Origin of the sequence: Allorhizobium borbori (genome assembly GCF_014196535.1) — a bacterium.
Classification (GTDB): Bacteria; Pseudomonadota; Alphaproteobacteria; order Rhizobiales; family Rhizobiaceae; genus Ectorhizobium; species Ectorhizobium borbori.
This window is the reverse complement of record NZ_JACIDU010000011.1, coordinates 55,821-112,614: the sequence shown is the minus strand read 5'-3', so window position 1 is coordinate 112,614 and position 56,794 is coordinate 55,821. Positions and strand designations below refer to the sequence as shown.

At 62.4% G+C, this 56,794-nt stretch carries 53 protein-coding genes (2 of these 53 only partly in view); 23 read left to right on the top strand and 30 right to left on the bottom strand.

The window, feature by feature from the left end; all coding sequences use genetic code 11:
• Both GGQ66_RS14340 and GGQ66_RS14335 read left to right on the top strand, forming a co-directional pair.
• Window positions 1–467: the 3' portion of a TlyA family RNA methyltransferase gene (locus GGQ66_RS14340; RefSeq protein WP_183793409.1), read on the top strand. The gene continues 286 nt to the left of window position 1, outside the view; the window shows 467 of its 753 coding nt (coding positions 287–753); its start codon lies off the left edge, out of view; it ends in the stop codon at window positions 465–467.
• A complete protein-coding gene (locus GGQ66_RS14335) occupies window positions 464–1,720 on the top strand; it encodes a class I SAM-dependent RNA methyltransferase (RefSeq protein ID WP_183793408.1) in 1,257 nt (418 codons plus the stop codon). Before GGQ66_RS14340 ends, GGQ66_RS14335 begins: the two co-directional genes overlap by 4 nt.
• A gap of 10 nt (window positions 1,721–1,730) precedes the next feature.
• Here the strand turns inward: GGQ66_RS14335 and GGQ66_RS14330 are convergent, their stop codons facing one another.
• Both GGQ66_RS14330 and GGQ66_RS14325 read right to left on the bottom strand, forming a co-directional pair.
• Entirely contained in the window at window positions 1,731–2,489 is a 759-nt protein-coding gene (locus GGQ66_RS14330) for a crotonase/enoyl-CoA hydratase family protein (RefSeq protein WP_183793407.1), read from the bottom strand.
• Between the two features lie 202 nt (window positions 2,490–2,691).
• On the bottom strand, window positions 2,692–3,195 hold the full coding sequence (locus GGQ66_RS14325) for a BA14K family protein (RefSeq protein WP_183793406.1): 504 nt from the start codon (window positions 3,193–3,195) through the stop codon (window positions 2,692–2,694).
• Between the two features lie 223 nt (window positions 3,196–3,418).
• Between GGQ66_RS14325 and GGQ66_RS14320 the strand changes: the two genes are divergently transcribed.
• Genes GGQ66_RS14320 through GGQ66_RS14310 form a run of 3 tightly spaced genes read left to right on the top strand, consistent with a single transcriptional unit; the run spans window position 3,419 to window position 6,221 of the window.
• Complete coding sequence (locus GGQ66_RS14320; protein ID WP_183793405.1) at window positions 3,419–4,423, top strand: L-threonylcarbamoyladenylate synthase; 1,005 nt, start codon at window positions 3,419–3,421, stop codon at window positions 4,421–4,423.
• Window positions 4,420–5,859, top strand: coding sequence for an FAD-binding oxidoreductase (locus GGQ66_RS14315; protein WP_183793404.1), 1,440 nt, complete (start codon window positions 4,420–4,422; stop codon window positions 5,857–5,859). Before GGQ66_RS14320 ends, GGQ66_RS14315 begins: the two co-directional genes overlap by 4 nt.
• Entirely contained in the window at window positions 5,859–6,221 is a 363-nt protein-coding gene (locus tag GGQ66_RS14310) for a winged helix-turn-helix domain-containing protein (RefSeq protein WP_183793403.1), read from the top strand. Before GGQ66_RS14315 ends, GGQ66_RS14310 begins: the two co-directional genes overlap by 1 nt.
• Here GGQ66_RS14310 and modC read toward each other — a convergent pair.
• The 4 genes from modC to GGQ66_RS14290 form a co-directional block, all read right to left on the bottom strand.
• A complete protein-coding gene (gene modC / locus GGQ66_RS14305) occupies window positions 6,218–7,297 on the bottom strand; it encodes a molybdenum ABC transporter ATP-binding protein (RefSeq protein ID WP_183793402.1) in 1,080 nt (359 codons plus the stop codon). The genes GGQ66_RS14310 and modC overlap by 4 nt on opposite strands.
• The gene (gene modB, locus GGQ66_RS14300) at window positions 7,294–7,983 is read right to left on the bottom strand and encodes a molybdate ABC transporter permease subunit (RefSeq protein WP_183793401.1); all 690 of its coding nucleotides are present in this window, start codon (window positions 7,981–7,983) and stop codon (window positions 7,294–7,296) included. The genes modC and modB overlap by 4 nt, the downstream gene beginning before the upstream one ends.
• A 6-nt stretch (window positions 7,984–7,989) precedes the next feature.
• Window positions 7,990–8,763 (bottom strand): molybdate ABC transporter substrate-binding protein, encoded by a 774-nt coding sequence (gene modA, locus GGQ66_RS14295; protein ID WP_183793479.1) that lies wholly within the window; start codon window positions 8,761–8,763, stop codon window positions 7,990–7,992.
• Between the two features lie 152 nt (window positions 8,764–8,915).
• Window positions 8,916–11,447: a DUF1217 domain-containing protein gene (locus GGQ66_RS14290; protein WP_183793400.1), complete on the bottom strand. Its 2,532-nt coding sequence runs from the start codon at window positions 11,445–11,447 to the stop codon at window positions 8,916–8,918.
• A gap of 338 nt (window positions 11,448–11,785) precedes the next feature.
• Between GGQ66_RS14290 and GGQ66_RS14285 the strand changes: the two genes are divergently transcribed.
• A complete protein-coding gene (locus GGQ66_RS14285; RefSeq protein ID WP_183793399.1) occupies window positions 11,786–12,352 on the top strand; it encodes a DUF6101 family protein in 567 nt (188 codons plus the stop codon).
• A gap of 94 nt (window positions 12,353–12,446) precedes the next feature.
• Here the strand turns inward: GGQ66_RS14285 and ubiA are convergent, their stop codons facing one another.
• The 4 genes from ubiA to GGQ66_RS14265 all read right to left on the bottom strand — a co-directional run bounded on the left by ubiA (window position 12,447) and on the right by GGQ66_RS14265 (window position 18,334).
• Entirely contained in the window at window positions 12,447–13,406 is a 960-nt protein-coding gene (gene ubiA / locus GGQ66_RS14280) for a 4-hydroxybenzoate octaprenyltransferase (protein WP_183793398.1), read from the bottom strand.
• A gap of 116 nt (window positions 13,407–13,522) precedes the next feature.
• Complete coding sequence (locus tag GGQ66_RS14275; RefSeq protein ID WP_183793397.1) at window positions 13,523–14,326, bottom strand: MipA/OmpV family protein; 804 nt, start codon at window positions 14,324–14,326, stop codon at window positions 13,523–13,525.
• Window positions 14,327–14,642: 316 nt separating this feature from the next.
• A complete protein-coding gene (locus GGQ66_RS14270; protein WP_183793396.1) occupies window positions 14,643–15,899 on the bottom strand; it encodes a cyclopropane fatty acid synthase in 1,257 nt (418 codons plus the stop codon).
• A gap of 125 nt (window positions 15,900–16,024) precedes the next feature.
• Complete coding sequence (locus GGQ66_RS14265) at window positions 16,025–18,334, bottom strand: Tex family protein (protein WP_183793395.1); 2,310 nt, start codon at window positions 18,332–18,334, stop codon at window positions 16,025–16,027.
• A 344-nt stretch (window positions 18,335–18,678) separates the two neighbouring features.
• Between GGQ66_RS14265 and purD the strand changes: the two genes are divergently transcribed.
• The 3 genes from purD (at window position 18,679) to GGQ66_RS14250 (ending at window position 22,532) form a co-directional block, all read left to right on the top strand.
• The gene (gene purD / locus GGQ66_RS14260) at window positions 18,679–19,950 is read left to right on the top strand and encodes a phosphoribosylamine--glycine ligase (RefSeq protein WP_183793394.1); all 1,272 of its coding nucleotides are present in this window, start codon (window positions 18,679–18,681) and stop codon (window positions 19,948–19,950) included.
• Window positions 19,951–20,066: 116 nt separating this feature from the next.
• Window positions 20,067–20,534: a plant virulence effector HPE1-like domain-containing protein gene (locus GGQ66_RS14255; RefSeq protein ID WP_183793393.1), complete on the top strand. Its 468-nt coding sequence runs from the start codon at window positions 20,067–20,069 to the stop codon at window positions 20,532–20,534.
• A gap of 189 nt (window positions 20,535–20,723) precedes the next feature.
• A complete protein-coding gene (locus GGQ66_RS14250) occupies window positions 20,724–22,532 on the top strand; it encodes a methyl-accepting chemotaxis protein (RefSeq protein ID WP_183793478.1) in 1,809 nt (602 codons plus the stop codon).
• 77 nt (window positions 22,533–22,609) lie between these two features.
• On the opposite strand, the gene glyS is transcribed toward GGQ66_RS14250, so the two are convergent.
• From glyS to GGQ66_RS14205, 9 genes are all read right to left on the bottom strand, one after another.
• Window positions 22,610–24,784, bottom strand: a complete 2,175-nt coding sequence (gene glyS / locus GGQ66_RS14245; protein ID WP_183793392.1) for a glycine--tRNA ligase subunit beta — start codon at window positions 24,782–24,784, stop codon at window positions 22,610–22,612.
• A 103-nt stretch (window positions 24,785–24,887) separates the two neighbouring features.
• A complete protein-coding gene (locus GGQ66_RS14240) occupies window positions 24,888–26,822 on the bottom strand; it encodes a DUF2207 domain-containing protein (RefSeq protein ID WP_183793391.1) in 1,935 nt (644 codons plus the stop codon).
• The gene (locus GGQ66_RS14235) at window positions 26,819–28,081 is read right to left on the bottom strand and encodes a 3-phosphoshikimate 1-carboxyvinyltransferase (RefSeq protein ID WP_183793390.1); all 1,263 of its coding nucleotides are present in this window, start codon (window positions 28,079–28,081) and stop codon (window positions 26,819–26,821) included. The genes GGQ66_RS14240 and GGQ66_RS14235 overlap by 4 nt, the downstream gene beginning before the upstream one ends.
• A 6-nt stretch (window positions 28,082–28,087) precedes the next feature.
• Window positions 28,088–28,642, bottom strand: coding sequence for a LemA family protein (locus tag GGQ66_RS14230; RefSeq protein ID WP_183793389.1), 555 nt, complete (start codon window positions 28,640–28,642; stop codon window positions 28,088–28,090).
• 99 nt (window positions 28,643–28,741) lie between these two features.
• Window positions 28,742–29,698: a glycine--tRNA ligase subunit alpha gene (locus tag GGQ66_RS14225; RefSeq protein ID WP_183793388.1), complete on the bottom strand. Its 957-nt coding sequence runs from the start codon at window positions 29,696–29,698 to the stop codon at window positions 28,742–28,744.
• A gap of 82 nt (window positions 29,699–29,780) precedes the next feature.
• Window positions 29,781–29,981: a hypothetical protein gene (locus GGQ66_RS14220; RefSeq protein WP_183793387.1), complete on the bottom strand. Its 201-nt coding sequence runs from the start codon at window positions 29,979–29,981 to the stop codon at window positions 29,781–29,783.
• A gap of 13 nt (window positions 29,982–29,994) precedes the next feature.
• The gene (locus GGQ66_RS14215) at window positions 29,995–30,855 is read right to left on the bottom strand and encodes a S49 family peptidase (RefSeq protein WP_183793386.1); all 861 of its coding nucleotides are present in this window, start codon (window positions 30,853–30,855) and stop codon (window positions 29,995–29,997) included.
• An 81-nt stretch (window positions 30,856–30,936) separates the two neighbouring features.
• Window positions 30,937–31,713, bottom strand: a complete 777-nt coding sequence (locus GGQ66_RS14210; protein ID WP_370686353.1) for a tRNA1(Val) (adenine(37)-N6)-methyltransferase — start codon at window positions 31,711–31,713, stop codon at window positions 30,937–30,939.
• Complete coding sequence (locus tag GGQ66_RS14205; RefSeq protein WP_183793385.1) at window positions 31,710–31,931, bottom strand: putative signal transducing protein; 222 nt, start codon at window positions 31,929–31,931, stop codon at window positions 31,710–31,712. Before GGQ66_RS14205 ends, GGQ66_RS14210 begins: the two co-directional genes overlap by 4 nt.
• Before the next feature lie 207 nt (window positions 31,932–32,138).
• Between GGQ66_RS14205 and GGQ66_RS14200 the strand changes: the two genes are divergently transcribed.
• The 4 genes from GGQ66_RS14200 (at window position 32,139) to moaB (ending at window position 36,717) form a co-directional block, all read left to right on the top strand.
• Window positions 32,139–33,155 (top strand): polyprenyl synthetase family protein, encoded by a 1,017-nt coding sequence (locus GGQ66_RS14200; protein WP_183793384.1) that lies wholly within the window; start codon window positions 32,139–32,141, stop codon window positions 33,153–33,155.
• Window positions 33,156–33,287: 132 nt separating this feature from the next.
• A complete protein-coding gene (locus GGQ66_RS14195; RefSeq protein WP_237358932.1) occupies window positions 33,288–35,300 on the top strand; it encodes a tetratricopeptide repeat protein in 2,013 nt (670 codons plus the stop codon).
• Complete coding sequence (locus GGQ66_RS14190) at window positions 35,297–36,178, top strand: 4-(cytidine 5'-diphospho)-2-C-methyl-D-erythritol kinase (protein WP_183793382.1); 882 nt, start codon at window positions 35,297–35,299, stop codon at window positions 36,176–36,178. The genes GGQ66_RS14195 and GGQ66_RS14190 overlap by 4 nt, the downstream gene beginning before the upstream one ends.
• Window positions 36,175–36,717, top strand: a complete 543-nt coding sequence (gene moaB, locus GGQ66_RS14185) for a molybdenum cofactor biosynthesis protein B (RefSeq protein WP_183793381.1) — start codon at window positions 36,175–36,177, stop codon at window positions 36,715–36,717. Before GGQ66_RS14190 ends, moaB begins: the two co-directional genes overlap by 4 nt.
• Before the next feature lies 1 nt (window position 36,718).
• Here moaB and GGQ66_RS14180 read toward each other — a convergent pair whose 3' ends face one another.
• Window positions 36,719–37,237: a glycosyltransferase family protein gene (locus GGQ66_RS14180; RefSeq protein ID WP_183793380.1), complete on the bottom strand. Its 519-nt coding sequence runs from the start codon at window positions 37,235–37,237 to the stop codon at window positions 36,719–36,721.
• A 130-nt stretch (window positions 37,238–37,367) separates the two neighbouring features.
• On the opposite strand from GGQ66_RS14180, the gene GGQ66_RS14175 reads away from it, so the two are divergent.
• The 3 genes from GGQ66_RS14175 to rnhB all read left to right on the top strand — a co-directional run bounded on the left by GGQ66_RS14175 (window position 37,368) and on the right by rnhB (window position 39,536).
• Window positions 37,368–38,525, top strand: coding sequence for a PA0069 family radical SAM protein (locus tag GGQ66_RS14175; protein WP_183793379.1), 1,158 nt, complete (start codon window positions 37,368–37,370; stop codon window positions 38,523–38,525).
• A gap of 102 nt (window positions 38,526–38,627) precedes the next feature.
• A complete protein-coding gene (locus GGQ66_RS14170; RefSeq protein ID WP_183793378.1) occupies window positions 38,628–38,846 on the top strand; it encodes a hypothetical protein in 219 nt (72 codons plus the stop codon).
• A gap of 6 nt (window positions 38,847–38,852) precedes the next feature.
• The gene (gene rnhB, locus GGQ66_RS14165; RefSeq protein WP_183793377.1) at window positions 38,853–39,536 is read left to right on the top strand and encodes a ribonuclease HII; all 684 of its coding nucleotides are present in this window, start codon (window positions 38,853–38,855) and stop codon (window positions 39,534–39,536) included.
• Here rnhB and GGQ66_RS14160 read toward each other — a convergent pair.
• From GGQ66_RS14160 to GGQ66_RS14130, 7 genes are all read right to left on the bottom strand, one after another.
• Complete coding sequence (locus tag GGQ66_RS14160) at window positions 39,521–39,976, bottom strand: lasso peptide biosynthesis protein (protein ID WP_183793376.1); 456 nt, start codon at window positions 39,974–39,976, stop codon at window positions 39,521–39,523. The two genes, rnhB and GGQ66_RS14160, sit on opposite strands and share 16 nt — an antisense overlap.
• Window positions 39,977–40,048: 72 nt before the next feature.
• The gene (locus tag GGQ66_RS14155) at window positions 40,049–40,534 is read right to left on the bottom strand and encodes a F0F1 ATP synthase subunit B (protein ID WP_183793375.1); all 486 of its coding nucleotides are present in this window, start codon (window positions 40,532–40,534) and stop codon (window positions 40,049–40,051) included.
• A 3-nt stretch (window positions 40,535–40,537) separates the two neighbouring features.
• Window positions 40,538–41,116 carry a F0F1 ATP synthase subunit B gene (locus GGQ66_RS14150; RefSeq protein ID WP_183793374.1) on the bottom strand — a complete coding sequence of 193 codons (579 nt, stop codon included), beginning with the start codon at window positions 41,114–41,116 and terminating at the stop codon, window positions 40,538–40,540.
• An 84-nt stretch (window positions 41,117–41,200) separates the two neighbouring features.
• Window positions 41,201–41,428 carry a F0F1 ATP synthase subunit C gene (locus GGQ66_RS14145; protein ID WP_183793373.1) on the bottom strand — a complete coding sequence of 76 codons (228 nt, stop codon included), beginning with the start codon at window positions 41,426–41,428 and terminating at the stop codon, window positions 41,201–41,203.
• An 81-nt stretch (window positions 41,429–41,509) separates the two neighbouring features.
• Complete coding sequence (locus GGQ66_RS14140) at window positions 41,510–42,262, bottom strand: F0F1 ATP synthase subunit A (protein ID WP_183793372.1); 753 nt, start codon at window positions 42,260–42,262, stop codon at window positions 41,510–41,512.
• A gap of 60 nt (window positions 42,263–42,322) precedes the next feature.
• Window positions 42,323–42,688, bottom strand: coding sequence for an AtpZ/AtpI family protein (locus GGQ66_RS14135; protein WP_183793371.1), 366 nt, complete (start codon window positions 42,686–42,688; stop codon window positions 42,323–42,325).
• Window positions 42,689–42,942: 254 nt separating this feature from the next.
• Complete coding sequence (locus GGQ66_RS14130; protein ID WP_237358927.1) at window positions 42,943–44,115, bottom strand: cell wall hydrolase; 1,173 nt, start codon at window positions 44,113–44,115, stop codon at window positions 42,943–42,945.
• Between the two features lie 355 nt (window positions 44,116–44,470).
• Between GGQ66_RS14130 and GGQ66_RS14125 the strand changes: the two genes are divergently transcribed.
• From GGQ66_RS14125 to apbC, 3 genes are all read left to right on the top strand, one after another.
• The gene (locus GGQ66_RS14125; protein WP_183793370.1) at window positions 44,471–45,832 is read left to right on the top strand and encodes a putative bifunctional diguanylate cyclase/phosphodiesterase; all 1,362 of its coding nucleotides are present in this window, start codon (window positions 44,471–44,473) and stop codon (window positions 45,830–45,832) included.
• Between the two features lie 342 nt (window positions 45,833–46,174).
• On the top strand, window positions 46,175–46,894 hold the full coding sequence (locus GGQ66_RS14120; protein WP_183793369.1) for a helix-turn-helix transcriptional regulator: 720 nt from the start codon (window positions 46,175–46,177) through the stop codon (window positions 46,892–46,894).
• Between the two features lie 411 nt (window positions 46,895–47,305).
• Entirely contained in the window at window positions 47,306–48,433 is a 1,128-nt protein-coding gene (gene apbC, locus GGQ66_RS14115) for an iron-sulfur cluster carrier protein ApbC (RefSeq protein ID WP_183793368.1), read from the top strand.
• 12 nt (window positions 48,434–48,445) lie between these two features.
• On the opposite strand, the gene GGQ66_RS14110 is transcribed toward apbC, so the two are convergent.
• Window positions 48,446–48,943 (bottom strand): Hsp20/alpha crystallin family protein, encoded by a 498-nt coding sequence (locus tag GGQ66_RS14110; RefSeq protein WP_183793367.1) that lies wholly within the window; start codon window positions 48,941–48,943, stop codon window positions 48,446–48,448.
• A gap of 213 nt (window positions 48,944–49,156) precedes the next feature.
• Here GGQ66_RS14110 and GGQ66_RS14105 point away from each other — a divergent pair, with 213 nt between their 5' ends.
• A complete protein-coding gene (locus GGQ66_RS14105; protein ID WP_183793475.1) occupies window positions 49,157–50,134 on the top strand; it encodes a magnesium transporter CorA family protein in 978 nt (325 codons plus the stop codon).
• A gap of 14 nt (window positions 50,135–50,148) precedes the next feature.
• Window positions 50,149–52,053 (top strand): potassium transporter Kup, encoded by a 1,905-nt coding sequence (locus GGQ66_RS14100; RefSeq protein WP_183793366.1) that lies wholly within the window; start codon window positions 50,149–50,151, stop codon window positions 52,051–52,053.
• Window positions 52,054–52,076: 23 nt separating this feature from the next.
• On the opposite strand, the gene GGQ66_RS14095 is transcribed toward GGQ66_RS14100, so the two are convergent.
• Window positions 52,077–53,738, bottom strand: a complete 1,662-nt coding sequence (locus GGQ66_RS14095) for a response regulator (RefSeq protein ID WP_183793365.1) — start codon at window positions 53,736–53,738, stop codon at window positions 52,077–52,079.
• Between the two features lie 345 nt (window positions 53,739–54,083).
• On the opposite strand from GGQ66_RS14095, the gene mutL reads away from it, so the two are divergent.
• Together mutL and GGQ66_RS14085 are read left to right on the top strand one after the other, a co-directional pair.
• Window positions 54,084–55,883: a DNA mismatch repair endonuclease MutL gene (gene mutL / locus GGQ66_RS14090; protein WP_183793364.1), complete on the top strand. Its 1,800-nt coding sequence runs from the start codon at window positions 54,084–54,086 to the stop codon at window positions 55,881–55,883.
• A gap of 129 nt (window positions 55,884–56,012) precedes the next feature.
• On the top strand, window positions 56,013–56,249 hold the full coding sequence (locus GGQ66_RS14085; protein ID WP_183793363.1) for a DUF2093 domain-containing protein: 237 nt from the start codon (window positions 56,013–56,015) through the stop codon (window positions 56,247–56,249).
• Between the two features lie 102 nt (window positions 56,250–56,351).
• Here GGQ66_RS14085 and lpxK read toward each other — a convergent pair whose 3' ends face one another.
• Window positions 56,352–56,794, bottom strand: the 3' end of a protein-coding gene (gene lpxK, locus GGQ66_RS14080; RefSeq protein ID WP_183793362.1) for a tetraacyldisaccharide 4'-kinase. It continues 580 nt past the right edge of the window; only the last 443 of its 1,023 coding nucleotides appear in the window; its start codon lies beyond the right edge, outside the window — the gene reads right to left on this strand; the stop codon is at window positions 56,352–56,354.

Genomic DNA, 56,794 nt, shown 5'->3' with positions numbered 1-56,794 from the left:
GCGGCTTCACGCAGGTTCTGCTGGAACGGGGGGCGGCACACGTCACCTCCGTCGATGTCGGCCACGGGCAGATGCATCCGAACATCTCCGGCCATCCGAAGGTCGTGAACATCGAGGGGCTCAATGCGCGCCACATGACGGCGGAAGACATTGGCGACGTGCCGGTGGAATTCGTCGTCTCGGACGTGTCGTTCATCTCCTTGAAGCTCGCGCTGGCGCCGGCACTGGATCTTGCCGAAACCGGCGCGACCTGCGTGCTTCTGGTCAAGCCGCAATTCGAGGCGGGGCGCGACGCCATCAGCAAGGCCGGCCTCCTGAAAGAGCCGGAAACGGCGCCGGATGTGGCCGCCGATCTCGAGAACTGGCTGGTCGCCGACATGGGCTGGACGAGCCTCGGTCTCATTCCCTCGCCCATCGAAGGGGGCGACGGCAACCGCGAATTTCTTCTTGCCGGGAAAAAACCATGAGCACGGAAACAGTTACCATTGCCAATCTCGGTGCCGAAGGCGACGGCGTTGCCCACACGCCGGCCGGTGCGGTCTATGTGCCCTTTGCGCTGCCGGGCGAAACCGTGGCGATCGCGCGGGTGAAGAACCAGGGCACGATCATGTCGATCACCACGCCTTCGCCCGACCGGCGCGCACCGGCCTGCCGTCATTTCGGCCCGGATGCGGAAGGCGGCGCCTGCGGCGGCTGTTCGTTGCAGCACTATGCCGATGCCCCCTATCAGGCCTACAAGCGCGGCCTCGTGGTGGACGCATTGAAGGCCAAGGGGCTCGATGTTCCGGTCGCACCGCTCATTCCCGCGCAACCCGGCGAACGCCGGCGCACCGTCTTCACCATGCGGCGCACGGAAAAGGAAATGCTGATCGGCTTCAATCAGGCCGGCAGTCACCACATCGTCTCCATCCGGGAATGTCCCGTCGCCGTGCCCGGCATCGTGGCGCGGCTTGACGACATCCGCGCCATCGGCAGCGCGCTTGCGACCAGCGCCGACCCGTTCCGGGTCACGGTTCTCGAAACCGCGACCGGCCTCGATCTCGGCTTCGAGGGTATTCGCAAGCTGGGTGATAAGGAACGGCAGGCGATGACGCGCACCGTACTGCGCCTCAAGGGCATTGCCCGCGTTTCCCACGAGGGAGAAATCCTGATCGAGCCGGTGAAGCCGCTCATTTCCTTCGGCGGCGTCCCCGTCTCCCCCGCACCCGCGGGCTTCACGCAGGCGACCGTTGCAGCAGAAGAGGCGATGGCCGAACTCGTTCTCGGGCATCTGGCGAAGGCGAAGAAGATCGCCGACCTCTTTGCCGGTGCCGGTACCTTTGCGCTGAGGCTTGCCCGCAAGGCGAAGGTTCACGCCGTGGAAGGCGAAGCCAAGGCGCTCGCCGCCCTCGACCTCGCCGCGCGCAACACGCAGGGCCTGAAACCGGTGACGGTGGAAAAGCGCGATCTCTTCCGCCGTCCGCTGATGGTGAGCGAGTTGAAGGGGTTTGATGGTCTCGTCTTCGACCCGCCGCGCGCCGGGGCTGAAGCGCAGGTGAAGGAACTGGCCCGCACCGCCGTTCCACGCATCGCCGCCGTGTCCTGCAATCCGCTGACGCTGGCGCGTGACCTTCGTGTTCTGGTCGATGGCGGCTATCGTATCGACAGCGTTACGCCCATCGACCAGTTTTTGTGGTCATCGCATGTGGAAGCGGTGGCGCTGCTTTCCAGGGAGAAGTGAGGGGCGACCCTCACTTGTTCAGGAAGGCTTCGAAGGCCTTGCGGGCTTCGGCGCTTTTCAGGCGGGCGGCGAAATAGACGAGTTCCTCGTTCATCCGTTCCATCAGCGGCGCGCGATCACCGCGCAACAGGGCGCGGGAGACGGCGAGCGCTTCCGGAGGCAGCGTGGCGAGACGCGCGGCGATCCGCAGCGTTTCGGGCGCCACCTCTGCCGGATCGACAAGGCGATAGACGAGGCCTGCATCCTTCGCTTCCTGACCGGTGAACCCTTCGCCAGCCACGAGCAGCGCAAAAGCGCGCTGATAGCCCATCACGCGCGGCGCAATGAGGCTGGAGCCCGCTTCCGGCACGAGACCGAGATCCACGAACGGCGCCTTGAACAGGCTGCGGGCGGAGGCGACGGTCAGGTCGCAATGCATGTTGATGGTCGTGCCAATACCGATGGCCAGACCATCGACGCCCGAAACGATGGGCTTGGCGCTATCGGCCAGTTCCTGAAGGAAATCGAAGGCGACAGGACGCGAGAACGAGCCGCTCATCGCATAGGTCAGGAAGTCTTTCATATCGTTGCCGGCGGTGAAACAGCCATCCGTTCCTAAAACGGCAATGGCCCGAATGGCGGGGTCCGCGTTGGCGGTTTTCAGCGCTTCGGCCATGCGACCATACATGGCCTCGGTGATGGCGTTCTTCTTCTCCGGCCTGTTGAACCGGATGATCTGCACTCCCGGAAAGGATTCCACCTGCTCCAGGAGAATATGATGTTCAGACATGATCTTCCTCCTCTGGCGGTTCTCACGATGCCAGCCTCCCCCGACTATCGCAGAAACTTCCTGCCAATCCCTAAAACCTGTCCTGAAGTTTTGAAGGACCGTTCCTTCTGATTAGTTTCTTTTTACGTAAACGTCAAATTAAAGCCAAACAAAAACGCCCGGCGGTGAGGCCGGGCGTTGCGGTTCGATCAGGCTCCAGCGCTCAATAATACGGCGACAGGCACTGCTGACGCGGGCCGTAATTGGGCTGGAACGTGTTGTCGTAGGAGCGGTACGAACGGTAGCGCGAGGCACACCAGTCGTAATGCTTCGGGTTAATGCCACCGGCTGCCGGGCGCGAAGGCGCGGACGGCTGGGCGATAGCGCCGCCGATGATGGCGCCGGCGGCGAAGGCGGCCAGCGGGAACCAGTAACCATTGTGGTAACGGTAGCCCGGACGCGCTTCACGATAACCCCGATGACCGTTGTACCAGCCATCCCGGCGCGGCGGCGGACGATCGTAGGAATAGCGCGGCGGCGGCGGCGGGCGACGATAGCCGGGGGGCGGACCGTAGCCCGGACCGGGCGGGCCCCACTGGACCAGTTCGATATTGCCCTGCGCGACCGGCGCCTTGACCAGCGGCATGGCTTCGACCGGCAGCAGCGTGCCGAGAATCATGGCCGCGGAAAGGCCGGCCGAGAGAAGCGTCTTCATAACCCTGCTCATCCTGTATCCCTCCAGTAACGGCCGGCAGCCGCCGACCTTATGGGCCCCGTTCTAGCGCGCTCACAATGAACCCGACATTAACGGAATCCTCATCCGCACATTGCCCCACAAGCCTGCCGCACTCAACGAAAAAGTGTCATGTTTACCGTCCGGCAAGGGCAAAGTGATTGATCCCCCGCACCGTTACGCGCTAAGGACTTGGCCCGGAGAAGGCGGGACGGACATGGCGAGAACGCTGACAATCGACGGACAGGAAGACACGGTGCTGGCCGAGGCCTCGGCAGTGCTGGCGCGCGGCCTGCCGGTCGCCATTCCCACGGAGACGGTCTACGGCCTGGCCGCGGACGCCACCAATGCAGAAGCCGTGCGCCGCATCTATGCCGTCAAGGGCCGCCCGAGCATCAATCCGCTGATCTGCCATATGTCCGATCTCGCCATGGCCGAAGGATACGCAACCTTCGATCCGCTGTCGCGCCGGCTGGCCGAAGCTTTCTGGCCGGGACCGCTGACGCTGGTGCTGCCACTGAAGCCGGACAGCCCGATTGCCCGCGAAACCACGGCGGGCCTGACCACCGTCGGTATCCGCGTGCCGCAGGGTTTTGCCGGCGCTTTGATTGCCGCCTATGGCAAGCCGCTGGCCGCACCGAGCGCCAACCCTTCCGGTCGCATCAGCCCGACGGCTGCCTCCCATGTCGAGGCGGGCCTTGGCGAGCGGCTCGAACTCATTCTGGATGGTGGGCCGGCAACCGTCGGCGTCGAATCCACAATCGTCAAGGTCGAGGCCGACGGCACCTTGCGGCTGCTGCGCCCCGGCGGGCTTTCGGCGGATGAGATCGAGCGCGTGGCGGGTGTGACGTTGACGCGCGGCAAGGCGGGCGCGGCGGCCATCGAGGCGCCCGGCATGCTGCCTTCCCATTACGCGCCGCGCGCGGCCGTACGCATGAACGCAACCGAGGTGCGCCCCGGCGAGGCCTTCCTGAAATTCGGCGCGGATTCCGTACCGGGCGAGGACAAGGCCGCCGCGATCTTCGCGCTCAGCGCATCCGGCAATGCGGCCGAGGCCGCGAGCCATCTGTTCGAACTGATGAAGCGCGCCGACGAGGCGGGCGTTACCTCCATCGCCGTTTCCCCCATTCCCTCGACCGGGCTCGGCGAGGCGATCAACGACAGATTGGTCCGCGCGGCCGCCCCCCGGCCCGGCCCTGTAACTGACGAAGGCACATCATGACCGGCAACGCGCCCTCCTCCGAACTTCTCGACCGTTTCGCAGCCATCGTCGGCGACACCTATGCGATCCGCGATCCGAAGGCCATGGGGGCCTATGTGACCGAGCCGCGAAGCTTCTACGAAGGAGCCTCCCCCATCGTGTTGCGCCCCGGTTCCACGCAGGAAGTGTCGGAGATCCTGAAGCTCGCGTCGGAGACGGGCACGGCGGTGGTGCCGCAAAGCGGCAATACCGGTCTCGTCGGCGGCCAGATCCCCCGCCGTGGCAAGCCGGATGTGATCCTGTCGCTCGACCGCATGAACAAGGTTCGTGACATCGATCCGGTTGCCAATGTGCTGGTCGTGGATGCCGGCGTCATTCTGGCCGATGTGCAGAAGGCGGCCGAAAGCGTCAACCGCCTGTTCCCGCTTTCGCTCGGCTCCGAGGGTTCCTGCCGCATCGGTGGCAATCTGGCGACCAACGCCGGCGGCACCGCCGTTCTCGCCTATGGCAACACCCGTAATCTTTGCCTTGGCCTTGAGGTCGTGCTGCCCACCGGCGAAATCTGGGACGGGCTGCGCCGCCTGAAGAAGGACAATACCGGTTACGACCTGCGCGACCTGTTCATCGGCTCGGAAGGCACGCTGGGTGTCATCACAGGCGCGGTGCTGCGGCTGTTCCCGCGTCCGGTCGGCCATCAGGTCGCCTTTGCCGGCGTCAATTCACCGGAGGATGCGCTGGCGCTGTTCGATCTCGCCACCGGGCTCTGCCACACCGCACTGACCGGTTTCGAGCTCATGTCGCGCATGTCGGTGGATTTCGCCGTTCGCCACATCGAGGGCGTGCGCGATCCGCTGCCGGATGGCGAATATCCCTGGTATGTGCTGATCGACATTTCCACCGCCGACTCCGAGGAAAGCGCGGAAGCATTGATGACCACCGTGCTGGAACAGGGTTTCGAGCAGGGTTTCGTGGTCGACGCCGTCATCGCCTCTTCCGTCGCCCAGCAGACGGCCCTGTGGCACATGCGCGAAACCGTTTCGGAAGCACAGAAGCCTGAAGGCGGCTCGATCAAGCATGACGTTTCCGTGCCGGTGTCGCGCATTCCAGCCTTTCTGGCCGAAGCCGATGCGGTAGTGAAGAAGACCATTCCCGGCGCGCGCATCTGCGCCTTCGGCCACATGGGCGACGGCAACATTCACTACAACGTCTCCCAGCCCGTCGGAGCCGACAAGAAGGCCTTCCTCGACCGCTGGCACGAGTTGAACCACGCCGTTCACGCCGTGGTGCTGTCCTATAATGGCTCGATCTCCGCCGAACACGGCATTGGCCAGATCAAGCGCGACGAACTGGCGGAGGTGCGCGGCGAAGGCATCGAACTGAAGCTGATGCACCGCATCAAGGCGGCCTTCGACCCCGCCGGCATCATGAACCCCGACAAGGTGCTCAAGGTGCGGTAATGGGCGAAGCTTCCGTAAAGACGACGCTCAGGATCGACTTTCCAAACGGCATCCGTCTGGGGCCGGGCAAGGCCGATCTTCTGGGGCTCGTCGCGGAACACGGCTCCATCAGCGCAGCGGGGGCGGCCATGGGCATGTCCTATCGCCGCGCCTGGCTTTTGATCGATGAGATCAACCACATGTTCCGCGAACCCTCGGTGGTGACGCGCCACGGCGGTAAGGCCGGCGGCGGGGCGGAACTGACGCCCTTCGGACAGGACCTGCTGTCCCGCTACCGCAGCATGGAGGCGGCGGCGCGCGCCGCCATCGATGCCGACCTCACCTATCTCTGCGACGCACTGTCCGCGACCAAGCCGGATTAAATCTTTTGCCGGTACAGGTTTTCCGGCTCCGTGCGAACCGCCTTGAACAGCGCGTTCAACCGCTCGCCCGGTGCAATCCCGAGCCGCTCGGAGGAACGACGCGTGACTTCGGCACACAAGCGGTCACCGCCGCAATCGAGTTCCACCAGAATGGAGTTCTTGTCCTCGCGCAGGTTGACGACGATACCGGACAGGCGATTGAGGGTGGAAATCGCCTCCGGCAAGCCGCGCGCCAGTACGACATCGGCGGCCGGTACGAAGACGCGCACCGACTGGCCGATGGCAACGGGAGCCGCGCGCAGGTAAAGCTTGCCGCCGGGCGCATGGGCCAGCATCAGCCCCTCCCCTTCGAAGATTTCGGCCACCACCGCCGTGAGGAAAGAACCTGACCGCTGGCCGGAGACACCGCTGGCGAAGGCCGCCTCCGGCCCGCCCGTGGCAACGATGCGACCCGCCTCAAGCGCGACGACGTGGGTGGCCAGCCGCGCCACCTCCTCGATGGAATGGCTGATATAGAGGATCGGAATGCCCTCAGCGTCGCGGATACGCTCGATGTCGGGCAGGATATCCGCCTTCAAACCGGCATCGAGCGCCGAAAGCGGCTCGTCCATCAACAGGAGTTCGGGGGCCGAAAGCAGCGCGCGACCAAGCGCCACCCGCTGCTTTTCGCCGCCGGAAAGGCCCGAGGGGCGACGGTCGAGAAGCGGCGCGATGCGCAGGAGATCGGCGACACGCGCCATGCGCGCCGGTCGCTCGGCCTTCGCCACGTTACCCATGCCATAGGCGAGGTTCGCGCGCACGCTGACATGCGGAAAAAGCCGGGCCTCCTGAAATACATAGCCGATGCGACGACGATGCGGCGGCACGAAGATACCGGCATCCGTATCGTTCCACACCCGGTCATCGAACAAAATGCGCCCCTTTTGCAGGGGAATGAGGCCGGCGATGAGATTGATCAGCGTTGTCTTGCCGGAACCGGAAGGGCCGGAAAGCGCGGTCAGGCCATCGGCTGCGGAAAAGGCCGCGCCGAGGGTGAACTCGCCGTGCCTGTGGGTGACGTCGACCAGCAGGCTCATGCACCCATCCTCCGGGCGATGCGCCGCGCCAGCACTTCGGAGGCGATGAGCGCCATCAGCGAGATCACGATGGAAATGGCAGTAAGCCGCGCGGCCCCCGCCTCCCCGCCCGGCACCTGCGTATAGGTATAGATGGCGGCGGCAAGCGTCTGGGTTTCGCCGGGAATGTTGGAAACGAAAGTGATCGTTGCCCCGAATTCACCGAGCGCCTTGGCGAAGCCGAGAATGGTACCGGCGACGATGCCCGGCAGGATGAGCGGCAATGTGATCGTGAAGAACACCTTCACAGGACCGGCGCCGAGCGTTGCGGCAGCGGCTTCCAGCCTGCGGTCGACGGCGTCGATCGAAAGCCGTATGGAGCGCACCATGAGGGGAAAGCCCATGACGGCGGCGGCGAGCGCCGCTCCCGTCCAGCGGAACGAAAAGACAAGGCCGAACCACTCATTGAGGACGGCACCGATTACCCCCCGCCGCCCGAAGGCGATGAGGAGCAGGTAGCCTGTCACGACCGGCGGCAGGATGAGCGGCAGGTGAACGAGGCCATTGACGAGACCGACGCCCGGCAGGCGGCTGCGGGAGAGAAGCAAGGCCACCGCGATGGCGACCGGCAGCGCGAAGGCAACCGCCACGACGGCCACCTTCAGGCTGAGCATCACCGCTACCCATTCGGCATCGGACAGGCCCATCCGGCGTTACTTCGCCAGCACCGTGAAGCCGGCGGCCTCGAAGGCAGCCTTCGACTTTTCGGTCTTGAGCAGGTCGAGGAAGACCGCAGCGACCGGCGACTTCGCCTCCTTCAGAACGGCAGCCGGATAGATGATCGGCTTGTGCGTGTCTTCCGGGAACCGGTCGAGGATCTTCACCTTGGGGTCGACCTTGGCATCCGTTTCATAAACGATGCCGAAGGGCGCTTCGCCGCGCGAAACGAGCAGCAGGGCGGCGCGAACGTTTTCCGCCTGTGCCACCTTGGCGGAAACGCTCTCCCAGACACCAAGCTTTTGAAGCGCGGCCTTGCCATACTTGCCGGCGGGGACGCTGTCGACATTGCCCATGGCAAGCTTTTCGTTGCCGAGCGCACCGGCAAGATCGAAGCCGGGCGCGACCTTCAACTCTGCTTTGGAATCGGCGGGCGCCACCAGCACGATGCGATTGGCGAGCAGCGAAAGACGCGTGCCCTCCTTCACGAGACCCTGCTTCTCCACATTGTCCATCCAGTCGAGATCCGCGGAAATGAAGAGGTCGGCCGGCGCACCTTCGGCGATCTGCTTGGCCAACGCCGACGACGCGGCAAAGGAGAACACGGCCTCGTTGCCCGTTTCCTTCTTCCACTCTTCGGAAATCGACGTCAGCACGTCCTTGAGGCTGGCGGCGGCAAAAACCGTGACCTTTTCGGCGGCGGAGGCCGAAATCGGTCCGGAAATGAGGGCGAGCAGCAGCAAGAGAAAGCCGCCGAGGCGAGCGCGCATCACAAATCGTTTCATGGAATCTCCCTTCCGATATGTTTCACCGAATATATCGAAGGGTCGAACGGGTCAACCGGTTGGACACCCGCCAAAAGGAAGAAGGCGGCACCCCGGAGGATGCCGCCTTTCGAAAATCGGAAAGCCGACTGAAACCGTCAAGACGTCAGAAGCGTCAGCGCTGCCGAAGAGGCGTTGCTGTTGGAGGAATCGAAAAGAGCCGTGTAGCGCTGGATCAGCGTGCGAACATAGGCGGGATCGTCAAGCTTTTTGACATCCACCAGTTTCTCGATCATCTCCTTCTGCTTGTCCACTTCCATATTCGAGAAGTAGGTGGAAAGGCTGAAGGTCTTGGTGAAGAACTGCGTGAGGGCGCTGTCGTTGAGGAAGCTGTAGGCCGAGGTGATCTCGGGCGCCTTGCGCTGGAAGTAAAGGGCGAGGCGCACCCCTTCCGAACTGTCGCCTTCCTTTTGTTCCAGCATCTGACGCACATAGAGATTGACGGTTTCGAGCACATCGCCGCGCTGCTGCACGGCACCGAGAACCGACTTGTCATCGGTCAGCTTGCCTTTGCTATCGAAGTTGAACGAGGCGACCAGTTCGGCAAAATCCTTGTTCTCCTGCTGGTTCACGAAGCTCTTGGGGTCCGAGAAATCGGAAAGGAACATCTTTTTCAGGTCGGCGGTGGTGACCGATTTCGGATCGATGTCGCGCGAGGTCAGCATCACATCGACAAGACGGGAATCCTTCAGCAGCTCATCGACCGTGGTGATGCGGGCAAGCTGTTCCTTGTAATAGGTGATCTCCGTCTCAGCCTTCTTGGTGGCGGTTTCCGCCTCCTTGCCCGTCAGGAAGCGGACCTTCTGCGACTTGTAGGCCGATGTGAGGTCATTGACGACCCCTTCGGACTGGGCCTGCAACGGCACTTCGATATTGCCCTTGGCATCGAAATTGAAGGCCTTGGCGAACTTGACCAGATTATCGTCCTTGAGCGTATAGATATAGCTGCTCTTGTCCGACAGATCACTCGTCAGGATGCGCCGTACCTTGGTTTCGGAATATTTGGACGAATCGATGCCGTAGGCTTCCATGGCCATCTGCCACAGTTCCGGCTTGTCGCCATAGGTCGCATATTCCTTGCCGGTGACGGCGTTACTCTGCCAATAGGACTTGTTGGTTTCCATAAGGTCGCTGAGCGATTTCACAGCGTCGATGCGCTTCTCGTAGTTCTCCATCGCCAGGTCGATGTCGTCCTGATAGGCGGTGAGGTAATTCGTCTTGTACTTTGCGGCGATGTCCTGCAGCGGATTCATCGTCACCTCAACGCCCTTCACGTTGGTGAAAGTAATATCCGCGTTGCTCTGGGCGGTCATTCCGGATTTGACGGTGCCGTCGCTGTTGAAATTGAAAAAGCGCGGGAAGTCCTGAAGCCCCTTCACCGCCGCCGAACTGTTGGCATTTTCGGGGTCGCTCAACAACATGGCGCGAACGGTCGAGGCGGAGGTCACGGAACTGAGGCCGTAAGCCGTCTTGATGTACTCCACGACGCGCGCATCGTTGGTCAGGTCGTCCACGGTCGTCGCATTGGCAATGACTTCTTCATAATGGGCCTTGTTGGCGGCAAACAGCGTATAGGACGGGCCTTCGGAGACATTGATCAGATAGGTGGTCTTCATCGACTCCTTCTGCTCGGCCGTCTGGGCGGTGGCGTTCACCAGCGTTCCATCCGTGTTGAACGAAAACTGTGAAGCCATCGCCAGCGTCTTGTCGATGATACCGATCAGACGTTCGTTTTCGGTCATCGTCGTCTTGTAGTTCGAACGGATGACGGCAAGCTGACTGTCATCAGTGGTGCCGACCGCATCCTGCAGTGCCGTTTCATAGGTGCTGATCGAGTTCGCGTTCGCGGCCTTCGTATCCTCCAGCGTCTGGCGCTCCTCGGCCGTCAACGTCGTCGACGTATCGTTGAGTTTCGCATCGATGGAGGCGTTGGCAGAAATCAAGGCGCTGCGGTTGTCGATGGCATCGACCACCACCTTCAGGTCGCTGTTGGTGGACACCAGCGTGGCGCGCTTCTGAACATATTCGACATTGCCGTAGCTCGTCGGGTCGCTCATGTCGCTGGTCAGCAACTGCTTGAGCTTATCCTTGGAATAATAGTCCGTGTATACCCCGTACGCCTTCAGGGCATAGGACATCAGCCGCGAATTGTTCACCAGACCGTCAACGGTGGTGATCTTGTCGATCGCGGTGTTGTAGTACTTGGTTTCCGTGTTGATCGCGGCCTCGTTTGCCGTGAGGGATGCCTCGTAGGCGTCCTTCACATCACTTTCCTGCGCACTGGACTGCGCCGCCTTCGTGCCGCCTGCAAAATTGAAAGCCGCTGCAAATGTCTGGTAGCGCGTGTCCGTCAGCTTGTTGGCGAAGCTCGAGGAATCCGTCAGATCGCTTTCGAGGATCTTGCGCATGAAGGCCTTAGCATAGGTCATGTCTTCCAGACCATAGGCCTTCATCGCATAGGAATAGAGCCGGTAGTCCTTCATGAACTCGTCGACCGAGGTCACGTTACCGATGTTGGCCTGATAATATTCCGTCTCGCGCTTGACCTGGGAGTCCGATGCAACGCGGTTGAGCGATGTGTTCAGGTCCTTGGTAACGATCAGATAGCTCGTATAGGTCGACAGGGTCACGGAATAAGTCCTTCGATGCAAAGGCCCAGTTCATGGCCCGGAGCGGAACGCAGGCATCGCGCCGCAGGATCGGTGTTTTGATCATAACCCCGCTTCCTTAACCGAAGCTTTACACATCTTGTGCAAGCGCCCCGCCGCGCTGACGGGCCGAGTGCAAGACTTTCTCAACCCTGTCCATTGGCGAAAGTGCTAACCATTGGAAACAGCAATGTTTTCTTTACCGCGATTTTTAAGTGGTCTCCAACGGGGCGGCGGTATCGTGCATCCATCAGAGGACGAAAACGTCCCGACTGCTCAGGAGCGGAAGACTCCGAAGGTAAGACAAGGGAAATGATACGATGGCTAACACGGTTCTGAAGCCCGTCTGGGCGGAGGCTGCATTCCGGATCGATCCGGCTCGCTTTCCGCAGCAGGTGGAATACGCACTGAACAGCGAGAACGGCAATGTCAGCGTGACGCTGGATGAACGCGGCGCCGTGCTGCGCCGCATCCTGCCCCAAAGCGGCCTGCCCATCTCGTTTGCCCTGCCGGCCCGCGCCTTCAAGGGCATTGCCGCCCGCGCCATCGACCATGGCGACGGCACGATGACCGTCACGCTCGAACTTCACCACGAGGACCCCGACCTCTCCATTCCGCTGCTCGTCGCCCATGACCTGTGCGACATCGCCGCCGACTGGCGCTCCTGGTCCGTCGCCTTCCGTGTGCCGATGCTGATGGTTGAAGCCGATGGCGTTGCCCGCCCGCTGGAGGACCATATCGGCCCTATCCGTCGCGAGCCCACCGCCGAGCGCCGCCGCCACGCCTATTTCGCCGATCGCCGTCCCCGTTTCCTCGTTCGCCGCAAGACCGGCTCGCTGGGCGTGACGATGAAGATCGAAGGCAAGGAAATCATCGCGCGGTCTTAAAAAAGGCCGACCTCCGGCCCAAAGATCCACCGCTCCGCGCGAGATCAGGCCCGGCTTCCCGTGAAGCCGGGCCTGTCTTTGTTTTCATGGATGCTCAGCCGGGAAGAAAAAGCAGAGAGAGCAGCAACCCGGCGAAGATCAGCGCTCCGACGCGGTTGTTCGACTTGAACAACGCCAGACATTGGTCGGGATTGTCGATATCCAGCACCAGAATTTGCCAGACCAGCATGACGCCGCCGGCCAGAAGTCCGACATAAGCCACCGGCCCGATGCCGGCGAGCGCAAAGGAGGCGGCAATCGCAAGGAAGGTCGCCCCGTAAAGCCGCCAGAGCCAGGTCTTCGTGCGTTCCCCGAACAGCCGCGCCGTCGAACGCACGCCGACAAGCGCGTCGTCCTCCTTGTCCTGATGGGCGTAGATCGTGTCATAGCCGATGGTCCAGACCACGGCCCCAACGTAAAGGATCACAGCCGCCCAGGAGAGATTGCCGAACATGCCGGCCCATCCCATGAGGGCGCCCCAGGAAAAGGCCAGTCCCAGAAAGAGCTGCGGCCAGTCGGTAAACCGCTTGGCAAAGGGATAGATGACCACCACAAGCAACGAGGCGATCGCCAGGCCGATGGCGAATGTATTGAACTGGAACAGGACGAGAAGCCCGACGAGAAGCTGAAGGGCGAGGAAAATCTTCGTCTGCAACCGGCTGACCCGCCCGGACGGCAGCGGTCGCGAACGGGTGCGCGCCACCTGCGCATCGATATCGTGGTCGACCAGATCGTTCCAGGTGCAGCCCGCGCCGCGCATGGCAACGGAGCCGATGAAGAACAGGAACAGGTGGAAGATGAAGATCGGCAGATAGAACTGCTGCTCGGCCTTGGCGACATTGGCGGCCATCGCCGCCGACCAGAAGCACGGCCACATCAGAAGCTGCCAGCCGATGGGCCTGTCCCAGCGTGCAAGCTGGGCAAAAGGCCAGAGCCAGCGTGGCAAAAAGCGATAGACCCAATTATCGGAAGGCGCGTCGATAACGCGTCCATCCCCGGCCGTGGTCTCGTTCATGGTGGGCTCCCGTCCTTGATCGACAAAGGGGAGCGTCGCTTCTCAAGCGGCTCCCCTCTTCCGTCAAGTATCGGCGCACCGCCGCCAAGGTCAAGCTTCGGCGGAAATGGCGGCTCTTATTCCAGCGTAAAATTGAATTTGTAGCTGGCGGACAAGCCGATCACGAGCTGGTTTTCAGAGCCGCGCTCCTTCACAAGGCTCGAATCGGCGGCAGGGCCCATCAGGCGGCGATATTCGACGAAGGAAGAGGCCGTGATGTTTTCCGTCGGCTTCCAGTCGACCGCACCGCCGACGCCGATGGAGTGCAGGCCACCCGAGGGCGAATAGGCGCTGGGGCCGCCGGCCGCGGCGCTGGCGGCGGACACGCCGTAATAATGATCGAAGTAATCGGCACTGGCGAAGCGCATGCGCGGACCGGCCGAAACGCGAATGTTCGGGGTCACGTCCACGAAGCCGTCGGCGGCGATATCGCCAACCACGCCGTGGTGGCTGCGAATGCCCTGGCGCACTTCACCCCGCACGCGGAGATATTCAGTCGGATAGACTTCGGCGAAACCACCGAGTTCGCCGCCGAGCTTCACCTCCCTCATACCCTTCAGTTCCTTCTCGTCATCCGGATCGCGCGGCATCACGAGTTTGCCGGTGACACCGGCGCGGAAGGCGCCTTCGTCAAACAGCGACAGCGACGGATTATCGTTGCGCGAAACGTAGCGCGGGCCAGCACCCTGCTTGCCGAGCGAAATAATCGGTGCAAACTGGAGGGAGTTCTTTTTGGAACCTTCGAATTTCGGCCCCACGAAACCGGTGCCTCCGAGCGTCAACGCCCAGTCGCCGGACCAGAGATGATCGCCCGCCAAAGCGGTTTGGGCAGAAAGAAAGGAGAGGCTGGCAGCCAGAACGGCAAATGCAGGCTTGAACACGACAAAACTCCGGAAAACGCAGTACCCGCAACCCCACCGGGGAGGTTGCTCACGAGCCCATAATGAACCGTTAGGCTTAACACCCTCTTAAATTGTCGCATAAACGGGGAGCAGCACCGCGACGCGCAGCGCACCTTCAAAAAACACAACTTTTACGAATGAATACACGGGTCGGGTTGCAGAAAATCCGGTTTACGCTGACAATCAGCCAGGAAACGGGGCCGGGCATGATGCCCGGTCTCCAGCGGATGGAGAGGCGTCTCACCTCTTCCTTGGCAGCATTCTGCCACAGGTGCTCGCATTTTCAGGAAAACGCTCAGAACTCAACCGGCTCCAGCGGCGGTCTGTTCGCCTCAAAGGCCCGGTATTTCTCTTCAGCGGCGGTAATATAATCGCGGTTGTCGGGAACGGTGAACTGGCTTTTGGCGATCTGGATCTGAAAAATGAACAGGTCTTCGTGGGTGAAGGCCATTTCCGAACCGGCCAGATAGAATTCCCACATGCGGAAGAAGCGTTCATCATAGATGGCCAGCACTTCTTCCTTGCGCGCCACGAAACGCTGCCGCCAGTGGCGCAGCGTATAGGCGTAATGCAATGGCAGAACCTCCACGTCTCGCACCAGAAGGTCGGCCTTTTCGATGGCGGGAAGAACCTCGCCGAGCGAGGGGATGTAACCGCCGGGGAAGATGTACTTTTCGATGAAGGGATTGGTGGCATAGCTCGGCTTCGGCCGGCCGATGGCATGCAGCAGCATGACACCATCGTCGGCGAGAACATCGGCGACCTTGCAGAAGAAGGTTCCGTAACTGCCGATGCCGACATGCTCGAACATGCCCACCGAGACGATACGGTCATATTTCTGCGGCGGCAGGTAGCGATAATCCTGAAGCATGAAACGCACGCCGCCCGCCAGACCACGCTTTTCGGCCCGCACCTGCGAGACGCGCAACTGCTCCTGCGACAGGGTGATGCCGGTGACGTCGACGCCCGCCGCCTCCGCCAGATACATGGCCATGCCGCCCCAGCCGGAACCGATTTCCAGCACCTTCATGGCCGGCTCAAGCAGGAGTTTCGCGGCGATGTGGCGCTTCTTCGCCGCTTGCGCATCCACCAGCGAAATGCCGGGCGGATTGAAATAGGCGCAGGAATATTGCCAGTCCTCGTCCAGAAACAGGGCAAAAAGCTTCGCACTCAGATCGTAATGATGGGCGACATTGCGGCGGTTGTGATTGACGGGAAGGCGCATGCTGATCTGCGCCGCCGCCATGCGGGCAAGCCCCAGACCGATCATCTTCCAGGTCAGCGCCTCGCTGCGGGTATTGGCCTTCACCAGCGCCAGAAAGTCGTAGATGTCGCCCTCTTCGAGCAGCATCCGGCCTTCCATATACATTTCGCCGAGCTTGAGGGCGGGGTCGTTGGCAATCGCTTCCTGCGCATCCGCGTCAGTGAACCGGATGGCAACGGGGGGACCCGAGCCATCACCCAGCATTTCCACCTGCCCGGTGTGATCCGTCAGCCGTAACGCGCCTTTTGCAATGATCTTACGCAACAGCGAATGCAAGGAAGATGTCATAGACGACCCCCGGTGGTGCATTAACTTTCATGCCTGTCCCATGAAATTTAACGCCTTACGCCACCGAGGCAAGTCCCAGAAGTGACGAAATCACTTTTCAGTGACCCCGCTGCCATCAGTTTTTCTCAACGCTTTTTGAATGCTTCTGCAAGAGCCGCTCCGAGCGAGCCCTGCTGCGAGGGCTTTTCCGGCTTTGCCGACATCTTCTGCGGCGCGCGCCCGACCGGTGCATTACGGTCGCCGCGCGGTGCGGGGGCGGACGCCGAGCCATCGTCCTTGCGCATCGAAAGACCGATGCGCTTGCGCTTGGCATCCACTTCCACCACACGCACCTTCACCACATCTCCGGCCTTCACCACCTCATGCGGATCCTTCACGAAGCGGTCGGCAAGCTGGGAAACGTGAACGAGACCATCCTGATGAACGCCGATATCCACGAAGGCGCCAAAGGCGGCGACGTTGGTCACCGTACCTTCGAGGATCATGCCGGGCTTGAGGTCGCTGATCTCATCGACACCCTCGGCAAAGGTCGCTGTCTTGAAGCTCGGGCGCGGGTCACGGCCCGGCTTTTCCAGTTCGGCGAGAATGTCCTTCACCGTCGGCAGGCCGAATTTCTCGTCGATGAACTTGCGCGGATCGAGGTTCTTCAGCGTGGCGCTATCGCCCATCAGCGTGCGCAGGTCGCGACCGCAGGCCGAAACGATGCGGCGCGCCACGTCATAGGCTTCCGGGTGGACGGCAGAAGCATCGAGCGGCTCCTTGCCGTTCAGAATGCGCAGGAAGCCGGCGCATTGCTCGAAAGTACGGGCCCCGAGACGCGGCACCTTCATCAGATCCTTGCGGCTGGCGAACGGACCTTCCTGATTGCGGTGGGCGACGATGGCCTCCGCCAGCGAGCCGCCGAGGCCGGATACGCGGGCCAGAAGCGGCGCAGAGGCCGTGTTGAGATCGACGCCGACGGCGTTCACGGCATCTTCCACCACCGCATCCAGCGAACGACCGAGCTTTCCCTGATCGACATCGTGCTGGTACTGGCCGACGCCGATCGATTTCGGCTCGATCTTCACGAGTTCAGCCAGCGGGTCCTGCAGGCGGCGGGCGATGGAGACCGCCCCGCGCAACGATACATCGAGGCCGGGGAACTCGGCTGCCGCCAGTTCGGAAGCCGAATAGACCGAGGCGCCGGCTTCCGAGACGATGACCTTGGTCGGCTTCGGTGCAGGCAGATTGCTGAGGAGATCGGCCACGAGGCGCTCCGTTTCGCGGCTGGCCGTGCCGTTGCCGATGGCAATGAGATCCACCTTGTGCTTGCGGATGAGGCTTGCCAGTTCGGCCTGCGCACCGCGTACATCGTTTTTCGGCGGGAAGGGATAGACGGTCGCGGTTTCCAGGAGCTTGCCGGTGCCATCGACCACCGCCACCTTGACGCCGGTGCGGATGCCCGGATCGAGCCCCATCGTGGCGCGCGAGCCGGCGGGTGCGGCCAGCAGCAGATCCTTCAGGTTGCGGGCGAAGACGTGGATCGCCTCCTCTTCCGCCCGTTCGCGCATTTCGCGCATCAGATCGAGCGACAGCGACACGGAGAGCTTCACCCGCCAGGTCCAGCCGGCGACCTCCATCAGCCAGCGGTCGGCCGCACCGCGGTCGCGAATATCATAGGCGACGGCAATCTTTGCCTGTGCGGGCTTCACCGGGGAAGGATCGTCCTGATCCACCTCGATGGTCAGCGACAGGAATTCCTCGTTCCAGCCGCGCAGCATGGCAAGCACGCGGTGACCGGGGGCCGTGGCCCAGCGTTCGGAATGGTCGAAATAGTCGGAGAATTTCGCGCCCGCTTCCTGCTTGCCGTCGGCCACCTTCGCACGCAGCACGGCGGCCCCCTTCATATAGTCGCGCAACGTCTTCAGAAGCGTGGCGTTTTCCGCCATGCCTTCGGCCACGATGTCGCGCGCACCTTCAAGGGCGGCCTTCTCATCCGGCACGTTTTCATTGAGATAGGCTTTTGCCAGCGCCTGCGGATCGGCGGCGCGGTTGGCAAGAATGGCCTCTGCCAGCGGGCCAAGACCTTTTTCCCGGGCGATTTCGGCGCGGGTGCGGCGTTTCGGCTTGTAGGGAAGATAGAGATCCTCCAGTTCCGCCTTGGTGGCGGCGGCGAAGATCTTGCCCGAAAGCTCGTCCGTCATCTTGCCCTGCGAAGTGATGGACTCGACGATGGAGGCGCGGCGCGCGTTCAGTTCACGCAGGTAAACGAGGCGTTCGGAGAGGTCACGAAGCTGCGTGTCATCCAGGCCGCCGGTCACTTCCTTGCGGTAACGGGCGATGAAGGGCACCGTGGCGCCGCCATCCAGAAGCTCGATCGCAGCCTCGGCCTGTGCGGGCTTCGCGCCGATCAGCGCCGCAATCGTTACGCTCAGGGATCGAATGTCGTTGGCCATCATTATTCTCGGATTCGTGTCGGGAGGGGCAATCTAGCGAGGAATTGCGGCATGGCAACGATGGTGAGGCCGGTTCCACAGGGAAAGCCGGAGCTATCTGCCGCCTCATCCGGCTGCCGCCAGCTTCTCCCCGGCGGGAAAAAGGGGAACTCAAAGAGGCTGCCGTATATCCTTCTCCCCGGGAGGAGAAGGTCACGGCAGGTGGATGAGGGCGGTGATGCCAATCTCCGCTTGACCTTTTGCCACCCTGCCCTTAACCGCCTTGGCATCTTATGATCGCAATTCCAAGCGGGAAACTGCTTTACATTTTTCCTGGAATTGCCCGGGCAAGCGGGGATTTGACCATGAAAGTTCTTCTGATCGGATCGGGCGGACGCGAACATGCGCTGGCCTGGAAACTGGCAAAATCGCCGCTCCTCGAAACGCTTTACGCGGCGCCCGGCAATCCCGGCATTTTCGAACATGCCGAGCCCGCCGGCATCGATCCGGACGATCACGCCGCCGTCGTGGCTTTCTGCAAGGACAAGGGCATCGGCTTCGTGGTCGTCGGCCCGGAAGCGCCGCTCGTGGCCGGTCTGGCGGATACGCTGCGCGCCGCCAGCATCTCCACTTTCGGCCCGTCCGCTGCCGCTGCCCAGCTTGAAGGTTCCAAGGGTTTCACCAAGGACCTCTGCGCCCGCTACGATATTCCGACCGGTGCCTACAAGCGCTTCAAGGATGCCGAAAGCGCCAAGGCCTACACCCGCGAACAGGGTGCCCCCATCGTCGTGAAGGCCGATGGCCTTGCCGCCGGCAAGGGCGTGACCGTCGCCATGACGCTGGATGAGGCGCTGGCCGCCATCGATGACTGCTTCTCCGGCGCGTTCGGCGCTGCCGGCGCCGAAGTGGTCGTGGAAGCCTTCCTCGACGGCGAGGAAGCGAGCTTCTTCGTTCTTTCCGACGGCAAGCATGCGCTGGCGCTCGCCACCGCGCAGGACCACAAGCGCGTGGGCGACGGCGATACCGGCCCGAACACCGGCGGCATGGGCGCCTATTCCCCGGCACCGGTGATGACGCCCGCCATGGTGGAACGCACCATGAAGGAGATCATCGAGCCGACGATTGCCGGCATGGCGAAAGACGGCAACCCCTTCTCCGGCGTATTCTTCGCCGGGCTGATGATCACGGCCAAGGGGCCGGAACTCATCGAATACAATGTCCGCTTCGGTGATCCTGAATGCCAGGTGCTGATGACGCGGCTGAAATCCGATCTGCTGCCGCTGCTCTATGCAACGGCGACCGGAACGCTCGATCAGGTGAGTGCCGAATGGCATGAGGGCCCGGCGCTGACGGTGGTGATGGCATCGAAGGGCTATCCCGGTTCCTACGAGAAGGCGACGCCGATTGCTTCGCTGCCCGAAACCGGCGAAGGCGAGAAGATTTTCCACGCCGGCACCGCGCTGAAGGATGGAAAGCTGGTCGCGACCGGCGGCCGCGTGCTGAACGTGACGGCAACGGGCGAGACCGTCGCCGAGGCGCAGGCCCGGGCCTATGCCCTTGTCGACCGGATCGAGTGGGAAAACGGTTTCTGCCGCCGCGATATCGGCTGGCGTGCCGTGGAACGCGAGCAGGCGTAACATTTCGGAGCAAACCGCCGGAAAACCAGCGGTTTCGCTCAATTTTTACCAATTCTCCTGACGGGATCGAAAGAAAGCCGCGCTAGTCTCCCACCATCATAAGGGAGAACCATGTGATGCGTCTCGTCATCCTCGCCATTCTTGCAGCCAGTACCGCCCTTCCCGCCTTCGCCTCGTCCATCGAGTTCGTTGCGGGCACGCGCCTTGGCAATGACAGCATGGTCAGCATGTCCTGCGCCACCTGCCCGCCGGTGAAGCCGCCGGAAGAACGCAGCGGCTACAAGGTGCCGACGCTGGGAGAAGACGTGCAGAAGGAAGAGATCCTCACCATCAATGGCGAGCGGATGCTGGTGCGCACCGACCGGTGGATGGGTGGCTCCCCGACCGTCTATCATCAGAAACTGACCCCCGAGACAGAAGCCGCCATGACGGCCAAGCCCGTGATCAACGGGGTCGAGCCTCCCGTCGCGGCTGGAGTGACCGGTCAGGATGGCGTCGACCCGACGGCCACCACCGCTGCCGTTTCCGCCGAACCGGCCAAAGCGGCCAGCGACTTCGGCGGCTTCGAGTTGCGCCTCAAGTAACGGCCGCGCGCCGAATGGTTGCCATACCCCCCTTCGTTTAAAGGGGTTTCAACGTTTCTTAACTACCTATACGGTTATGCTGCGTCGCAATGGAACGGCATGACGTCCTTCCCTGGTCCAAAACAGGTGCAACGCCCTAGGCATGATGCCGGCTTGGTGAAACCGGCACCTCCCATGAAGCGACGCACCATGCGAAACCTGAAGATTTCCAGACAGTTGATCCTGCTGGTGGCTGGCCTTATCGCCGCCTTCGCCGTTGCCACGGCATTCGAAATCCGCGCCTCCGTCAACGCCATCTATGCCGAGCGCTACACAATGCTGCGCTCGCAGGTGGAAACCGCGGTTTCCCTGCTCGACAGCTATTACCAGCGCCAGAAATCGGGTGAACTGAGCGAGGAAGAGGCCAAGAGCCGGGCCTACTCCGCCATCGTCAAGCTGAAGTTCACGCCGGACGGCTATTTTTACGGCTATGACTACAATTACATCCAGATCTTCCACCCGAACCCCAAGAGCATCGGCAAGAGCTTCAAGGACGTGAAGGACAAGAACGGCTTCGCCTTCCTGGTCGATGTGGTGGAAAAGGGTCGTGCGGGAGGTGGCTTCACCGATTTCGAATGGACCAAGCCCGGCCAGCCTGATGACCAGATGTTCCCGAAGACCGGCTATTCGCAAACATTCGAGCCGTGGAAGCTCGTCGTCGGCACCGGCGTCTACACCGACGATCTCAGGGCACAGATCGTCGCCACCGTGCTGAACGCCGCAAGCGTCGTCATCGCCATGCTGGTAATCGGCATGGCCGCCGCCTGGTTCGTCATTCGCGGCATCACCCGCCCGCTGGCCGCCGTCCATGGTGCGCTGCAGGCTGTCGCCGAAGAGAACACGCAGATCACCATTCCCCACACCGACATGCGCAACGAAGTCGGCCTGATGGCCAAGGCCACGCAGGCGCTGCAGGACAAGGTGCGCGAACGCCACCAGATGGCGGAACGCGAAGCGCAGCACCGCGCCGAACTCGACGGCGAGCGCCAGGCCAATGCCCGACTGCAGGGCGAGACCGCCGACAAGCAGGCGCATGCCGTCAGCACCATCGGCACGGCCCTGAACAGGCTGGCGCAGGGCGACCTCACCGTGCGGTGCGCCGATCTCGGAACCGACTACGCCACGCTGCGCGCCAATTTCAACGAGGCGGTTGGCCAGCTTGAAACCGCATTGTCCCGCGTTTCCGCCAAGAGCACGGAAATCGGCAGCGCCAAGGAGCAGATCCGTTCGGCGTCCGGCGAACTGGCCCGTCGCACCGAGCAGCAGGCAGCAAGCCTTGAGGAAACCGCCGCCGCCATCGATGAGCTGAACGTGGCCGTGCGCCAGACCGCCGACGGTGCGCGCCGCGCGGCGCAGGAAGTGCATTCGGTGAATGACGAGGCCGTGCGCAGCGATGCGGTGGTGGCCGAAGCCATCGAGGCCATGGGCGGCATCGCCCAATCCTCGGAGGAAATTACCAAGATCATCGGTGTGATCGATGAAATCGCCTTCCAGACCAACCTTCTGGCGCTGAACGCCGGTGTGGAGGCCGCCCGCGCCGGTGAAAGCGGCAAGGGCTTTGCCGTGGTGGCGCAGGAAGTGCGTGAACTCGCCCAACGCTCCGCCGCCGCCGCCAAGGAGATCAAGGCGCAGATTTCCCGCTCCTCCGGTCAGGTCGAGAATGGTGTGCGTCTCGTCGGTGAGGCGGGCGAGGCGTTGAAGCGCATTTCCACGCAGATCCAGACCGCCAACGAAATCGTCTCCAAGATCGCCCACGGCGCGGCCGAGCAGAACACCACGCTCCACTCCATCGCCAGCGCCATGGGCTCGCTCGATGTGACGACCCAGAAGAACGCGGCCATTGCCGAGGAAACCACGGCCTCCGCCGAAATGCTCGCCCGCGATGCGGAAGAGCTGATCGATCTGGTGCGCAATTTCCGCGTCAGCGGCGCGCGTGAACAGCAGCGCTACGCAGCGTAAGCACTGAACGGCCTAAACGCAAAAGCCGCCGGAGCGATCCGGCGGCTTTTTGCATTCGATGAGGCCGAACCGGAGCTTTATCCGGCGATCTTCGAGAAATCCGCCACAGTGCCGGTTGCGGCGCGGATGGCTTTCAAAAGGGCCAGACGGTTGGCGCGGATGGCCGCGTCCTCGTCGTTCACCAGCACATCCTCGAAGAAGCGGTCGACCGGCGCGCGCAACACCGCAAGGGCGGCCATGGCACTGCGGAAATCCTCGGCCTTCACGGCTTGCGCCGCAGCGGCAGAAGCCGTGCGGATGGCGGCATAGAGTGCCTTTTCGGCCTCGAGCGTCAGCAGGTCTTCCGACACGCCATCGGCGATGACCGTGCCCTTCTTCTCTTCGGCGGCGAGCAACTGCGTGGCGCGCTTGGTGCCAGCCAGAAGGTTCAGCCCCTCCTCCCCCGTAATGAAGGCCGTCAGCGCCTCGACACGGCGGGCAACCATCAGCAAATCATCCGCCTCCGGCGTCAGCACGGCATCGATGAGGTCGTGACGTGCACCGAGATCGCGAAGATAGACCTTGAGGCGATCATGGAAGAAGGAGAGGAGATCGGCATCCCTGGTGATGGCCAGCAGCGGCAACCGAATGTCCCGCTCCAGTATAATACGGACGACACCGAGGGCAGCGCGACGAAGCGCATAGGGGTCCTTGGAGCCGGTCGGCTTTTCGTCAATGGCCCAGAAGCCCGTCAGCGTATCGAGCTTGTCGGCCAGTGCGACCGTCAGCGCGACGCGGCCGGACGGCACGCGGTCGGAGGGGCCCTGGGGCTTGTAATGGTCTTCGATGGCGGTGGCGACGGCGTCCGGTTCGCCCTGAAGCGTCGCATACTTGCGGCCCATGACACCCTGAAGCTCCGGGAATTCGCCGACTGCTTCGGTGCGAAGGTCAGCCTTGGCGAGAACCACGGCGCGATCCACCAGCTTGAGGAATTCGGCTTCGGAGAGCCTGGCGATGTCGGGTTCGGCCACCTTCTGGGTTTCCGTCATCCCGGCAAAGACTGCCTTGCCGAGTTCTGCCGCCAGCTTGCGGATGCGCGAAACGCGCTCGCCCTGCGTGCCCAGCTTGGCGTGAAAGGTGACGTTGAGGTGATCGAGCTTGGCCATGCGCTGGTCGAGCGGCTTCGACAGATCGAGGCCGAACTTTTCGGCAGAGGCCTTCAGCGTTTCGAGGTCCGGCAGGTCGCCCTGATCGCGGGTCCAGAAGTGCTTGGCGTCCGAAAGACGGGCGCGCACCACCTTGCCGTTGCCGTGAACGATTTCCGCGCCACCATCGATGGCCTGAATGTTCGACACCAGAATGAACTTGTTCGACAGGGTTTCTGCCCCCGGCGCGCGGGTGACGAAGCATTTCTGGTTGGTCTTGATCGTCAGGCGGATAATTTCCGAGGGAATGGCCAGATAATCTTCCTCGAAGGTGCCCATCAGCACCTGCGGCCATTCGACAAGGCCGGAGACTTCTTCCAGGAGGCCTTCGTCTTCCACCAGTTCCAGACCGGAGGCGAAGGCGAGATCGCGGGCATCATGCAGGATGATGTCCTTGCGGCGCTCGGCATCGAGCACGACACGGGCGCGTTCCAGCGCTGCGGCGTAGTCGTCAAAACGGCGCACGGTGATGGCGCCCGGCGCGTGGAAGCGGTGACCATAGGTGACATTGCCGGCGACGATGCCATCGACCTCGAAGGGCACGATGGTGGTTTCGTCGTGTTCGGAACCCAGCGTGCAGATGATGGATTGCAGCGGGCGCACCCAGCGCAGGGAACCGGGCTTTGCGGAAGCCGCACCCGAGCGCATGGGCTTCGGCCAGGGGAAATTGCGGATGATGCCCGGCATGGCTTCCGCGATGATGTCGGCGGCTTCACGGCCCGGCTTCTGGAGAATGGCGACGTAGAAATCGCCCTTCTTCGGGTCGCTCTGCACCTGCGCCTGCGCGACGTCGGAAAGGCCGGCCTTGCGCAGGAAGCCATCGATGGCCTGCTGCGGGGCCTTGGTGGAAGGACCCTTGACTTCCTCGCGCACTTCCGCCGAACGGGCGGTGAGGCCGCGAATGTCGAGCGTCAGGCGGCGTGGCGTCCAGTATTCACGCGCGCCCTCATAGGTCAGGCCCGCTTCCACCAGCGCATCGGTGACGAGTTTCTTCAGGTCGCCCGCGGCCTTGCGCTGCAGGCGGGCGGGAATTTCCTCGGAGCGGAGTTCGAGCAGAAGATCGGGCATGTCGATGGACCAGCTAACAGTTTGGAAAGTGTTGGGGAGGCTCTAGCAAGCCGGAGCGGAAATGTCACGCCGCAAAGGCCGTGTTTTGTGGCAGAGGCGCGGCTTACCAGCCGCCGCCACCGCCGCCGCCGCCGCCGCCGCCGGAGAAGCCGCCACCCCCACCGCCCGAAAAGCCGGAGCCCGACGACGACACCGGCTGGGGAATGGTGGAGGCGATGGTGGACGCCATGGAGGAGGAGAAGCCGCCGATGCGATCCGAGAAGGAGCCGGCATTGCCGTTATACCAACCGGGCTGGTAGTTCGCGGCGGCTGCACCCGCGGCAGCCGTGGCAAGCCACGTCTCGAAGGTGCGCGTCCACGGCTTTTCGACGCCGAGCGCCACCGCATAGGGCAGAAGCTTTTCGAAATGGCTGGGCGACATTTCCGGTGCGCCAGCCATGTTCATGCGGTCCTTTTCGGCGAGCGTCAGATAGGTTCTGAGCCCCTCGATACCATCCATCAGCTTGCGGCCAAGCGGCGTGGGCGCGCCCATGAGGAAGAAGAACAGCGTGTTGACCAGCGCGATGCCGCCGCCCGCCACCAGCGTGACCATGGCGCCGTGATCGGTGGTTTCTGTGAGGATGGTCGCGAAGATCGTGCCGAAAATGCTGACGGCCACCAGCCCGGTGAAACCGAGCGAAATGATCGCGCCGATGCGGCTGATGAGCGAAGCCCCCGCCCGGAAGCCCTTGCCGATCTTCACTGCGATGACGCCGATGACAATGGCCGCGATGACCGGCACGATCAGAAGCGCGACGGCATCTTCATTCAGGCCGCCAAAGACCAGAAGGCCGAACAGGGCTGCCAGCGAAAGCAACACACCACCGACGATGTAAAGCGCATTCGACTGGTAATATTTGCCGCGATGTTCTTTCTCGATGGCATTGCGGAAGGCCTTGCCAACCCGTTCCACCTGCTCGCCATGGGCCTTGTCGATCACGAGTTCTCCGCCCTCGCCAATGGCAGATACGAGTGCGGCCTGCCCTTCCGGCAGCCTGGCGGGCAGCGCCTTGTCCGTGCGGCGAATGACGATGGAGCGCTTGAGGTCTTCCAGCGTCACGTAGCCCTTTACAGCGAGATCGAGCGCGGAGGCAGACAGCGCCGTCCAGCCCTGACCAGAAAAGCCCTTGTTATCGATATAGTTGACCAGCGCGGGCGAAATCCCTTCCGGCGCATCCCAGCGCGGCACCATGACGCCGGCGGCGGGATCGCGACCGACCGCCACCCAGGCCCGGAAATAATAGAGGAAGACGACGAGAAGCCCGCCGAAGCCGATCAGCGTGTCTCGATTGTCGCGAAACCACCACCAGCGTTCCTGCGTGGCGGAGGGTGCGGCGATGGCGCCCTTCGGCAGCTTCAGGTCGATGGTCAGCCCCTCGCCTGCCCCGAAAGCGCGCGTTGTGGCAAAGCGCACCCGGTTGCCCTCGATGAAGGCGCGGGCATCGCGCCCCTTGTCGCCGAGCCTGCCGGTATAGACCGCGGTATCCTCGGCCCGCACGCCCTCCGGCAGGGTGACGGTGGCGGTGATTTCGGCCATGCGGAACTGCCAGCCATTGCCGGTGACGTTCCACATCAACTCGTCGTAATCCTTGAAATAACGGATCTGCCGGCCGGTCTTGTAGGTGATGCGGTAAAGATGCGAACCCGTTGGAAGATAGACATCCTTCGAGCCGGTATAGATGCGCAGGCCGCCGGTGACGTTTTCGGTAAACCACGGTTCCGACGCACCGTCGCGCTCGACCGACACGACATCGAAATCGACCTGCCGGGTGCGGCCATCCGGGCCAAGCTGCGTCAGCGGAAAATCGCGAAAGATACCGCGCTGGATGCGATTGCCCTCGGCCCGCACACGGATCGACTCCGTCACCGTCAGTTCACCGTCGTCAGCCACCGCGATTTCGGCGTGGTAGGACTGGATGAATTCCTCCGCCCGCGCGACGCTCACCGCCATGCCAAGCGCAAGAACGAGAAGAACGAACAGACGGAGGAAGGGTTTCATGCGGCCTCACGGATGAAGGAGACACCGAGACTCTTGAGAGCATCCCAATAGGCGGGATAGGTCTTGCCGACGCAATCGGGATCGAGAATGGCGATACCGGCCACCTTGAGGCCCGCCAGCGCAAAGCTCATGGCGATGCGGTGATCGGCAAAGGTGTCGATCCTCGCCGGATGACAGGTGCCAGCCAGCGCCGGATCGGCATGGACGATCAGGTCGTCGCCCTCCTCATCCGCCAATCCAGGCCGGATACCATTCAGGCCAAGGGAAAGGGCGCGGATGCGGTCGCATTCCTTGACGCGCAGATTGGCGATGCCGACAAAGCGCACCGGCGTTTCGTTGAAGGCGGCCAGCACGGCGATGGTCGGGATCGCGTCCTGCATCTGCGAACCGTCGATGACGGCGGGCATGTGCGGGAAGGCGGCGATGACCTTGTAGGCTTCCGCATCCGGCTGGGTGAAATCGGCAGCGGGCGTGCCGATGTCGATGGAACCGCCGGTTAGAACCTCCATGCCCCAAAGATAGGTGGCGGCAGAGGCGTCGGGCTCGATGTGGAAATCGGTGGCGGTATAGCCCGTCGGCTCGACGCGCCAGACGGCAGGCGTTGGCTGCTCGACCTTTGCGCCGAAGGCGCGCATGGCGGCGAGCGTCAGGTCTATGTAACCGCGCGCGCCGATTTCGGCACCGGCCAGTTCGATCTCGAAGGGCGCATCGGCAAGCGCCGCCGCCATCAGGATGGCCGAGACATACTGGCTGGAAAGCCCGGCATCGATGACAACGCGGTGGCTCTTGAAGGCGCCGACGGCATCGATGGTAACGGGCGGGCAGCCGGTCGGCGCTTCGATGGCGACGCCAAGCGAGGCCAGCGCATCGACCAGCGGGCGGATCGGACGCTTGCGCATATGCGCGTCGCCATCCACCACGAAACGACCCCTGGCCAGCGCCACGGCGGCCGTGAGAAAGCGGGTGGCCGTCCCGGCATTGCCGAGGAAGAGCGGTTCCTTCGGAGCTTTCAGCTCACCGGAGGAGCGCACGAGGAAGGTGGTGGCGTCAGGCTCCTCGACCTCGACACCCATCGCGCGGAGTGCCTCTGCCATATAGAGCGTGTCATCGCTTTTCAGCGCGCCCGTCAACCGGCTTTCGCCTTTGGCGAGGCCGGCGAGCAGAAGCGCGCGGTTGGTGATGGACTTGGAACCCGGCGGGCTCACCTTGCCGGAAAGCGGGTGCGCGGGCGGGGTAATCGTCAGCTTGTCGAGGGTCATGGATACTCAGAACTTCACCGAGGGAACGGCGCGATCGGCCGGGTTCTCGATTTCGAAATAGGGCTTCTTGGCAAAGCCGAACTGGCCGGCAATGAGATTGGACGGGAAGCTTTCGACCTTGACGTTCAGATCGCGGGCGGCTCCGTTGTAATAGCGGCGGGCCATCTGCACTTCGCCTTCGACGCCTTCCAGCGAGCGCTGGAGTTCGAGGAAGTTGGTGTTGGCCTTGAGGTCGGGATAGGCTTCCGACAGCGCGATCAGCTTGCCAAGCGCCTGGCTGAGCAGCCCTTCGGCCGCCGCACGCCCCTCGACATCGCCGGCCGGCACCGAAATCGCCTTGTTGCGGGCGTTGACGACGGCCTCGAAAGTTTCGCGCTCGTGCGCGGCATAACCCTTGACGGTCTCGACGAGGTTGGGAATGAGGTCGGCGCGGCGCTTCAACTGCACATCGATGCCGGACCAGGCTTCCTCCGCCATCTGGCGAGCCTTGACGAGGCCGTTATAGGTGAAGATGCCATAGAGCGCGATCGCGACGATCGCGAGAAGAATATAGGTCGACAAGGGGGAATCCTCCGGCTCGATTTTTCGAGCGGAGATTAGTCGGGCGGCGAGGAAATGTCACCTCCCCGCCCAGGGATCGAAATAAAGGGATCGATTTGATCAGGCCGCGTCGCGCTTGTAGTTCACGCCGCCGGCTTCCGTCATGAGGAAGGCCTCGCCGCAGGCCTTGGCCAGCGTGCGCACACGCAGGATGTAGCTCTGGCGTTCGGTAACGGAGATCACGCCGCGCGCATCGAGCAGGTTGAAGACGTGGCTGGCCTTGATGCACTGGTCATAGGCCGGCAGCACGCACTTGTGCAGCCCACCCGCTTCGCCCGGTTGACCGGCAGCCAACAGCGCCTGGCATTCCTTTTCCGCATCGATGAAATGGCGGTGCAGAAGCTCGGTATCGGCAAATTCGAAGTTGAAGCGGGAATATTCCTGCTCGGCCTGGAGGAAGACGTCGCCATAGGTGATCTTCTCGTCGCCCTCGCGGCCGTTGAAGTTCAGCTCGTAAACATTGTCGACGCCCTGCACATACATGGCGAGACGCTCCAGACCATAGGTCAGTTCACCGGCGACCGGAGCGCATTCGATGCCGCAGACCTGCTGGAAATAGGTGAACTGCGACACTTCCATGCCATCGCACCAGCATTCCCAGCCCAGCCCCCAGGCGCCGAGCGTCGGGCTTTCCCAGTCGTCTTCCACGAAACGGATATCGTGCAGCAGCGGGTCAAGCCCGATGGCCGCCAGCGAGCCGAGGTAAAGTTCCTGCAGGTTCGAGGGGTTCGGCTTCAGGATGACCTGATACTGGTAATAGTGCTGGAGGCGGTTGGGGTTCTCGCCATAGCGGCCGTCGGAGGGACGGCGCGAGGGCTGCACATAGGCGGCCTTCCACGGCTTCGGGCCGAGCGCACGCAGCGTCGTGGCCGGATGGAACGTACCGGCGCCCACTTCCATGTCGTAGGGCTGAAGAATGGCGCAGCCCTTGTCGGCCCAGTAGTTCTGGAGCGTCAGGATAAGCGCCTGAAAGGAGCGCTTCGGGTTCATGTGGGCGGGAAGTTCGGTCACGGTCATGGCTCTGTCCGGGTCATCATTTCGTGCCGGGACGAGTGCCACGACGAAACGGAAGGGTCAAGCGGCAATAGGCCCAACCGGCCTATTCCGCCTCCTCATCCGGGCGGCGGACGCGATATTCGCCGGTCTTTTCGTCCTTCACCAGCGTGCCATGCGCCCTGTTGCGCTCCTCGCGCCGCTTGCGCTTGTGCTGGCGCTGCAGTTTACGCGCATCCGCGGTGAAGCGGCGGTAAAACCACCAGATGGCGAAGCCGGCGGCGACGAAAAAGAGAATGCGGGTCATGAAACGTCCGAGATTACAGTCCGAAGCGTGACCACAATGCCCTTTCTTCCACGGTTTGCGCAAGACCATCGGCGGCGGCTGCGGCGATGCGTTCCGGACCGCTTGCATCCACGCCCGGCAGGCGGCGTCCGAAGAGGCTCTTCGCCGCCGTCACCAGTTGCAGCTTCACATCCTTGCCGTAACGCGCCTGAAGCGTGGCGCGCGGATCGCCCAGCCCGTCAATGAGGCCGAGATCGAGCGCACGGACGCCGGTCCAGAACAGGCCGGAGAAAAGAGCGGGATCATCCTTGAGGCGGCTGCCGCGCCGTTCCTTCACCATGCCGATGAAGACATCGTGAATCTCGTGCTGCAGCGTTTTCAGATAATCGATGTCGCTTTCCTTTTCCGGCTGGAAGGGATCGAGGATCACCTTGTTCTCGCCGGACGTATAGACGCGACGCTCGACGCCGATCTTCTTCAAAAGCTCCGGAAAGCCGAAGCCGCCGGAAACGACGCCGATGGAGCCGACAATCGAGGTCGGATCGGCGATGATTTCATCGCCCGCCAGCGCGATCATGTAACCGCCGGAGGCCGCGACATCCTCCACGAAGACGAAGACCTTCTTGTTCTTCTCCTCGGCAAGCTGGCGGATACGGGCGAAGATGAAGCGCGACTGCACAGGAGAGCCGCCCGGCGAGTTGACGAGGATCGCCACCGCGGACGCCGCCTTCATCGAAAAAGCCTTCTCCAGCATCTGCGCCACCGAGGCAAGGTTCAGCGCCGGTCGCAACGCGCTGCCTCCGGCCATGATAGCCCCGGACAGGCGCACGACCGGAATGACCGTTTCTTCGTGGCGGAAGCGTTTCGGCAGCAAGCGTTTGATGAAATTCTTCATTTCGGCAGATCCATGATGGGCGTCACCCTTCATGTATGGTGCCGGTGGCTGTGCGCAAGTGCCAGAAATAAGGGGTTCGGTTCAGCGCCCGGTGCGCCCCAGCGCCGCCCGGCCATTGTTGAGGTCATCCACGAAGGCCGAAAAGGCATGACCATCGCCATCATGCATGACGAGGCCGTGGCGAAGGCGAAGGCGCGCGCGCGAGCCCTTGATGGCGCTGGCGAGGATACGCACGGCATCCTCGCCGGGACGCGGGTGAAGGGCGGTGATTTCCAGCCCGCCGAAACGGCGGCCGCAGGCGCCGATGATTTCGGCGACGGATTGCGGGCGGGCAATCAGCGACAACTGACCGCCGGGTTTCAGGATTGCACCTGCCGTGCGGATCCAGTCCTCGAAAAGACCCTCGGTCATCGCATGCGCCTCGGCCTTCAGCGCATCGGGTGTACGGCGGTCATCCGCATCGTTGAAGGGCGGGTTCATGATGACGTGGTCGAAGGCATCGTCGGGCAGGCCGGCGGCAATGCGGGCGCGGCCCTTCAACGTCACATCGGCTTCGAGCACCGATACGCGGTCGCGAATCGCCCCGTTTTCGGCAAGCGCCAGGCTCTTGCGGGCATAAGCGGCCATTTCCGCCGCGCGTTCGTAAAGCACGACCTCAGCCCTTTCGAGGCGGGCGGCGACCGCCATGCCGGCGGCACCGGCACCCGCGCCGAGATCCGCGACGCGAACCGGACCCGGCGCATCAACGAGGGCTGCGAGCAGCATGGCATCCATGCCCGCGCGATGGCCCCTGCCCTTGGGCTGGACGAGATGGAAGCGGCCGCGATGGAAAGCATCGACGGTTTCGATCACATTCACGTTATCAACTCCGATTCCAGTCCTGCCTCGATCAGGATATAGCGGGCTTCCACGGCGCGCGCCTCTTCCACCAGAAACCGGCGCGGCAGCAGACCGAGCGAGCCTTCCAGCACACTCATGGACTGGTCGGCGATAAGGCTGGCAATGCCTGCATCCTTCATCAGGCTCTCCGCGAAGGACAGAATCACGGCATCGTTGGTACGGATCAGTTCACGCATATCACCGAATCCCTCAAATTTGCTGGACCGAAACGATTCACCCTTGCCGTGCCCCAACCGCCTTTTTATTCTTAGAGCGACAAGTTGCCTAACGCCTTGAACCGAATTTCGGTTTAATGATGAAGTTATGCAGAGTTTTTCAAATCTGCCGCATCGCTCCCCCTGCAAGGCTCGGGCGGTGAATGGCAGAAAGCAGGAGTTTCATCCTTGGGCGTCGTCGTATCGCTTGAAGAAGGCAAAAATAAACAGGCTTCGGTGAAGCCGCTGGTGGATCTGACACGGGCCGACATGGAGCGGGTAAACCAGCTCATCCTGTCCAAGGCGGGGTCGGACGTACAGATGATTCCCGAAGTGGCGAACCATCTCATCTCGTCCGGCGGCAAGCGGCTGCGCCCCATGCTGACACTCGCCTCCGCCGCCATGTTCGGCTATCAGGGCGAAGGGCACATCAAGCTCGCTACCAGCGTCGAGTTCCTGCACACGGCAACGCTGTTGCATGACGACGTGGTGGATGAGAGCGACCTGCGGCGCGGCAAGTCCACGGCGCGCATGATCTGGGGCAACCAGGCCAGCGTTCTGGTCGGTGACTTCCTGCTCGGTCAGGCCTTCCGCATGATGGTCGAGGTCGGCTCGCTCGATGCGCTCGACGTGCTGTCGTCCGCGTCTGCCGTGATTGCCGAAGGCGAGGTTCTCCAGCTTTCCGTCGCCAAGAAGATGGAAACGACGGAAGACGATTACCTCTCCGTCATTCGCGCCAAGACGGCCGCGCTTTTTGCCGCCGCAGCCGAAGTCGGCCCGATCATTGCCAATACGCCGCGTTCGACGCGCAATGCGCTGAAATCCTACGGCATGAATCTCGGCCTCGCCTTCCAGCTTGTCGACGACGCGCTCGATTACGGTGGCAAGGCTGCCGATCTCGGCAAGAATGTCGGTGACGACTTCCGCGAGGGCAAGATTACCCTGCCCATCATTCTCTCGTGGCGCCGCGGCACCGATGAGGAGCGCGCCTTCTGGCGCAAGGCCATCGAAAATGGCGAGACCAGCGACGAGAACCTCGAAAAGGCGCTCGGCCTCATCACCAAATATGGCGGCCTGACCGACACCATCGCCCGCGCCGAGCATTACGGGGCAATTGCCCGTGATGCGCTGGCGCCGCTGCCGGACGGTGCACACAAGGAAGCACTGATGGAAGTCATCGACTTCTGCATCAGCCGCGTAAACTGAGGTCGTGAAGCAAGGGAATTTCTTGCGACGCTGCTACAAAAAAGCCATCCTGCGCGTGAATGACTCGGCCCGCGAAGACCCGTCCTCCTTCGCCCCGGCCAGAGCCGGTGAATTCTGATGAAAGGCTTTTCCATGCGGCACGGTTCCGCCCTTCGCCTGCTTTCCGGCACGGCGTTCGTTCTGCTACTCGGCCTCGGCGCGCTTCCGGCGCTGGCCGAGGACACCCAGCCGAAGACGGCGGAAACCGAAAGCTTCGACCCGGAAAGCGTCACCAGCTTCTCCGGCGCGCTTCTGGCCGCCGGTAACGCCGACACCGACAAGGATTACAAGACCGCCGCCCAGCTTTATAAAAAGGCGCTGGCGATTGAGCCCGGTCACATCGAAATCCGCGAACGGCTGATGTTCACGCTGCTGATGAGCGGCGCCTTCGAAGAGGGCGCCAAGCTTGCCGAAGAGCTGAAGGACGACAAGGCCTTCGAGCGCGTGACGACCGTGGTGCGCGCCACCGATGCCATTCGCCGCAAGGATTACGCAAGCGCCGACGCCATCCTGAAATATAACGGCCCGAACGATCTGGACCGGCTGATGAACAGCCTTCTTTCCGCCTGGGCGCAGGTGGGTGCCGGCAAGGGCGCGGAAGCCGTTTCCCAGATCGAGAAGCTGAAAGGGCCGGACTGGTACGCGCTGTTTCGCAACTACCATGGCGGCGCGCTGGCGATTGTCGCCGGCGACCCCGTCAAGGCCCGCAAGTTCCTCTCCGCCGCCGTGACGGACCGTGAGGGTGCGGGTACCGCGCCGGATACCTTCATGCGCGCCGTGATGGCGCTGGCGCGGCTGGAGGCCGCCAGCGGCAACAAGCAGAAGGCGCTCGACAGCATTTCCGCCGGCGAGACCGTGACACCGAATTATGCGCCGCTGAAGGCGTTGCGCGCGTCCATCGAGAAGGACGAACCACAGATCCAGCAGGTGACGGACCCGACGGAAGGGGCGAGCGCGGTGCTGTTTTCCATCGGCGGGGCGCTGAACCGTCCGGGTGCCGAGGATGTCGTCAGCCTCTACATGCAGATTGCCAGCGCTCTCGATCCGAAAAGCGCCGACACGCTTATTCTTCTGGGCGGCATTGCCGACGAGCTGGAACGGCCGAAGGAAGCCATCGAATTCTACCGCAAGGTGCCGGAAAACTCGCCGATGCGCCGCATCTCGGAGTTGCAGCTCGGCCTGGCGCTGGCCCAGACCGGCGAGGTGGACGAGGCGCGCAAGCATCTGAAATCGCTGATCGATGCCGATCCTACCGACCTGCGCAGCTACCTCTCCTATGGCAGCGTTCTTTCCGACGCCAAGGACTATGCGGAAATGGCGGCGAACTATGATCGTGCCGCCGAGGTGATCGGCAACAGTGCCAAGCCGCAGAACTGGTCGATCTTCTTCCAGCGCGGCATTGCATACGAGCGCCTGAAGCAATGGGACAAGGCAGAGCCGAATTTCCTCAAGGCGCTGGAGCTCAATCCGGACCAGCCGCAGGTTCTGAACTATCTCGGCTATTCTTGGGTGGACATGAACAAGAACCTCGACAAGGGGCTCGAGATGATCCGCAAGGCCGTGGAGCTGCGGCCGGATGACGGTTACATCGTCGATTCGCTTGGCTGGGCCTATTATCGCCTTGGCCGCTTCGATGCCGCCGTGGAAGAACTGGAGCGCGCGACCTCGCTGCGCGCCGGCGATTCGACCATCAATGACCATCTGGGCGATGCCTACTGGCGTGTGGGCCGCAAGCTGGAAGCCGGGTTCCAGTGGAAAAACGCGCTGGAACTCAAGCCGGAAGCGGCCGAAATTCCGAAGATCGAGGAAAAGATCAAGAATGGCCTGCCGGACCTGACGCCTGAAGAAGTCGCACAGGCCGAAAAGGCCAAGACCGCGTTCGAAGCCGAAAAGGCCAAGGCTGCCGCCGAGGAAAGTGCTGTCGAGCAGGATACCTATACGGTTCAGCCCGGCGATACGCTGTGGAAGATCGCCGTGAAGGTGTTTGGCGACGGCAACCGCTTCGTTGATCTCATCAAGGCCAATCCGGCCCTGCAGAAATATCCGAACCGGCTAGAGCCCGGCCAGGTTCTGGTCGTGCCTTCGGCCGAACCCGAACAGCCGTGAGCCTGGTTGTCGAGACCGCGCCGGCCAAGATCAATCTCGCGCTGCATGTGACCGGGCAGCGCGAGGATGGCTATCATCTTCTCGACAGTCTCGTGACCTTTACCGAGCGCGGCGATCTTCTGACCGCCCGCCTTGCCGATACGGATGATTTCACCCTATCCGGGCCGTTCTCTAAGGGGCTTGAGACCGATGGCGGCAATCTCGTCATCCGCGCGCGCGATCTTCTGAGAGACGCCGTTCAGGCCGCAGGCGGCGACACCCCGCCCGTGGTGCTGCATCTGGAAAAGAACCTTCCGGTCGCCTCGGGCATTGGCGGCGGTTCGGCGGACGCGGCGGCGGCGCTGCGCGCGCTCATGCGGGTGTGGAATGCTACCCTTCCCGATGCGACGCTGGCGACACTCGCCCTCAGACTGGGCGCGGATGTGCCCATGTGCCTTGCCGGCCGGCCTGCAATCGCCCGTGGCGTGGGCGAGGATCTCACACCCGTCACCACCCTGCCCTCGCTCAATCTGCTGCTCGTCAACCCGCTGAAACCGGTTTCGACGCCGGAGACTTTTCGCCGGCTGGCCCGCCGCGACAACCCGCCAATGGAGCCGCTGCCTTCCTCCTTCGCGCTGACGGACTGGATCGACTTTCTCGCCGGCCAGCGTAACGACCTGGAGCCAGCGGCCCGGCAGATCGTGCCGGAGATCGGCTTCATCACCACGCTCATGAACCTGACCGGTGCGCGGCTTGCCTGCATGTCCGGCTCGGGCGCCACCTGCTTCGGTCTTTACGAGACCCGGGAGGCCGCACGCGCCGCCGAACGCAACCTTCGCAGCGCCCAGCCCGGCTGGTTCGTGCAGGCCATGACCACCGTTTCAGGAGACGAACCATGACGCATTCGGCTGAAAAGAGTTTCATTCCGCTCGACATCGCCGTTCTGACCGTCTCCGACACGCGAACGCTGGAGGACGACAAATCCGGCCAGACACTCGCGGACCGTTTACAGGCCGCCGGCCACCGGCTTGCCGCGCGGGCCATCGCCCCCGATGACAAGGATCGTATCCGCGAAACCGTGCTCGGCTGGGTCGAGGCCAAGGTGGCGGATGTGGTGATTACCACCGGCGGCACGGGTTTTACCGGTCGCGACGTGACACCGGAGGCGCTTGAGCCCCTGTTCGACAAGCGCATGGACGGGTTCTCGCAGGTCTTCCACCGCATTTCCTTCGACAAGATCGGCACATCGACCATCCAGTCACGCGCCACCGCCGGCCTGATCGGCACGGTCTTCGTGTTCTGCCTGCCGGGTTCGCCGGGGGCTTGCAAGGACGGGTGGGACGGCATTCTCAAGGATCAGCTCGACTATCGTCACCGGCCCTGCAATTTCGTCGAGATCATGCCGCGTCTCGATGAGCACCTGCGCCGCAAGGGCTGAATCAGCGGAGCGTTCGGGCCGCCCAGGCAGGGATCATTTCGCTCGCCAGCCGGCGGGATTTCACGCCGCGTGCAAGCTCGCTCAGCTTCATATCCGCCCGCGCGAGGCCAAGCGCCTGATTGCGCGACAGGATGACACCGGTTTCCAGCGGCTGCGCCCGCTCGATCAACCGCTTCAGCAGCGGACGACGATAATGGCGCGACGGTGAGAACCGCACGGGGTCGCGGTTCATCGACATATATTCGGCAATCTCGTCCACCCAGCCGAATTGCGGGCGCGCGCCCGGCTCCATCAGGAGGAGCCATTCGCCGCGCACGGAACCCAGCACCTGGTTGAGATCCCAATCGCTATGGAACCGACAACCCGCCGCCTCCGCGACCCGTTCCGTGCCATCCTTCGAGCCGCGATCGAGCACCACGACATCGCTGACGAGCCCCTCCACCGCGCCGCTGACGAGCACAGCGAGCGATTGGGCAAGTTCCGGTTCCTGATCGAGGCATTCCATCAGCACAGTAAGCATTTGTCACATCTACCGCATTGCAACCGGAAATGCCATCGACGGATTTCGCATTTTTGTTCTTGCATTGTTCACGTTCCAACGATAGGAATAAAGTTATTGAGGCGGTAGATGCGTCATCAAGGAGTTCCCCATGATCCAGGCGTCCCTTTCGGGGCAGGCTGCTTTTGCGCCTGCCAACACGACAGATATGGCTGAAGCGCTGATCAGCACATCCGGCCTGCGCGTCGATGACGGACGCCGGCGTGGGCGTGGCGCGGCCATGAACCCGGCGGGGCGCTTCGAGACGCAGGAAAAGGAGGTGTTCGACGACGGCTGGGAGACGATGGAAACGCTCGAGCCCTTCCGTACTGAAGTGCAGGTGGAAAAGCCGCGCGCCATCATCACCCGCAATGAATCGCCCGACATTCCCTTTGACCGCTCGATCAATCCCTACCGGGGCTGCGAACATGGCTGCATCTACTGTTTCGCACGCCCGACGCACAGCTATATGGGACTTTCTGCGGGGCTCGATTTCGAATCGAAGCTCTTCGCCAAGCCGGACGCGGCAAGGCTGCTGGAGCGGGAACTGTCGAAGCCGGGCTACAAGCCGCGCACGATCGCCATCGGCACCAATACCGACCCCTACCAGCCCATCGAGAAGGAATGGCGCATCATGCGGCAGATCCTTGAGGTGCTGGCGGCTGCCAGGCATCCGGTGACCATCGTTACCAAGTCGGCCATGGTGATGCGTGACATCGACGTCCTCGCCGGCATGGCCGAGCAAGGGCTCGCCAAGGTCGGCATTTCGGTGACCACGCTCGACCGCAAGCTGGCGCGATTGATGGAACCGCGCGCCTCCACGCCCACCCGGCGACTGGAAGCCATCAAGGCGCTGAGCGAGGCGGGTATTCCCGTCGGCGTTCTGGCCTCGCCGATCATTCCCGCGCTCAATGACCACGAAATCGAGCGCATTCTGGAGGCGGCCAAAGCCTGCGGCGCGCGCGAGGCCAGCTATGTGCTGCTGCGCCTGCCGCTGGAGGTAAGCCCGCTCTTTCGCGAGTGGCTGCTGCGCCATTATCCGCATCGCTACCAGCACGTCATGTCGCTGGTGCGCTCGATGCGAGGCGGCAAGGACTACGATGCCGAGTTCGGCAAACGCATGAAGGGGGCCGGTCCCTATGCCTGGCAGATCAGCCGGCGTTTTGAGCTTGCCGCCAAGCGGCTGGAACTGACCCGGCGCGGCATGCCGATGCGCGACGACCTCTTCGTGCCACCCAATGGCAGCGGTGTGCAGCTTTCGCTTCTGTGAAGCCCAAAGCGCGTCGCGATCTCTCCGATTCGCCGCCAGCGCCCCAGGCCTTCGGTTCTGCGCATGCCGTTATCGCAAAGCCACCAGGCGGTTTTGCGCCGCATGCTTTGGTTTTCGCCCCTCGTCACCGGTAAGGGGCATCATCATCCGGTTCGCGCCGCCATCGCGAATTGGTTCCCGATCCGGCTTTTGCCTCGGCTGGATCGGTTCGGGTCGAGCAATCCCACCGCCTCGCCCGACACCTCCGGCCGCTTTACGGTCCGCCGCATGTTCCAGAAGCGGCCGGAGGACTTGCGGGAGATCGGGGACGCGTGCGACTGATACCGCATGAAACGTCGCGCACCCTCCGATTCTCCTGCCCTTTTTTCCGCGCTTCCCGTTATGGAGAAGCTTACGGCGCCTGATTTCAGTTTCGAGCTGGAGGCGAAAGCGCTCGGCTACTGGCCGGTGGCAGGCACGGATGAGGCCGGCCGAGGCCCGCTCGCCGGGCCCGTGGTTGCCGCCGCGGTCATCCTCGATCCCGACAATATTCCCGAGGGCCTGAACGATTCGAAGAAGCTGACCGAAGCGCAGCGCGAACGCCTGTTCGAGCATATCATCGAAACGGCGCTGGCCGTCGCCATCGCCTCGTCTGGCCCGGAACGAATTGATGCCACCGACATTCGTAAGGCAAGCCTGGATGCGATGCGCCGGGCGGTGCTTTCGCTCTCGGTGCCCGCCCGCTTCGTCCTGTCCGACGGGCGCGACGTGCCGCCCGGCACCGGTCTGCCCGCCAAGGCTATCGTCAAGGGCGACAGCCGCAGTGTGTCGATTGCCGCGGCTTCCATTCTCGCCAAGGTGACACGCGACCGGATGATGAAGCGGGCCGATACGGTTTACCCAGCATATGGCTTCGCCAAGCACGCGGGCTATCCCACGGAGAGCCACAGACAGGCGATCAAGGATCAGGGGGCCTGCGCGCTCCACCGGATGAGCTTCAAACCGCTTCGTGCCATTCAAGGCAAGGAATGAGCCTCGCTGTGCCGGCGCCACAGAACCATTGCTTCCGACGCGGCGAGATCCCGCTTGACCTGCCAGACCTCTGACGCCGGATCGACATTGCTCTCGCGGTAGCGGCTGTCGCCCACGGGAGAAACGATGACCGGTGGCGCGCCGAACTGATCTGCCGTGATATCCAGGATAAGATCCGAGCAGACCACCCAGGCATGGCTGCGCCAACCCTCACCATCGAAGAAACCGCACTCCTGCAACGCTGAACCGATACACCAGCGGGCAGCATAGCCATCGGCCTGCAATATCTTCTGCAACAGCAGACTGGTCCGTCCACACGTTCCCGTGGAAAGCGGAACCGGAAATGGACGGTCATATTCGACATGCCACGCACGCCATATGTCCGGCATGAAATGCCGGACGCGCGAGACACGTTTGAGCAGTTCGACATCATCCGTCATTTGCTTCCCTGGAAACAAAAAGGCCGGATGCTTTCGCAACCGGCCTCTTCAATATTCACGATACCGAGGGGATCAGTTCAGGCGGGCCTTCACTTCACCAACCGCGCTCTGGAACAGATTGTTCTGCACATTGCTATCGGCCTTGGCGGCAACGACCTTTTCGGCGGCTGCGATGGCCAGATCGACAGCGGCGGCACGAACGACCTGGATCGCTTCGGCTTCCGCCTGCTTGATCTTCTGTTCGGTCAGCGCGTTGCGGCGAGCGACGAATTCTTCCGTCTTCTGGCGCGCTTCGGCAGTCAGGGCGGCGGCTTCGCGTTCAGCAGCAGCAACGATGCCTGCGGCTTCGGCTTCGGCTTCCTTGCGCTTGCGCTGATATTCGGCCAGCAGATGCTGTGCCTCTTCCCGAAGGCGCTTGGCTTCCGCCAGTTCGTCGGAAATCTTCGCAGCGCGGGCATCAAGCGACTTGCCGATCATGCCCGGAACCTTGAGGTAGGCAATCAGCACGAAGAAGAGCAGCAAACCGACAAAGGCGAAAAATGTTGCGTCGAAGTGCATGGATCAAGCCTCCTTGGCAGCGGAAACCGCAGCCTTCAGCTCGCCTTCCGAAACCGTGGCGCCGATCAACTGTTCGACGATGGCGGATGCGGTTTCTTCGGCGATGGTGCCGACTTCGGTGAATGCCTTGGCCTTGATTTCGCCAATGCGGGCTTCCGCAGCGGCGACCTTGGCGGTCAGATCGGCTTCCACGGCTGCGCGTTCTGCGTCGGCCTTGGCCTTGGCTTCGTCGCGGGCGGTGGAGGCGATGCTACCGGCCTTGGACTTGGCGGCGGCCAGTTCCTTTTCATAGGCCTCGACAGCGGCGTCGGCTTCTGCCTTCAGGCGACTGGCCTCGTCGAGATCCTGAGCGATACGGTCGTGACGCTGTTCGAGGATGCTGCCGATGCGCGGTGCGATGACCTTCTGCATGAGCATGTAGAACAGGCCGAACGTGATGACCAGCCACAGGATCTGGGACGGATAGGTCTGGCTGTCGAAGGGCGGGAAAACGCCGGACGCACCTTCGTGGGCGGTACCGGTTTCCGTATGCGTCGCTCCTTCGGCCGGCGCAGTTTCTGCATATGCCGGGCTGATGAACATGCTCACCTCCAGGTGTACTCTCGGATGCAAAGGATCACGGCCAGCGCCTAGAGGCCGGCCGTGATCCGAATTCCCGCCGAAAAATTAGACGGCGAACAGGAGGAGAAGGGCAACGAGCAGCGAGAAGATGCCCAGAGCTTCCGTAACGGCAAAGCCGAACACCAGACGGCCAAACTGGCTGTCAGCGGCGGACGGGTTGCGCAGAGCGCCGGTCAGGTAGCTGCCGAAGATGTTGCCCAGAGCGAGGGACGTACCAGCCATGCCAAGGCAAGCCAGACCTGCGCCGATGAACTTTGCTGCTTCCGCTTCCATGTAAGAACTCCTTTAGAATGGTTGTTGCGGCTGGAATGTGCGGCGCACCGACCCACGAGGCCAGGAGCGCCAAACGTGGTTTTAGTGGCTTCCCCCGTGCACGGCGTCGTTGAGGTACATGCAAGTGAGCACCGCAAAGACATAAGCCTGCAGGAAAGCAACGAGGAACTCGAGAGCGGTCATGGCGACCGTCATGAGAAGGGGGAGAACCGCACCGCCGACACCGACGGCACCGAGCGCGCCCATGGAGGCAACGAAGCCTGCAAACACCTTGAGGGTGATGTGGCCGGCCAGCATGTTGGCGAAAAGACGGACGGAAAGGCTGATCGGACGCGAGAGGAAGGAAACGACCTCAATCGCGGAAACCAGCGGCAGGAGAAGTGCGGGCACGCCCGGCGGCATGAAGACATGCAGGAAGTGCGTGCCGTGCTTGTAGAAACCGTAGACGACGACAGTGCCGATAACCAGCAGGGCAAGCGCGAAGGTCACGATGATCTGGCTGGTGACGGTGAAGAAGTAGGGCATCATGCCAAGAAGGTTGGCCGTCAGCACGAACATGAAGAGCGAGAAAACGAAGGGGAAGAACTTCATGCCCTGGGTGCCGGCGCCTTCGCGCAGCATCGAGGCGATGAACTCATAGGCCATTTCCGCCACGGACTGCGTACGGCCCGGAATGAGGCCACGGCTCGACGTGGAGAAGTAGAGGAAGCCGGAAGCGACGGCAACGGTCGCGACCATGAACAGCGAAGCATTGGTGAAAGAGAAGTCGATGCCACCGATTTCGATCGGAACAATCGGGGAAACCACGAACTGATGGGTCGGATCGTTTGACACCTTTGAAGGCCTCTCTCGCTGCGCCCGCACTCTGGCGGAACCATTTCCCAGGAGTAGCGCTTACACGCCGCCCCGGTTGTTTTCGTCTTTCTTTCCCTCGGGAGGCGCGGAAAGCCTTGTCGGCACCGCGCCTGTCGCCCTCAGGACATTCAAAACCCCGGCGCAGAAACCAAGGAGCAGGAAAAAGATCAAGCCCCACGGCGTCGAGCCGAAATACCAGTCCATGGTCCAGCCCAGCCCGACACCGACGATGATGGCGGAAATGAACTCGCTCGAAAGCTTCATCGCGTTCGCAAAACCCTTGCGGCTTTCCTCGGCGCTGGCTTCGGCCTTCGCTTCCTTCACATCGTCAGCACGGATACGCCCCAGGCTTGCACCGAGGCGTCTGCGCCGCTCTTCAAGACCGTCTTCCGAGTTATCCGGCATTACCGCTCCGCCTGTTTAGCCTGCCAAGCATGCCCAAACGGCAAGGATTGATACTTTCTTACCCGTTCTGAAGTCGGGCGCAACATAGTTTTGAGCGCCCACATAGTCAAGGCATTGACTGCCCTTGATTCAACACAAATTAATCCGGGAAAAACATAGACTTAAGTCTGACATGCCGCGAAAAGGCCGTTCTTTGTTCAAGAATCGGCAACTGTGGGTGCGTTAACCGCCTGACCTGTCAGGCGGGCGCGGCGTCATATCCAGCCACCACCATAAGTACGGTAGAAGACGTGAAGGCCGATGCGACCGACCTTCTTCATGGTGCGCGCCCAATCCGGCTTGACGTAAAGCGCATGATAATGTGTGGAGGAACCGACTTCCGGCAGCCAGATCTTGCCCGCAGTCACGGCCATGGCGACATCTGTCGCCGTCTTCCAGTGTTCGGGCTCGTTGACCCTGTCAGGGATATTGTCACAGGCAAAGGAAAACTGGCAGGCGTTGGTCCAGTCCTCGTTCTGGTAGACCACACCGCAAATCGTCTTGGGATAGGCAGGATTGCGAACCCGGTTCAGGATGACCTGCGCCACGGCCGCCTGCCCCTTGACCGACTCACCCCGCGCTTCGAAGTAAATACCCTCGGCGAGGCATTTCTGCTCTGCTGCGGTAAACACGGTCGGCGGAAGAATGCTGGCGGCCCAGGCATGATCCTCCGGCCCGATCTTCGGCGCGAAGCGACCGCTGTTTTCATCGCGCAGAATAGCGTCGAACGGCGACTGGCCGGCGAAATCAGGCGCGGGCGGCGCATAGGCGGTGGCGAGACTGTCCGGCCGGGTATTGGTAACCAGCCCGGCAATGGCTGGGGGCAGCGCCACCGGGGCGACCGGCGGCTTGGCGCGATAGAACGTCGCCACCTCGATATTGCGGGCGGCATCCGGCTTCACGAGCGCGGTACGCTCCCGCTGCTCCACCGGCGCAGCCAGAATGAGGCTGGCGCGATGTTCGTTCACCGCTCCGGCAGTAAAGCTGCGCGGCGGCTGCACCTGCTCCACCGCAACCACCCGACCCTTCTTGCCGGTCCGGTTCACGCGATCCTCATCGGGGATCTCTCCCCGCCCCTTCTCGCCGCTGGTCAGCGCCACGCGGCCGCCATCGGCCAGGGTAATGCCGGCATCCGCAACAATGGCACCCGCCCGGGCCAGATCGGCAAAGGCGAGTTCGGATTTATGGAGAGAGCCCGCAGGGCTTGCGGTCAGCACCATGCGCCAGGCGGCGCCACCGCCATCCGTCCCCGTGAGGAGCGTCGCCATATCGGCCCGGGCCGCTATCGAAGGCAGGACCAGCCACGCTGCCAGACCGAAAGCGACAGGCGAGATCCATCGATCGAGACGCGTGGCAAATCCACGAAACTTGGAAGGCTGGACCGGCAACACAGGAACTCCAGGCGAACGCTACGGAATATGCTGCAAAAAATATCGCGTTAACCTTGATGCGAAGTTAACGGCTCTCCGACCGCCCCGCCGCGCTGGCGCAAAGAGGCAACAAATGCGGGCTTTGTCGTGACGGGTCAACTTTCAGGGCAATTTTCATGCCAAATCGTCGAAAATTTTCTTAAACATAGGTATATTGCCCCAAATTTCCCACATTTCATGGGCTTTTGGCCGCCTATCATATTGAACATATTAACCCCGGAAAAATCCTCTGGCCGCCGCGTGCGGCCTATTTCGTTCTTCCTTAAGGGATTGAGCGCATCGTGACCGGGCCTAGACAGCACGAGGTTCCTGTATGAAGTCGGCATTGCCGCCGTTGGCCGATTCTCTCAGCCAGCATGAACTGCAGACAATGGCCTATACCGATCCGCTGACCGGGCTGGGCAACCGATATCGCCTGCGCGACAAGGTGCGCCAGCTTGCGGCCGAACGCGCTGCCGACCCGGCTCCGTTCACCATAGCCATCGCCAATCTCGACGGCTTCAAACCCATCAACGACCTGTTCGGCACGGACGCGGGTGACGAGATCCTGTGCCAGGTGGCACATCGGCTGAAGGCCTGTGTGCCCGATGGCGCGACCGTGACCCGACATGAGGGCGACGAGTTCGCCTTCGTGCTGCCGCTGATCTTCGAGCGCTCCGGCGCGGAAAAGATTGGCCAGATGATGCGCGAAGTGCTTTCGGCGCCCTATGACCTCGGCGATCGCAACGTGCGCCTCTCTGCCTCCTTCGGCTTTGCGGTCTACCCGTTCGCAGGCGAGGACTTCGACGACCTGCTGAAGAGCGCGGAAACCGCACTTTACCGTTCGAAGCGACGCGGTCGTGGCCAGATCACCGTCTATTCCAGCGAGATTGCGCTGGAGATGAAGCGCGCGACGCAGCTTGAACAAACGCTGCGCAATGCCATCATCGCTGATGCGGTGGATGTCCACTTCCAGCCGATCGTGCGCATTTCCGATGGCGCACCGGCCGGTTTCGAGGCGCTGGCGCGCTGGATAGACAAGGATCTGGGCTTCGTTTCGCCTGCCGTCTTCGTACCGCTGGCCGAAGAACGCGGCTTTATCGATACGCTCTCGGAAACCCTGCTGCGCAAGGCAGCGGAAGCCGCACTTTCCTGGCCGCGCGACCTCTTCCTGTCGTTCAACCTGTCCTCGGCGCAACTCATGGACCCCGGCACCACGCCGAACATTCTCTCGATCCTGCGCCGGGTCGGCCTCGATCCCAACCGGCTTGAGCTGGAGATCACCGAAACCGCCGTCATGACCAACGCCGATACCGCCCACCGGATCATCGAGGATCTGCGGGCGGCGGGCATCCGCATCTCGCTGGACGATTTCGGCACGGGTCAATCGAGCCTCGGGCGTCTGCGGGATTTCACGTTCGACAAGGTGAAGATCGACCGGGCTTTCGTCTCGCGTATTTCCACCGATCGGGCCAGCGAACACATCATCCGCGCCATCATCACCATGTGCGACGGTCTTGACCTTTCCGTCGTGGCCGAGGGGATCGAAACGGACGTGGAAGCCAGCATGCTGAAGGCGCTCGGCTGCCGCTACGGCCAGGGCTATCTGTTCGGCAAGCCAGTCGACGCAGCGGCAACCCTGGCCTATCTCGAACGCCATAACATGGAAATCCGGCACATCGACCGACTTGGTTGAGCGGTTGGGACGGCTCGCGCATCGGTGAAATGCGCGACCCATTACCGCACTTACGCATACAATCCGGCGTAGCGATTGTAGCGGACTGCACCCGTACATGCCTGTTTGCGGGTTTTATGTCGGAGTTTACGGTAAACTACATTCCGCATCTTGGCATTTGACGTCGAGTACAGCACCCTATTCCCGTGTTCTAGGGGGTGGTCATTTCGACCGGCGGTTTCATGCCGTCGCGTGGCCATTGTCGGGAATCAGGGCCTGACGCCGGCCGAGAACGCATTTCGATGCTACCCACCGCGTTTGCCGTCCGTAGATGCAAAACCACAGACATGAAGTGCGACACAAATGGAATTCGCTGACGATAGCACCGTCGCAGCACGACTCGAAAAAGTCGAAAACGAAATCAGTGGATTGGCCAGCCAGTTCGACGTTTTCCGCTTTCTCAAGCATCTGACCGAAAGCCGGGGATTGCGCGCCTTCATGGTGGTGTCCCTGCCGAACGAATTCGCCCAGGAACTGGCGGCTCACACACTGATTACCAACTGGCCGACCGAACTCCTGAGCCAGTACGATCAAGGCCGGCTCATTACCAAAAGCCCACTCTTTCACCGCCTGCGGGCCACAAGCCGCCCTTTTCATTTCGACACCCGCGGCCCCTCCTCCAACGAGGCCTATGGTGAACTCTTCGAGGCATTCGGCATGCGGCACGGCCTATGGTGCCCCACCCACAATGTGTCGGGGGAAATGGGCGCCGTCGGCTTTTTCGGCGACGCACCGCCGCAGACGCTCGACCGCATCGAACTCTCCTGGATCAGCACCGTGGTTTATGACCAACTCTACAACATCGGGCGCAAGATTTCTCCGGCCCGTGAGCTTTTGACCGAGCGGGAAGCTGCCTGCCTGACCTGGACCTCCGCCGGCAAGACCAGCGCCGAAATCGCGGAGATTCTCGGCCTGTCGGAACACACGGTCAACCACTACCTGAACCGCGTGACGCGCAAGCTCGATGCAGTCAACCGCACGCAGGCCGTCGCCAAGGCGCTCCGGCAGCATATTATCAAGTAGGGATAAGAATAAATTTTGGTCATTCGCGCATTTCGAGGGACCGCACCGCACAAAAACTGTGCAGGCAAGAATATCGCAACGCAACAAAAAATGACGCAAAGCGACAAACTACTGTTTTCATTGAATATTCGTAAAAAACTCGCATCTGGCACAAGTCCTGCATGTCTTTAAACAAGTCCAGAGGGGACGCCAACACGTATCCAAAAGAGATACGGATTTGCACCGCCGCTTTCGAGGGAACATGATGCTCCTGCCGGAAGCGGCGGTTTGCATTTGCGGGCTTACCGCCCGAAACAGGCGACACTGCCGTGCACTCCGGGAAATTTATCGTTGACGTACCGCCTCGCGCGGTTACAGCTTGCGGCACGTAAGGCCGCGACAACGGCATCCATTCCAGCAAGGCAGAACGAAATGGCAGACACGACCAGCGACCAGGTGCTCAAGGCGCTTTCCCGAATTGCGATCCCCGGCTCCAAGGCCGATATCGTCAGCGGCGGTCTGGTGTCGGACATTTTCATTTCCGACGGCAAGGTCTATTTCTCCATCACCGTGCCGGCCGAACGGGCCCGCGAACTGGAACCGTTGCGGGCGCAGGCCGAAAGCGCGGTAAAGACATTGCCCGGCGTGCGCGGCGCCGTCGTGTCGCTGACCGCCGACCGCAGGCCCACACCCGGCAATGCGCCTGCGCCCCGCCCTGCCGCGCCACATGCGCATGCACACGCCCCCGCGCCTGCCAAGCCCGGTATTCCCGGCATCAAGTCGATTCTCGCCGTCGCCTCCGGCAAGGGCGGTGTCGGCAAATCGACCACCGCTGTCAATCTGGCGCTGGCGCTGAAGGCGCAGGGGCTGAAAGTCGGCATTCTCGATGCGGATATCTACGGCCCCTCCCTGCCTCGTCTGATGGGCATTTCCGGCCGTCCGAAGCAGATCGACGGCCGCATCATCGTTCCCATGGAAAATTACGGCCTCAAGGTCATGTCGATGGGCTTTCTCGTGGATGAGGAGGCCGCGATGATCTGGCGCGGACCGATGGTGCAGTCGGCGCTTCTGCAGATGCTGCGCGAAGTGGCCTGGGGCGATCTCGATGTGCTGGTGGTGGACATGCCGCCCGGCACAGGCGACGTGCAGTTGACGATGGCGCAGCAGGTGCCGCTGGCCGGCGCCGTCATCGTTTCAACCCCGCAGGACCTTGCCCTGATCGACGCGCGCAAGGGCATCACGATGTTCAACAAGGTGCAGGTGCCGGTTCTCGGCGTCATCGAGAACATGAGTTATTTCATCGCACCCGACACCGGCCGACGCTACGATATTTTCGGACATGGCGGCGCACGGGCGGAAGCGGAGCGTATCGGCGCGCCCTTCCTCGGTGAAGTGCCGCTGACCATGACAATCCGCGAAGCCTCCGATGCCGGCAAACCGGTGGTCGCTGTCGATCCCGATGGTGAGCAGGCCAAGGCCTACCTCGCCATCGCCGAAAGGGTTCAGGCCGCCATGGCCGGACAGAAGATTGCCCCGCCGCCGGCCATCATCTTCGAATAAGCCGCTTTTGGCTCAGGTCGCATCGGGGTTTTCCGGCGTGTCGTCCTGACGGATTTCAATCCGCCGGGAAGACATCGCCGAGTCGGGCTTCTTGGGCAGCGTTACCGTCAGCACCCCCTTGTCGAAATGGGCGGAGATCGTCGGTTCATCGACATTTCCGGGGATGCGGATCGTGCGTTCGAACGATCCGTAACGCCGTTCAGTGACGTGGCGAAGGTCCGTCTCTCCGGTCGTCGGCGCCTTCTTCTCGCCCCTCAGAACCAGCACCCCCTTGCCAACCGTGAGTTCGACATCCGTTTCATCGATGCCGGGCAACTCGACGGTGAGGAGAATGACACTCTCCTTTTCAACGATGTCGATCACGGGCATAAGACCCTCCGTTCCGGCACCGCCCCACGGGGAGCGGCTTGAGAAAAAGCCGTCAAGGATTTCACTCAGTTCCTGGCGCCAATCGGCAAACAGCCGTTCATCGACCGGGCCGGGCCTGCTTTCGCTTGTCCTGTCGCTCATGATGTCCTCCTTGCATCAGGAACCATCCAGCGTCTTTCCGCGGCACCTGATGGTCCGCTGTAACGTTTCCTTCAAAATGGTGCGGCCGTACTGGTGGGGAAGTGACGTAGCGTCGCAGCCCTTCCCGCCGGCTGACCCAAAGGGGGGCTTCACGCCGCCTTGAAAACGTCATAAGAGTGCGATCGCTTGGGCAGACGCGGGGCTTTGAAACGCTTGATCAGTGCTTATGGCGTAAGTGGCGCCGCGACACGGCTTAGTCCGGATGATGGCTTGCAGTCCCTTCCTGACGACATCGTCTGGATCGACCTGTTCCAGCCGCTGCGGGAAGAAGAATCGTTCCTTGAAGGCCTGCTGCGCATCGAGCTGCCGACCCGCGAGGACATGAAGGACATAGAACCTTCGAGCCGGCTCTACACCGAAAACGGCGCAACCTTCATGACCGGTTCGGTCATCTGGAAATCCGATACGGATGCGCCTGAACTCGCGGATATCGCCTTCATTCTCACTGGAAACCGGCTAGTGACGATCCGTTACGGCAACCCGCGCTCTTTCGCGCTGTTTGCCGCCGGCCTGCAACGCCTGCCGGAAAACTGCCGTTCCGGCCCGGTTCTTCTGGCGCGCCTGCTGGAGACCATCGCCGACCGGACCGCCGAGATCCTTGAACAGACCGTGGCGAAGATGGACACGCTGTCCACCCAGGTCTTCGGTGGCGGCAGCCGCGGCAAGCGCCGCCCGCCGCGCTATCTGGAAGACCGGCTTCTCGATGTGGCCGCCCATCACCGCATGGTGTCGAAGACGCGCGACAGCCTGGGCTCGCTCGGCCGCCTGCTCTCCTTCGTGCAGTCCGTTCCGGCTGTGGCTCAGGACGAACAGGCCCACGAACTCTGCGCCACCGTGCTTAGGGATGTCCATTCGTTGTCTGAACACGCATCCTTTATTTCGGGAAACATAACCTTCCTGCTCGATGCCTCGCTCGGGCTCATCAATGTCGAGCAGAATGCGATCATCAAGATCTTCTCCATTGCCTCTGTGGTCTTCCTGCCACCGACGCTGGTGGCCTCGGTTTACGGCATGAACTTCCAGTTCATGCCTGAACTGAACTGGAGCTTCGGCTATCCGTTGGCCCTGCTGATGATGCTGATCTCCGCTATCGTTCCCTTTTTTGTCTTTCGCTGGAAAGGCTGGCTCTGAGAGCCTGAACCCTCATGCAGACACACACACCTTCACTCGAAGAAGACGACAAAGGCGGTTTGCGCAAACTCCTCGGTCTGGCGCTCGGCTCGGTCGGCATCGTTTATGGCGATATCGGCACGAGCCCGCTCTATGCCTTCCGTGAAGCGCTGAAACCCATTGCCCATGACGGGCTGGAACGCGCGGAAATCATTGCGTTGACGTCGCTGATGATCTGGTCTTTGACAATCATCGTGACGGTGAAATACGTGCTGCTTCTGTTGCGCGCCGATAACGGTGGCGAAGGTGGCACACTGTCACTGCTGGCGCTCCTGATGAAAAAGCGCGCGCCCCACGGCACGCTGCTGATGATTCTCGGGCTGATCGGCGCGGCGCTGTTTCTGGGCGACGCCATGATCACGCCGGCGCTTTCGGTTCTTTCGGCGGTGGAAGGCCTGAAACTCGTCTACCCCACCACCGAGCACTATATCGTGCCGATTGCACTGGCGATCCTGATCGGGCTCTTCATCGTACAATCGCGGGGAACGGGCGCCATCGCCAAATTTTTCGGGCCGATCACGGCCCTGTGGTTCATCGTCATGGCGCTTGGCGGCATCATGCATATTTCCGACGATTTCGAAATCCTGTCTGCCTTCAACCCTGCCCACGCCATTACTTTCATGGTCGATGAGGGCTGGCTCGGTATCATCGTTCTCGGCGCGGTGTTCCTGACGGTGACGGGCGCCGAAGCGCTTTATGCCGATCTCGGGCATTTCGGGCGGCTGCCGATCCAGCTTGCCTGGTCCGTTCTGGTCTTCCCGGCCCTTGCCCTCAACTATCTCGGTCAGGGCGCCATGGTCCTGCAGCATCCGGAGGCCGGCTCCGATCCGTTCTTCCTGATGTTCCCGGAATGGAGCATCCTGCCGGTCGTGGTGCTGGCCACCATCGCCACCGTCATCGCCAGCCAGGCGGTGATCACCGGCGCCTTCTCGCTGGTCAGCCAGGCAATCCACCTCGGCTTTCTGCCGCGCATGTCCATTCTCTTCACCTCGGAGACCAATACCGGGCAAATCTTCCTTCCGGCGGTCAATTCTCTGCTGATGCTCGGCGTGATGGGGCTGGTGCTGGCCTTCGGCAGTTCCGAGAAACTTGCCACCGCCTACGGCATCTCGGTGACGGGGGCGATGGTGGTGACGACCATCATGTTTTTCCAGTTCCTGCGTACGGCGTGGAAGTGGCCGCTGGCACTGGCCGCGCTGGCTCTTTCGCCCTTCATGGCGCTCGAACTGGTCTTTCTCGGCGCCAACATGTTCAAGATTCATGACGGCGGCTATATCCCCGTCATGTTCGCCGCCTGCTTTACACTGGTGATGCTGAGCTGGCGTCGTGGCACAGGCATTCTGCTGGCGAAAACCCGCCGCACCGATGTGCCGCTCGAAGTTTTCGTGACCTCGCTGGAGCGGCCAAGCGACCACGCGCCGACCGAAGTGCCCGGCACTGCCATCTTCCTGACATCGGACCCGGAATTCACGCCGGCGGCCCTGTTGCATAACCTGAAGCACAACCACGTCATTCACGCCCGCAACATGATCCTGACGATCCGCACGCTGAACGTGCCGCATCTGGGCGGCGAAGCGCCTTTCGTGGTGGAGAAGATTTCGGAACGCTTCAGCCGCATCGAACTGCGCTTCGGCTATATGGAAACGCAGAACGTTTCGCAGGCGCTCGGCTTGATGCGCAAGGGCGGGGTGAAGTTCGACATCATGTCGACCTCCTTCTATCTCGGTCGCCGCAAGCTGGTGCCCGATCCGAAGTCGGCCATGCCGCGCTGGCAGAACCGGTTGTTCATCATAATGGCCAACAATGCCGCCGACCCTTCCGACTATTTCCGCCTGCCGGCCAATCGCGTGGTGGAAATGGGCTCGCACGTCTTCATCTGACGCGCACCTGCGGTCGGCACGCCCTACAGCGCGATGCCGGCCATGCCTTCGGCAAAGAAGCGGCGAACGACGCCTTCGATCATATCCGGGCTGACGGGTTTAAGGATGACCTCGTCCATGCCATCGAGCAGGCAGGCCTCCCGGTCGCCATCCGTGGCGCGGGCCAGAACGCCGACGATCGGCACATGGCCACCGATGACCGCCTCCTGCCGGCGGATGCGGCGGGCGACCTCGTTACCGGAAATATCGGGCAGCGTCGTATCCAGAAGAATGACGCGCGGCGCACTTTCGCGCCAGTGGTGCTGCGCCTCCTCGCCGGTCGTCGCCAGAAGGTAGGAATAGCCCAGCCCTTCGAGGATCTGCGAAAAGACGATACGATTGACCTCGTTATCCTCGACCACCAGCACATCGAGCCCCGGCGGCACGGGCTCCGGTGCCGGCGGCGACCCTGCCGTGACATGCTCGGCGGCCTGCTGAAGCGGATTGCCGGATATGCTGTCCGCCACCTTGCGCCGGTTCTGCTTGCGGGCAATCGCAAAGGCCAGTTCATTGGCGATCTGCCAGTTGTCGAGCGCAAGGGCCTCGACCCCATAACGATCCACCAGTTCGAGGCAGGCAACATCCATGTCGCTGTCGAGCACGACGAGATCGATGGCGACATTCGCCGACTTCGCCACATCCAGAAACGCGGCCAGTTCATCGGGATTGCGCACGGAGCAGGAATCGAAGCCGAGGCGGGTCAGCACCCGCAACGCGCGCGCTTCAAGCACGGCATCCCCCGTCACCAGCAGGATGCGCTGGCCCGGCATGGCAAGAAGCGTATCGTAATTCATGCTGCGATCGGGAACCTCGCCCCCTCTGGCCGATGGGAGGTTCTCGAAACTGCTGCCTTCCACCAGGCCGGTCACATCCTGCGGCACCGTGACCAGGAAACAACGACCCGGTTTGCCAACCCGCCATTTGTGGGTGAGAAACAGCATATCCTCGCCGTCATCACCCTTCACATGCTCGGGAAACATGATTGGTGCGCCGGTATCCATGACCCGCCGGTCGCTCAATTCGAACATCCGCGCCAGTTCCGGCGGCAGGATATCGCGATCCGTGCGGCCGATGATTTCTTCCGGTTCGCGCTTGAACAGCTTGCACATGGAGCGGTTGACGGCAGCATAGGTCAGGTTGCGATCCTTGACCGAAATGGGGAACGGCAGGCTGTCGAGAATTTCCTCGGTCAGTTGCACACGCTCGAGATCGATGCGCCACTGGTCCTCGCGCTTCGTCTCCTCGCTGACGTCTCGCATCAGGCAGATGCCGTAGCCCGATGGCATGCGCCGTGTCACGAGACGAACCCAGCGCTCCTGACCGAAGCGTTCGACGCTGTCGGAGCGCTCCTTCCAGTGGCGGGCAATCTGGGCGGACAGCCAGCCTTCACGACCGCCGGTGCGATCGGTCGGGGCGCCCATGGCAAAACGGGCGCCGCTGTCATAAACGGCGCCAAGGAAATCGCGCAGCCGCGTACCGGGGTTCAGGACACCGGCGGGTACCGGAAAAAACTGAAGAACGACGGGACTGGCGAAAACGATAAGATCATTGCGGTCATAGATAAAGATGGCGGCGGCAAGGCCCTCACTGAGCGCCTCCAGCACAGCCGTCTGAATGTTCGCGTCAGGTGACGCCCCATTCTCCATCCAGTCCCCCTTTTGGGTGCGGCGACACGATGTCGGCGCATTCCCATCCCTCGCAACGGAGGATCGACCCGAACGCCGGTTCACGCCAGATAGAACCGGGGCGGGCAATTGGTGAGATCATGCCGGTGGAAGGGTACTGAAGCGGGATGGTGCTTTGGGGTGACGGACCGGCGAGCCGTCTTTGCACATTTGCCCTGAAGGGCCAAATTCCCGAAGTCATTTCAGACAAGCCGAAACTAATCGACTTGTCTTAAATTGCAATTAATACCGTTGATAGAACGCATTTTTCGAACTTATGTCGCCGGCCGGCTTCCCAGAACGGAGCGAATCCGGGAAAATGCGGCCATGAAAATTCACCTTCTGCCCGAAACGCTCATCAACCAGATCGCCGCCGGCGAGGTCATCGAACGGCCCGCCAGCGCCGCTAAGGAACTGATCGAGAACGCCATCGATGCCGGCGCGAGCCGCATCGAGATCGCCACCGGGGGTGGCGGCAAGGCGCTGCTGCGCATCACCGACAACGGTTCGGGCATGGACGAGGCGGATCTGGCGCTCGCCGTACGGCGGCATTGCACCTCCAAGATTTCCACCCATCTGGACGATATCCGCACGCTCGGCTTTCGCGGCGAGGCGCTGCCGTCCATCGGTTCGGTGGCCAAGGTGACGATCACCAGCCGACCGCCGGGCGCCAGCACCGGCTTTTCCGTGTCCGTGACCGGCGGCGCCGTCTCCGAAATTCGCCCCGCGCCTGCCAATCCCGGCACCGTGGTGGAAGTCCGCGACCTGTTCTATGCCACGCCCGCCCGCCTCAAGTTTCTCAAGACAGAACGGGCGGAAGCCTCCGCCATTACGGAAATCGTCAAGCGCATGGCGATTGCCTTTCCGGCGGTGCGGTTCGTGCTGTCCGGCAGCGACCGGCAGACGCTGGAATTTCCGGCCACGGGCGAGGACCGGCTGGCCCGCATTGCACAAATTCTCGGCGAGGAGTTCCGCGACAACGCCATCGAACTCGATGCCGAGCGCGAGGGCGTCAGCCTGACCGGCCATGCCGGCGTTCCAACCTTCAACCGGGGCAATTCCGCGCATCAATATGCCTTCGTCAACGGGCGGCCGGTGGCCGACAAGCTGATCATGTCGGCCTTGCGCGCCGCCTATGCCGAAACCGTGCCGCAAGGGCGTTATCCCGTTGCAGTGCTGTCGCTGACGCTCGATCCCGCACTGGTGGACGTCAACGTGCACCCCGCCAAATCGGATGTGCGTTTCCGCGATCCCGGCCTTATCCGCGGCCTCATCATCGGTGCAATCCGCGAGGCGCTGAGCCGGGAGGGCGACCGGGCCTCGACGCGCGGCGCGAGCCACATGCTTTCCTCCTTCCGGCCCGGCTTTTCACCGCGCCATGCCGCACCCGCCCAGAACTGGACGCCCGCTGCCTCACCCTATCGCCCTCTGACGGCCTCCGCCCCCGTTATCAATCAGAATGCTTTCGACGGATTGGCCGAACCTTCGGCGCGGATGGAGCGCACGGAAAGCCCCCTGCCCGCGACCAGGGCCGAGGAACCGCAGAACTTTCCGCTGGGCGCTGCCCGCGCGCAGGTGCATGAGAACTACATCGTCGCCCAGACCGCCGACGGGCTGGTGATCGTAGACCAGCACGCCGCCCATGAACGGCTGGTGTTCGAGGCGTTGCGCCGGGCCTATGCCGACCGGCGCGTGCCCTCGCAGGCGCTGCTCATTCCCGAGATCGTCGATCTGCCGGAGGAAGACTGTGACCGGTTGATGGACCACGCCGAGGAATTCGACCGCATGGGTCTCGCCATCGAACGCTTCGGTCCCGGCGCCATTGCCGTACGCGAGACACCGGCCATGCTGGGCGAGACGAATGCCGCCGGTCTTCTGCGCCAGCTTGCCGACGAGATTGCCGAATGGGACGTGGCCTCGACGCTTTCCGGCAAGCTGGACTACGTGGCCGCGACCATGGCCTGCCACGGTTCTGTGCGCTCCGGCCGGCGACTGCGCCCGGAAGAAATGAATGCGCTTTTGCGCCAGATGGAGGCGACCCCAGGTTCCGGCCAGTGCAATCACGGCCGGCCCACCTATATCGAACTCAAGCTGGCCGATATCGAACGGCTGTTCGGACGGTCGTGACGATGACGCTTTCACCAGTCGCCAACGGGAGTACCCCGCAACATTTGCAGGGGGGCGCGTACTGAAATGGCTGGCAATCGCCTTCTCGCGGCGTTATGGCAAAGAAGTACACGCGGCAGGAGACAGAGGATGAACCGGTTCGACATGGCAAGCGCACGGGAAGCCAAGGTGAAATATCTGGACGGCGATTTCCAGATCATGACGCATGGCGCTTATGTGGTCTGCGCCATCACCGGCAAGCATATCCCGCTGGATGAGTTGCGCTACTGGAGCGTGGCCCGGCAGGAAGCCTATGCGGATGCCACCGCCTCCTTCGAAGCCGAAAAGCGCGCTGGCGCGCTCCCCATCCAGAACCCGGGCCAGTGATAGAACATCTGCGGTGATTACGGGATCGCCAGAAATGCTCTATCATTTTGTTTCTGCTACATTATCCTACGCAGAAGCGAGCACGCTTCGGCTGGAAACGTTCTAACCCAGCCGCGCCCTGCCTGCTGCGATGGCGGCGGCAATGATGGCCTGCGGCGCTTGCGGGTCCGCAAAGGCCATTTCCACCTCCACCACCCGCATCCGGTTCAACAGCTCCGCGGCCAGTCCGGCGCGACCGGCAAGACGCACCGCATCCTTTGCGGTGGTAACAAGCTTCAGGTCACCGGCGTCCGCATCCTTCAGAAGCGCGGCAATCTCCGCATCCGCCAGCGGCGCGTGATCGGCAAAGTCGCGGCGCACCACCACCTCCGCCCCCAGTTCCTCCAGCGTGCGCTGGAATTTTCCGGGGTCGGCGATACCGGCGAAGGCCAGAACCCGCGCGCCCTGAAGACCGGGCGCTTCAGCCGGCCTGAGCGCGGCGGTGAAGACCGGCTTTCCGGTTGCCGCGAAATCGGCGGCGAGTGCCGCCCCTGCCTGCCCTTCCC

Coding starts and splice junctions, on each gene's coding strand:
- GGQ66_RS14335 (WP_183793408.1), top strand. CDS start 464: ATGAGCACGGAAACAGTTACCATTGCCAATCTCGGTGCCGAAGGCGAC.
- GGQ66_RS14330 (WP_183793407.1), bottom strand. CDS start 2,489: ATGTCTGAACATCATATTCTCCTGGAGCAGGTGGAATCCTTTCCGGGA.
- GGQ66_RS14325 (WP_183793406.1), bottom strand. CDS start 3,195: ATGAGCAGGGTTATGAAGACGCTTCTCTCGGCCGGCCTTTCCGCGGCC.
- GGQ66_RS14320 (WP_183793405.1), top strand. CDS start 3,419: ATGGCGAGAACGCTGACAATCGACGGACAGGAAGACACGGTGCTGGCC.
- GGQ66_RS14315 (WP_183793404.1), top strand. CDS start 4,420: ATGACCGGCAACGCGCCCTCCTCCGAACTTCTCGACCGTTTCGCAGCC.
- GGQ66_RS14310 (WP_183793403.1), top strand. CDS start 5,859: ATGGGCGAAGCTTCCGTAAAGACGACGCTCAGGATCGACTTTCCAAAC.
- modC (WP_183793402.1), bottom strand. CDS start 7,297: ATGAGCCTGCTGGTCGACGTCACCCACAGGCACGGCGAGTTCACCCTC.
- modB (WP_183793401.1), bottom strand. CDS start 7,983: ATGGGCCTGTCCGATGCCGAATGGGTAGCGGTGATGCTCAGCCTGAAG.
- modA (WP_183793479.1), bottom strand. CDS start 8,763: ATGCGCGCTCGCCTCGGCGGCTTTCTCTTGCTGCTGCTCGCCCTCATT.
- GGQ66_RS14285 (WP_183793399.1), top strand. CDS start 11,786: ATGGCTAACACGGTTCTGAAGCCCGTCTGGGCGGAGGCTGCATTCCGG.
- ubiA (WP_183793398.1), bottom strand. CDS start 13,406: ATGAACGAGACCACGGCCGGGGATGGACGCGTTATCGACGCGCCTTCC.
- GGQ66_RS14270 (WP_183793396.1), bottom strand. CDS start 15,899: ATGACATCTTCCTTGCATTCGCTGTTGCGTAAGATCATTGCAAAAGGC.
- GGQ66_RS14265 (WP_183793395.1), bottom strand. CDS start 18,334: ATGGCCAACGACATTCGATCCCTGAGCGTAACGATTGCGGCGCTGATC.
- purD (WP_183793394.1), top strand. CDS start 18,679: ATGAAAGTTCTTCTGATCGGATCGGGCGGACGCGAACATGCGCTGGCC.
- GGQ66_RS14255 (WP_183793393.1), top strand. CDS start 20,067: ATGCGTCTCGTCATCCTCGCCATTCTTGCAGCCAGTACCGCCCTTCCC.
- GGQ66_RS14250 (WP_183793478.1), top strand. CDS start 20,724: ATGCGAAACCTGAAGATTTCCAGACAGTTGATCCTGCTGGTGGCTGGC.
- glyS (WP_183793392.1), bottom strand. CDS start 24,784: ATGCCCGATCTTCTGCTCGAACTCCGCTCCGAGGAAATTCCCGCCCGC.
- GGQ66_RS14240 (WP_183793391.1), bottom strand. CDS start 26,822: ATGAAACCCTTCCTCCGTCTGTTCGTTCTTCTCGTTCTTGCGCTTGGC.
- GGQ66_RS14235 (WP_183793390.1), bottom strand. CDS start 28,081: ATGACCCTCGACAAGCTGACGATTACCCCGCCCGCGCACCCGCTTTCC.
- GGQ66_RS14225 (WP_183793388.1), bottom strand. CDS start 29,698: ATGACCGTGACCGAACTTCCCGCCCACATGAACCCGAAGCGCTCCTTT.
- GGQ66_RS14220 (WP_183793387.1), bottom strand. CDS start 29,981: ATGACCCGCATTCTCTTTTTCGTCGCCGCCGGCTTCGCCATCTGGTGG.
- GGQ66_RS14215 (WP_183793386.1), bottom strand. CDS start 30,855: ATGAAGAATTTCATCAAACGCTTGCTGCCGAAACGCTTCCGCCACGAA.
- GGQ66_RS14205 (WP_183793385.1), bottom strand. CDS start 31,931: ATGCGTGAACTGATCCGTACCAACGATGCCGTGATTCTGTCCTTCGCG.
- GGQ66_RS14195 (WP_237358932.1), top strand. CDS start 33,288: ATGCGGCACGGTTCCGCCCTTCGCCTGCTTTCCGGCACGGCGTTCGTT.
- moaB (WP_183793381.1), top strand. CDS start 36,175: ATGACGCATTCGGCTGAAAAGAGTTTCATTCCGCTCGACATCGCCGTT.
- GGQ66_RS14180 (WP_183793380.1), bottom strand. CDS start 37,237: ATGCTTACTGTGCTGATGGAATGCCTCGATCAGGAACCGGAACTTGCC.
- GGQ66_RS14175 (WP_183793379.1), top strand. CDS start 37,368: ATGATCCAGGCGTCCCTTTCGGGGCAGGCTGCTTTTGCGCCTGCCAAC.
- GGQ66_RS14170 (WP_183793378.1), top strand. CDS start 38,628: ATGCTTTGGTTTTCGCCCCTCGTCACCGGTAAGGGGCATCATCATCCG.
- rnhB (WP_183793377.1), top strand. CDS start 38,853: ATGAAACGTCGCGCACCCTCCGATTCTCCTGCCCTTTTTTCCGCGCTT.
- GGQ66_RS14160 (WP_183793376.1), bottom strand. CDS start 39,976: ATGACGGATGATGTCGAACTGCTCAAACGTGTCTCGCGCGTCCGGCAT.
- GGQ66_RS14155 (WP_183793375.1), bottom strand. CDS start 40,534: ATGCACTTCGACGCAACATTTTTCGCCTTTGTCGGTTTGCTGCTCTTC.
- GGQ66_RS14150 (WP_183793374.1), bottom strand. CDS start 41,116: ATGTTCATCAGCCCGGCATATGCAGAAACTGCGCCGGCCGAAGGAGCG.
- GGQ66_RS14145 (WP_183793373.1), bottom strand. CDS start 41,428: ATGGAAGCGGAAGCAGCAAAGTTCATCGGCGCAGGTCTGGCTTGCCTT.
- GGQ66_RS14135 (WP_183793371.1), bottom strand. CDS start 42,688: ATGCCGGATAACTCGGAAGACGGTCTTGAAGAGCGGCGCAGACGCCTC.
- GGQ66_RS14125 (WP_183793370.1), top strand. CDS start 44,471: ATGAAGTCGGCATTGCCGCCGTTGGCCGATTCTCTCAGCCAGCATGAA.
- GGQ66_RS14120 (WP_183793369.1), top strand. CDS start 46,175: ATGGAATTCGCTGACGATAGCACCGTCGCAGCACGACTCGAAAAAGTC.
- apbC (WP_183793368.1), top strand. CDS start 47,306: ATGGCAGACACGACCAGCGACCAGGTGCTCAAGGCGCTTTCCCGAATT.
- GGQ66_RS14110 (WP_183793367.1), bottom strand. CDS start 48,943: ATGAGCGACAGGACAAGCGAAAGCAGGCCCGGCCCGGTCGATGAACGG.
- GGQ66_RS14100 (WP_183793366.1), top strand. CDS start 50,149: ATGCAGACACACACACCTTCACTCGAAGAAGACGACAAAGGCGGTTTG.
- GGQ66_RS14095 (WP_183793365.1), bottom strand. CDS start 53,738: ATGGAGAATGGGGCGTCACCTGACGCGAACATTCAGACGGCTGTGCTG.
- mutL (WP_183793364.1), top strand. CDS start 54,084: ATGAAAATTCACCTTCTGCCCGAAACGCTCATCAACCAGATCGCCGCC.
- GGQ66_RS14085 (WP_183793363.1), top strand. CDS start 56,013: ATGAACCGGTTCGACATGGCAAGCGCACGGGAAGCCAAGGTGAAATAT.